42 protein-coding genes and 3 tRNA genes (2 of these 45 running past the window's edge) are annotated in these 57,671 nt (G+C 33.9%); 24 read left to right on the top strand and 21 right to left on the bottom strand.

From position 1 onward, the window contains the following. Positions 1-3,167, top strand: the 3' portion of a protein-coding gene (locus BSF42_RS04475; protein ID WP_095951918.1) for a metallophosphoesterase. Its footprint begins 568 nt before the window's first position; 3,167 of the gene's 3,735 nt are visible here — the last part of the coding sequence; the start codon falls outside the window, past its left edge; its stop codon occupies positions 3,165-3,167. A 167-nt stretch (positions 3,168-3,334) separates the two neighbouring features. On the opposite strand, the gene BSF42_RS04480 is transcribed toward BSF42_RS04475, so the two are convergent. After that, a complete protein-coding gene (locus BSF42_RS04480; RefSeq protein ID WP_095952070.1) occupies positions 3,335-4,195 on the bottom strand; it encodes a hypothetical protein in 861 nt (286 codons plus the stop codon). Between the two features lie 48 nt (positions 4,196-4,243). Further along, a complete protein-coding gene (locus tag BSF42_RS04485; protein ID WP_095951919.1) occupies positions 4,244-5,296 on the bottom strand; it encodes a hypothetical protein in 1,053 nt (350 codons plus the stop codon). Positions 5,297-5,401: 105 nt separating this feature from the next. Here BSF42_RS04485 and BSF42_RS04490 point away from each other — a divergent pair, with 105 nt between their 5' ends. The 3 genes from BSF42_RS04490 to BSF42_RS04500 are packed head-to-tail and all read left to right on the top strand — an operon-like array spanning position 5,402 to position 9,514. After that, positions 5,402-6,313, top strand: coding sequence for an ABC transporter ATP-binding protein (locus tag BSF42_RS04490; RefSeq protein ID WP_095951920.1), 912 nt, complete (start codon positions 5,402-5,404; stop codon positions 6,311-6,313). 3 nt (positions 6,314-6,316) lie between these two features. Further along, a complete protein-coding gene (locus BSF42_RS04495) occupies positions 6,317-7,153 on the top strand; it encodes an ABC transporter permease (protein ID WP_095951921.1) in 837 nt (278 codons plus the stop codon). Between the two features lie 15 nt (positions 7,154-7,168). Then, positions 7,169-9,514: a T9SS type B sorting domain-containing protein gene (locus tag BSF42_RS04500; protein ID WP_095951922.1), complete on the top strand. Its 2,346-nt coding sequence runs from the start codon at positions 7,169-7,171 to the stop codon at positions 9,512-9,514. 127 nt (positions 9,515-9,641) lie between these two features. On the opposite strand, the gene typA is transcribed toward BSF42_RS04500, so the two are convergent. After that, on the bottom strand, positions 9,642-11,438 hold the full coding sequence (typA, locus tag BSF42_RS04505) for a translational GTPase TypA (protein WP_095951923.1): 1,797 nt from the start codon (positions 11,436-11,438) through the stop codon (positions 9,642-9,644). Positions 11,439-11,607: 169 nt separating this feature from the next. On the opposite strand from typA, the gene BSF42_RS04510 reads away from it, so the two are divergent. Together BSF42_RS04510 and BSF42_RS04515 are read left to right on the top strand one after the other, a co-directional pair. Next, positions 11,608-13,317, top strand: coding sequence for a PAS domain-containing protein (locus tag BSF42_RS04510; protein ID WP_095951924.1), 1,710 nt, complete (start codon positions 11,608-11,610; stop codon positions 13,315-13,317). Positions 13,318-13,322: 5 nt separating this feature from the next. Beyond that, positions 13,323-13,730: a response regulator gene (locus BSF42_RS04515; protein ID WP_095951925.1), complete on the top strand. Its 408-nt coding sequence runs from the start codon at positions 13,323-13,325 to the stop codon at positions 13,728-13,730. A 235-nt stretch (positions 13,731-13,965) separates the two neighbouring features. On the opposite strand, the gene rpsT is transcribed toward BSF42_RS04515, so the two are convergent. From rpsT to proS, 5 genes are all read right to left on the bottom strand, one after another. Then, the gene (gene rpsT / locus BSF42_RS04520; protein WP_089052957.1) at positions 13,966-14,217 is read right to left on the bottom strand and encodes a 30S ribosomal protein S20; all 252 of its coding nucleotides are present in this window, start codon (positions 14,215-14,217) and stop codon (positions 13,966-13,968) included. 156 nt (positions 14,218-14,373) lie between these two features. Then, a tRNA-Glu gene (locus BSF42_RS04525) sits at positions 14,374-14,445 on the bottom strand. 43 nt (positions 14,446-14,488) lie between these two features. Next, a tRNA-Glu gene (locus tag BSF42_RS04530) sits at positions 14,489-14,560 on the bottom strand. Positions 14,561-14,601: 41 nt separating this feature from the next. Next, a tRNA-Glu gene (locus tag BSF42_RS04535) sits at positions 14,602-14,673 on the bottom strand. 77 nt (positions 14,674-14,750) lie between these two features. Continuing rightward, positions 14,751-16,229 carry a proline--tRNA ligase gene (proS, locus tag BSF42_RS04540; protein ID WP_095951926.1) on the bottom strand — a complete coding sequence of 493 codons (1,479 nt, stop codon included), beginning with the start codon at positions 16,227-16,229 and terminating at the stop codon, positions 14,751-14,753. A 100-nt stretch (positions 16,230-16,329) separates the two neighbouring features. Between proS and BSF42_RS04545 the strand changes: the two genes are divergently transcribed. The 6 genes from BSF42_RS04545 to BSF42_RS04570 all read left to right on the top strand — a co-directional run bounded on the left by BSF42_RS04545 (position 16,330) and on the right by BSF42_RS04570 (position 23,937). Next, positions 16,330-17,319, top strand: coding sequence for a hypothetical protein (locus BSF42_RS04545; protein WP_095951927.1), 990 nt, complete (start codon positions 16,330-16,332; stop codon positions 17,317-17,319). Positions 17,320-17,361: 42 nt separating this feature from the next. Beyond that, a complete protein-coding gene (locus BSF42_RS04550) occupies positions 17,362-18,936 on the top strand; it encodes an OmpP1/FadL family transporter (RefSeq protein ID WP_095951928.1) in 1,575 nt (524 codons plus the stop codon). Positions 18,937-19,069: 133 nt separating this feature from the next. Further along, positions 19,070-20,926: a T9SS type A sorting domain-containing protein gene (locus BSF42_RS04555; RefSeq protein ID WP_095951929.1), complete on the top strand. Its 1,857-nt coding sequence runs from the start codon at positions 19,070-19,072 to the stop codon at positions 20,924-20,926. 169 nt (positions 20,927-21,095) lie between these two features. Then, on the top strand, positions 21,096-22,409 hold the full coding sequence (gene rimO, locus BSF42_RS04560) for a 30S ribosomal protein S12 methylthiotransferase RimO (RefSeq protein WP_057116837.1): 1,314 nt from the start codon (positions 21,096-21,098) through the stop codon (positions 22,407-22,409). Positions 22,410-22,450: 41 nt separating this feature from the next. Beyond that, on the top strand, positions 22,451-23,008 hold the full coding sequence (locus tag BSF42_RS04565; RefSeq protein WP_095951930.1) for a hypothetical protein: 558 nt from the start codon (positions 22,451-22,453) through the stop codon (positions 23,006-23,008). A gap of 26 nt (positions 23,009-23,034) precedes the next feature. Continuing rightward, a complete protein-coding gene (locus BSF42_RS04570; RefSeq protein ID WP_095951931.1) occupies positions 23,035-23,937 on the top strand; it encodes an N-acetylmuramoyl-L-alanine amidase in 903 nt (300 codons plus the stop codon). Positions 23,938-24,309: 372 nt separating this feature from the next. Here the strand turns inward: BSF42_RS04570 and BSF42_RS04575 are convergent, their stop codons facing one another. The 7 genes from BSF42_RS04575 to BSF42_RS04605 form a co-directional block, all read right to left on the bottom strand. Next, the gene (locus tag BSF42_RS04575; protein WP_095951932.1) at positions 24,310-25,401 is read right to left on the bottom strand and encodes an outer membrane beta-barrel protein; all 1,092 of its coding nucleotides are present in this window, start codon (positions 25,399-25,401) and stop codon (positions 24,310-24,312) included. A gap of 604 nt (positions 25,402-26,005) precedes the next feature. Further along, positions 26,006-26,971, bottom strand: coding sequence for a glycoside hydrolase family 5 protein (locus tag BSF42_RS04580; RefSeq protein ID WP_095951933.1), 966 nt, complete (start codon positions 26,969-26,971; stop codon positions 26,006-26,008). Positions 26,972-26,981: 10 nt separating this feature from the next. Beyond that, complete coding sequence (locus BSF42_RS04585; RefSeq protein ID WP_095951934.1) at positions 26,982-28,214, bottom strand: glycoside hydrolase family 27 protein; 1,233 nt, start codon at positions 28,212-28,214, stop codon at positions 26,982-26,984. Positions 28,215-28,303: 89 nt separating this feature from the next. Further along, positions 28,304-29,359, bottom strand: coding sequence for a hypothetical protein (locus tag BSF42_RS04590; RefSeq protein WP_095951935.1), 1,056 nt, complete (start codon positions 29,357-29,359; stop codon positions 28,304-28,306). Positions 29,360-29,376: 17 nt separating this feature from the next. Then, complete coding sequence (locus tag BSF42_RS04595; RefSeq protein ID WP_095951936.1) at positions 29,377-30,975, bottom strand: RagB/SusD family nutrient uptake outer membrane protein; 1,599 nt, start codon at positions 30,973-30,975, stop codon at positions 29,377-29,379. A gap of 11 nt (positions 30,976-30,986) precedes the next feature. Continuing rightward, positions 30,987-34,178, bottom strand: a complete 3,192-nt coding sequence (locus BSF42_RS04600; RefSeq protein WP_095951937.1) for a TonB-dependent receptor — start codon at positions 34,176-34,178, stop codon at positions 30,987-30,989. 320 nt (positions 34,179-34,498) lie between these two features. Beyond that, complete coding sequence (locus tag BSF42_RS04605; protein WP_095951938.1) at positions 34,499-35,377, bottom strand: AraC family transcriptional regulator; 879 nt, start codon at positions 35,375-35,377, stop codon at positions 34,499-34,501. Between the two features lie 303 nt (positions 35,378-35,680). On the opposite strand from BSF42_RS04605, the gene BSF42_RS04610 reads away from it, so the two are divergent. From BSF42_RS04610 to BSF42_RS04640, 7 genes are all read left to right on the top strand, one after another. After that, a complete protein-coding gene (locus BSF42_RS04610; protein ID WP_095951939.1) occupies positions 35,681-36,817 on the top strand; it encodes a glycoside hydrolase family 26 protein in 1,137 nt (378 codons plus the stop codon). Between the two features lie 35 nt (positions 36,818-36,852). After that, complete coding sequence (locus BSF42_RS04615; protein WP_095951940.1) at positions 36,853-38,244, top strand: MFS transporter; 1,392 nt, start codon at positions 36,853-36,855, stop codon at positions 38,242-38,244. 29 nt (positions 38,245-38,273) lie between these two features. After that, positions 38,274-39,464: a glycosidase gene (locus tag BSF42_RS04620; RefSeq protein ID WP_095951941.1), complete on the top strand. Its 1,191-nt coding sequence runs from the start codon at positions 38,274-38,276 to the stop codon at positions 39,462-39,464. Positions 39,465-39,470: 6 nt separating this feature from the next. Then, entirely contained in the window at positions 39,471-40,661 is a 1,191-nt protein-coding gene (locus BSF42_RS04625) for an AGE family epimerase/isomerase (RefSeq protein ID WP_095951942.1), read from the top strand. A gap of 35 nt (positions 40,662-40,696) precedes the next feature. Then, complete coding sequence (locus BSF42_RS04630) at positions 40,697-41,245, top strand: hypothetical protein (RefSeq protein ID WP_141248429.1); 549 nt, start codon at positions 40,697-40,699, stop codon at positions 41,243-41,245. A 54-nt stretch (positions 41,246-41,299) separates the two neighbouring features. Then, a complete protein-coding gene (locus BSF42_RS04635; RefSeq protein WP_095951944.1) occupies positions 41,300-42,586 on the top strand; it encodes a cellulase family glycosylhydrolase in 1,287 nt (428 codons plus the stop codon). Positions 42,587-42,717: 131 nt separating this feature from the next. Beyond that, positions 42,718-44,712, top strand: coding sequence for a glycoside hydrolase family 97 protein (locus BSF42_RS04640; protein WP_253250978.1), 1,995 nt, complete (start codon positions 42,718-42,720; stop codon positions 44,710-44,712). An 83-nt stretch (positions 44,713-44,795) separates the two neighbouring features. On the opposite strand, the gene BSF42_RS04645 is transcribed toward BSF42_RS04640, so the two are convergent. From BSF42_RS04645 to BSF42_RS04660, 4 genes are all read right to left on the bottom strand, one after another. After that, positions 44,796-45,752 (bottom strand): aldo/keto reductase, encoded by a 957-nt coding sequence (locus BSF42_RS04645; protein WP_095951945.1) that lies wholly within the window; start codon positions 45,750-45,752, stop codon positions 44,796-44,798. 401 nt (positions 45,753-46,153) lie between these two features. Beyond that, entirely contained in the window at positions 46,154-48,451 is a 2,298-nt protein-coding gene (bglX, locus tag BSF42_RS04650) for a beta-glucosidase BglX (RefSeq protein ID WP_095951946.1), read from the bottom strand. Between the two features lie 303 nt (positions 48,452-48,754). After that, positions 48,755-50,149 carry a sialate O-acetylesterase gene (locus tag BSF42_RS04655; RefSeq protein ID WP_095951947.1) on the bottom strand — a complete coding sequence of 465 codons (1,395 nt, stop codon included), beginning with the start codon at positions 50,147-50,149 and terminating at the stop codon, positions 48,755-48,757. Further along, complete coding sequence (locus BSF42_RS04660) at positions 50,139-51,233, bottom strand: SGNH/GDSL hydrolase family protein (protein WP_095951948.1); 1,095 nt, start codon at positions 51,231-51,233, stop codon at positions 50,139-50,141. Before BSF42_RS04660 ends, BSF42_RS04655 begins: the two co-directional genes overlap by 11 nt. A gap of 217 nt (positions 51,234-51,450) precedes the next feature. Here BSF42_RS04660 and BSF42_RS04665 point away from each other — a divergent pair, with 217 nt between their 5' ends. Then, on the top strand, positions 51,451-51,972 hold the full coding sequence (locus BSF42_RS04665) for a C40 family peptidase (protein WP_095951949.1): 522 nt from the start codon (positions 51,451-51,453) through the stop codon (positions 51,970-51,972). A gap of 147 nt (positions 51,973-52,119) precedes the next feature. Here BSF42_RS04665 and BSF42_RS04670 read toward each other — a convergent pair whose 3' ends face one another. Both BSF42_RS04670 and BSF42_RS04675 read right to left on the bottom strand, forming a co-directional pair. Then, a complete protein-coding gene (locus tag BSF42_RS04670; protein WP_095951950.1) occupies positions 52,120-53,700 on the bottom strand; it encodes a murein L,D-transpeptidase in 1,581 nt (526 codons plus the stop codon). A 166-nt stretch (positions 53,701-53,866) separates the two neighbouring features. After that, positions 53,867-54,283 carry a DUF1573 domain-containing protein gene (locus tag BSF42_RS04675; protein WP_095951951.1) on the bottom strand — a complete coding sequence of 139 codons (417 nt, stop codon included), beginning with the start codon at positions 54,281-54,283 and terminating at the stop codon, positions 53,867-53,869. Between the two features lie 165 nt (positions 54,284-54,448). On the opposite strand from BSF42_RS04675, the gene BSF42_RS04680 reads away from it, so the two are divergent. From BSF42_RS04680 to BSF42_RS04695, 4 genes are all read left to right on the top strand, one after another. Then, positions 54,449-55,711, top strand: a complete 1,263-nt coding sequence (locus BSF42_RS04680; protein ID WP_095951952.1) for a sensor histidine kinase KdpD — start codon at positions 54,449-54,451, stop codon at positions 55,709-55,711. After that, positions 55,708-56,394, top strand: coding sequence for a response regulator transcription factor (locus BSF42_RS04685; protein WP_095951953.1), 687 nt, complete (start codon positions 55,708-55,710; stop codon positions 56,392-56,394). Before BSF42_RS04680 ends, BSF42_RS04685 begins: the two co-directional genes overlap by 4 nt. An 85-nt stretch (positions 56,395-56,479) precedes the next feature. After that, positions 56,480-57,244, top strand: coding sequence for an MBL fold metallo-hydrolase (locus BSF42_RS04690; protein ID WP_095951954.1), 765 nt, complete (start codon positions 56,480-56,482; stop codon positions 57,242-57,244). 100 nt (positions 57,245-57,344) lie between these two features. Then, positions 57,345-57,671, top strand: partial view of a hypothetical protein gene (locus tag BSF42_RS04695; protein WP_095951955.1) — the 5' portion only. 201 nt of this gene lie beyond the right edge of the window; 327 of the gene's 528 nt are visible here — the first part of the coding sequence; it begins with the start codon at positions 57,345-57,347; the stop codon falls past the right edge of the window.

Consider the following 57,671-nt stretch of genomic DNA (forward strand, 5'->3'; position numbering starts at 1 on the left):
ACAGCGAATGGTTTCTGGAAGATTGGGATAATCACCCAACTATCAATGACAATTGCGAAATTAAAACTCGGGAAGATTTCTTTGACGAACTGGAAAATATCCTAAATAAAAATCAGGAAAAAACAGTTGTTTTAGCGATTCATCATCCTTTGTTAAGCAACGGAACACACGGTGGACAGTTTTCATTAGAAAAACAATTGTTTCCTTTGGAACAAAAAATACCACTTCCCATAATTGGCTCTTTTATTAATTTACTAAGAAAAACTTCTGGAGTGAGTCCGCAGGATATTCAGAATAAACAATATACGATTTATGCCAAAAGAATTAAAACGCTTTTGCAAAAGCAGAAAAATGTAATCGTAGTTTCTGGACACGATCATAATCTGCAATTTATCAGCAAAGAAAATATTCAGCAAATCATTAGCGGCGCTGGTTCGAAATCTGAAGCTGCGAGAGCCGTAAACGAAAATGATTTTTCGTACGGAGGAAATGGATACGCTGTTTTAACTTTATTCAAAAGCGGCGATACCAAAGTTTCTTATTATGGAAATGAAAATAATAAGGAGAAATTACTTTTTGAACGTGAAATTATAAAAGCCAAAGAAATTAACTGGGCAACGGATATTCCTAATAGTTTCCCTTCCAAAATTACAACTTCTATCTATTCAGCAAAAATGACCGATAAAAGTTTGTTCCATAAATTTTTATTTGGCCAGCATTACAGAAAATATTACAGCATGCCTATTGAGGCGAAAGTTGCTACTATAGATACTTTAAAGGGCGGTTTAAAACCTATTCGCGAAGGCGGCGGGCACCAATCTGTTTCTTTACGAATGTCTGATCCGAAAGGGCGCGAATATGTAATGCGCGGCATGAAAAAAAGTGCGACTGTGTTTTTACAATCTGTTGCTTTTAAAGATCAATATGTTGTAAATGAATTTGAAGATACTTATGCAGAAAATTTCTTGTTTGATTTCTACACGACTTCTCATCCTTACGCGCCTTTTGCAATTGGAAGCATGTCAGATCGAATTGGAGTTTTTCATACAAATCCCGTTTTATATTATATTCCGAGACAGAAAGGCTTAGGTGAATTTAATTCTGGTTTTGGAGACCAACTGTATATGGTAGAAGAAAGACCTGCGGATAATCATCTGGACGGTAAAAATTTTGGAAGTCCAACTAATATTATCGGGACAGATGATATGATGCTTAATCTTCATAAAGATGAAAAATATTCGGTTGATGAAAAAGAATATATAAAAGCCCGTTTATTTGATATGCTGATTGGCGATTGGGACAGACACAGCGATCAATGGCGTTGGGCAGAATTTAAAAAAGACGGTAAAGTAATTTACAAACCAATTCCGCGAGACAGAGATCAGGCTTTTGCGAAATACGATGGAACTTTACTTTCTATTTTAATGAACATTCCGGCACTTCGCCACATGCGTACTTTTAAGTATAAAATTGATAATGTCAAATGGTTAAGCAGGGAGCCTTATCCAATGGATTTGGCTTTTTTAAGAACTTCTGGAGAAAAAGAATGGCTCGAGCAGGCAAAATTTATTCAAGAAAATTTATCTGACAGTGATATAGAAAATGCTTTTAAAAGTTTACCAAAAGAAGTTCAGGACGGAACGATTAAGGAGATTATAGCAAAATTAAAAAACAGAAAAAGAGATCTTCAAAAATATGCATCACGTTATTCTGATGTGCTGAGTAAAACGGTTATGATTGCCGGAACTGATAAAAAAGACAAATTTGTTTTGAATCATAATGCTAAAAAAAGTATTGAAATTCAAGTTTTCAGAGCAAAAAAAGAGGGCGATGAATTGCAGTATACAAAAACAGTAACTGATGCCAAAACCAAAAATTTATGGATTTATGGTTTAGATGATAATGATATTTTTGAGGTAAAAGGAAATGAGAAATCAAGAATTAAAGTCCGCTTAATTGGAGGTCAGAACAATGATACCTATAATATTGAAAACGGAAGAAAGGTTATTGTTTACGATTTTAAATCAAAAGAAAACACTTATAATTTAGATTCTAAAACACAGACACAGTTAACTGACGATTATGATGTGAACTTGTATAATTACGAAAAACCAAAATACAATGTTGTTTCTGGTCTTCCAAATATTGGTTTTAATCCAGATGACGGCGTAAAAGTGGGTATTAATTTAAATTATACTGTTAACAATTTCAAACAGAATCCATATACTCAAAGACATGTTTTAAATGCTTTCTACTACTTTGCAACTGGCGGTTTAGAATTTAATTATGCAGCACATTTCCCAGGTTTACTAGGGAAATGGGTTATTGATGTGGAATCACTTTACACAACTCCAAATTTTGCCATGAATTATTTTGGTTACGGAAACGAAACCACTTATGACGATGATGAAGTTAGTTTGGATTATAACCGTGTTCGTATTCGTAAATTTAATGCTTCGGGTGCAGTTCGCCATGTTGGTCGATATGGAAGTGAATTTAGCATACAGCCAATTTATCAGAGAATGACGGTGGAAGAAACAGAAAATAGATTTATCGATACTCCTAACATTGTAAATCCAAATGTTTTTGATACTCAAAATTTTGGCGGTTTAAAAGTGAAATATCTTTTCAAAAATTCTGATTTTGCCGCGAAACCAAATTTAGGTATGGCTTTTATGATCGCTGCAACGTGGACTGCAAATCTGGATGAAACGGAGAAAAATTTTCCAACTCTGGAAAGTTTCTTAGGATTTACACATAAATTAGATAAAAATGGTAAATTGGTTTTAGCGACTTATGTTAAAGGTAAAGCCATTTTAAATAATAATTACGAATTCTATCAAGGGGCTACTTTGGGTGGCGATACGGATTTAAGAGGTTTTAGAAATGAACGCTTTTTAGGAAGTTCCTATTTCTCTCAGAGTTCAGATTTACGTTTAAGCTTGGGTAGAATCAGAAAAACGATTGCTCCTTTTACCTATGGCGTTTTAGGCGGTTTCGACTACGGAAGAGTTTGGCTGAACGGCGAAGATTCTAAAAAATGGCACCATGATTACGGCGGCGGACTTTGGTTAAACGCTATAAATATTTTAACTGCCAGAATCTCTTACTTTAAATCTCCTGATGAAATTGGAAGGGTGATTTTTGGAGCGGCATATAGCTTCTAGAAAAGGTTCAAAGGAACAGAGCGACAAAGGTTCAAAGTTTTTTAGCCACGAATTACACAAATTTTCACGAATTCTATTAAACAAAAATTAGTAAAAAATTGTGTAATTCGTGGCTAACTTTTTTTTCTATAAATAAAATCTTGTTCCCGAAGCTTCAGGATAGAATTTTACTTCAACTTATATTCGTACACATCTCCTCCTACTTTATTTGTTTTTTCATCGGCGATTAATAAAGTGTTATTGTCTTTAAAAACGATGGCTTCTTTTTGTGAAAAGTGATTAAGATTTAATTCTGTATGAGTTCCTTTGTGAAATAAATCGCCTTTAAAACCTTTAAATAAAAGCACTTTGTCATGACTCAATAAAGCAACTTTTTTTCCGTCTGGACTTATTGTGGCGCTTGTTAAAACACAATGATTGTAATTACTGCAGGTTTTGAATTCACCAATTTTAACCGCTTTTTGAGTTCCAGATGCATTTTTGATTTTGTAGATAAAAGCTGTCCCATCAAAACCTTTACTTCTGTTTTTTGTAAAAAGATAAAAGTAACCGCCGTGTTCAAAGAAACCTTCAACATCATAAAACAGTTCTTTTTTCTTTGGAGGAAATTCGGTTTGTTCCGGGTATGAAAATGAGATTTTATATTCGGCTTTAGCCAAATCTTTATTTAATTCTCCTTTAGCAACTTTATAAATACATAAATCTCTGCGTTCGTTATCGTTGTTTCCAAAATCACCTATGTAAATATTTCCAGATTTATCTTTCGTAATATCTTCCCAATCGACATTTGCGGCGTTAGAAATTGTAATTGTTTTTTCTAATTTACCTTTAGAATCAATGGCATAAATAGCATTTTTGTTACCGCTGTCTTCCAAAGTATAAAGTATATTGGTCTCAGGAAAATAAGTTATCCCAGAAACTTCTTTTAATTTTTTCGGAAGCGAATAAAGCGTTTTCAAATCACTGCCAGATTGCTGCTGGCAAGCTAATAAAACTATAGAAACTACTGCTAAAAAAGATTTTTTCATATAATTATATTTTTTTGTCATCGCGAGAAACGAAGGATGACGAAAATTCTAAACTAAGTTAGTGTTTTTAAAATTACGAGTAATAAATTCGAATGCTGCATGCATAATATGCCCCATCGATTTGGCATTTTTAAACTTCATATCATTTGTATAACGATATAATTCCATTTTCAATTGATTCAGATGTTCTTCTGTAGAAATTGTATCGTGGCACATTATGTTCAACAGTTTTTTAATTCTGTTTTCTGCCGAATGGATCCGTTTTGCCAAAATCGCTCTTTCCTCATCTTTATATTGAATAATAGAACGTTCTTCTAACTTTTCCTTAATGAGCTTAATCATTGGGGAATTCTCTTTGAAAAACTGCGGTCGATATACTTTAAAATTACCTTCGTAACATTGCTGGTCAAAGTCAATCGGGCGAATTTTATAAACTACCTGATCAAAATCGTGAATTGGGACAATAACATAATTATACGCCCGCATATCTCCTAAAAGACGAATCATGCATCGTTCGTTGAACTTAACGAACTCTTTTGCAATCTGTGCTTTTTCCATTTCAGAACAGCCGTCCAGCAGCGTATCCATAAAAACATCGCCAGGAATTCCAATAATATGTTCTTCAATTAAAGTGTCTTTATAAACCAAAAAGTTGATTTTATCCGGTGAAAGGATATCTTCTAATTCTAATCCGTAAATTCGAGAAGCATCGGCTTTTTTGATGTAAAAATGAACGTAATTATCGTTGAGGATATTTCGGACTTTAATCCTGAAAGGTTTCGAATTTCCGAAAGTACAATAATCAATGGCATCAATATTTAGAAACTGAATAATCTCGCTGTTACCATCGGAATGCAGCAGGGAGTAAATTCTTTTTAGGTTTAAATCAATTTCATTGCGTTCAAATTCGTTGTAATACACTCGAATCCAAAGTGTATCATTATCATATTTATCGTAAACGTTTACCGAGCCTGAAAAGCGAAGCAGATCATCATAAAACACAGAAACTTTAGAAATACGTTCGTATCGCTCCAAATAGTTTAAAAGTGACTGTGTTAAAGGATAAGAAGGTTTTTTTAAAACCATTAATGGCTCGCTCATTTTGAATATCTTTAGTACAAATTTACATCAATAGGATTAAAGTTTAATTTTAAAGTAACAAAAATCAACTTAGCTCGTCATACTAAAAACTAAAACCAGAAAAATTTGGAAACCATCTTAACCATTGAAAATCTGAATAAAAGATACGGCCGTATTCAGGCTTTAAAAAATGTATCTTTTACAATACAAAAAGGCCGCGTGTATGGCATTCTTGGCCCTAACGGAAGCGGGAAATCGACAACATTGGGAATTGTCCTGAATGTTGTTAATAAATCTTCTGGTAATTATCGCTGGTTCGACGGCAATATAGAAACGCATGAAGCTTTAAAAAAGGTTGGCGCTATTATCGAGCGTCCCAACTTTTACCCTTATATGACAGCTGAACAAAACCTGAAATTAGTTTGTAAAATCAAAAATATCGATTATTCTAAAGTAAACGAAAAGCTGGAATTAGTTGGTTTAAGCGAAAGAAAAGACAGTAAGTTCAGTACTTTTTCACTCGGAATGAAACAGCGTTTGGCTATTGCATCGGCACTTTTAAACGATCCTGAAATTTTAATTTTAGATGAACCAACGAACGGATTGGATCCGCAGGGAATTCATCAGATTCGAGATATTATTAAAAAAATTGCATCGCAGGGAACGACTATTTTACTGGCATCGCATTTGTTGGATGAAGTCGAAAAAGTTTGTTCGCAGGTAATTGTTTTAAGAAAAGGCGAAGTTTTATACTCTGGTCCTGTAGACGGAATGTCATCTAATGAAGGTTTCTTTGAAATTTGTTCTAATGATAATTTGGCTCTAAAATCTGTTTTAAGCGAACATAATGCTGTTGGGCAGATTAAAGAAGAGGATGGCAAATTATTGGTTTACCTCAAATCTGATTTATCAGCTGCTGAATTGAATCAATTTTTATTTTCTAAAAACATTATTTTAAGTCATTTAGTAAAACGTAAAAATAGTTTAGAAGCACAATTTTTAGAACTAACCAAAAACGCCACTATTCAAAAAAACTAAACCATGAAAAGACTTCTCTCTATAGAATTGCAAAAAATCTGGATGAATAAAGCCAGCCGTATTTTAACATTAACTTATTTTATATTACTTTCTTTTATAGCGCTTATCGCTGCTATAAAATTTGACATAGGTGTTTTTAAATTTCATTTGGCAGAAATGGGAATTTTTAATTTTCCTTTTATCTGGCATTTTAATACGTATGTTGCCGCAATCCTTAAATTTTTTCTAGCCATAGTTATTGTCTCTATGATGGCTAATGAATATAGCTACGGCACTTTAAAACAAAACTTAATTGACGGTTTAAGCAAAAAAGAATTTATTCTATCCAAGTTTTTAACGGTAGTTTTGTTTGCATTTGCTTCAACGGTTTTTGTTTTTGTAATGAGCTTAATCTTAGGATTATTTTTCTCTTCGTATACAGAATTCAGTATTATTTTCAGTGATTTAGATTATCTTTTGGCTTTTTTCGTAAAGCTGACAGGTTTCTTTTCTTTCTGTTTATTTCTTGGAATTTTGGTAAAACGTTCTGCTTTTGCACTAGGTTTTCTTTTAGTGTGGAGCATTCTTGAAGGAATTTTAAAAGGTATTCTGGCTTTCAAAATTTTCCCAGAAAGTAATACAGATGAGAAAATCATGCAATTTCTTCCTTTAGAAGCTATGTCAAACTTAATTGTTAATCCAGGACCTCGATTATCAGTTGTCAAAAATATTGGAACTCAAATGGGAATCGAAACTGATATGGATTATAATGTAAATTACTTCACGATAGTAATCGTTTTGGCATGGACAGTTTTATTTGTTTATTTTTCTTACAAATTATTAAAAAGTAGAGATTTATAGTATATTTGCGATACTATGAATAAGGCAAAAAGTTTTTTAATCGTTTTATTTTTATGCTGTCTGTCTGCAAAGATAAATGCACAGGTCATAACTATTGATGATCAAAGATCACCGCAACAACTTATTGAAAACACTTTAGTCAATAGCTCTTGTGCCTCCGCTTCAAATTTTTCTGGTAGCGGAGACACTTTTACCCAAGGAAAACAAAGTTTTGCTTATTTTAATAACAACGGAAGCAATTTCCCTTTTAATGAAGGTATTGTTTTAGTAACATCAACAGCTCAAAGTGCAGTTGGACCATTTAGTAGTGATGCAAATGAAGGTGCTGGCGATAGTCCTCAGTGGGGCCATGACAGCGATCTTGATGCGATACTCAGCATCAATTCTTTAAATACTACAGTTTTAGAGTTTGATTTTATTGCTTATACAAGTTTATTAAGTTTTAATTATATTTTTGCTTCAAATGAATATCAATATAATTATCCTTGCCAATATTCTGACGGATTTGCTTTTTTAATAAAAGAAGCTGGAACTAGTGATCCGTATAAAAATTTAGCTGTAATACCCAATACCAGTATACCAGTTTCTTCTGTAAACATTCATCTGAAAATTGAACCAGGAACAAGACCTGGTGGTATTTCTTACACAGGCTGCGAGGCTTCAAACGCAAACTATTTTAATGGATTAAATACCAATACCAGTCCAATAAATTATGCGGGACAAACAGTTGTTATGACCGCTCAAAGCACTGTGATTACAGGAAAAAAATACCATGTAAAATTGGTAATCGGCGATGCTGATGTTAGATATCAAAATTCGGCAATTTTCCTCGAAGCAGGCAGTTTTGCTTCAAAAATTGTTCTTGGAGAAGATCGTACAATGGCAACCAATAATCCCGCTTGTTTTCAAGAAAAAATCCTTTTAGACAGCAAACTTTCTCCCGTAGACTATACGTTTAAATGGTATAAAAAAGACAATTCTGCTACCATCCTTGGTACAAATTCAACTTTTGAAGTTACAGAAACCGGAACCTACAAGGTTGAAGCAACTGTTACAAGTACAACATGTATACTATCGGGTGAAATAAAAATTGATTATGCTCCGGAAATACTTTCAACAAATACTTCTCTATTACAATGTGATGATAATACAGATGGAATATCGATTTTCAATTTAACTAAAGCAGATAATATTGTAAAAAACAACAATTCCGAGATTTCAAATAAGGGATATTACGAATCATCAGCCAATGCTGAAGCAAAAACAAATCCTATTTTAACTCCTGATAAATATGAAAATAAATCCGTTAACCAGGTTGTTTTTGCAAGATTAGAAAATAAATACGGCTGTTATAAAATCGCAGAAGTCACATTGCAAATTTCTAATAACACGATAGCAAATCAAAACCCAATAGAAACATGTGATGAAGATGGAATTCAGGATGGTTTTTATCAATTTGATTTGAATGCAGAAGCAACTCCGCAAATTGTTTCCGGATTACCAAACGGACTTACTGTACAATATTATTTAACTGCGATTGATGCGATAACAGAAACCAATGCCGTTCCAAATATCTTTAAAAACACTACCGCCTTTTCCCAAACCATTTATGCTAGAGCAGTAAACGGACCTGACTGTTATGATATCGCTCCTATCGAATTAATTGTACATACTTTTGATCCGCCAAATTTCGAAGATGAAATACTATATTTATGTAAAGGTGATCAAATAACTTTATCTGTCGCGACTGGTTTTACAAGCTATACATGGTCGAATGGAGAAACAACAAATTCAACAACTGTTAATAGTGCTGGCGATTATTCTGTTTTAGTAACGGACGCAAACAATTGTCAAAAAACTAAAACTTTTAAGGTTATTTTATCTGAACCTGCGCTAATTACAGGAGCTGAAGTAAAAGATTTTTCTGGCGTAGACAATACAGTATTAATTCAATATACTGGAGTTGGAAATTATGAGTTCTCTCTTGAAGGATCCGTTTTTCAAGACGATCCAATATTTAGTCAAGTAAATCCTGGAATTTATAATGCAGTTGCTCGAGACAAAAATGGCTGCGGTCTATCCAATTCCTTTTTAATATATGTCTTAGATTATCCCCGCTTTTTTACACCGAATGGAGATGGCTTTAATGATTTATGGGTAATTACAAATATAGATCAAATGCCAGATTACACCATTTCTATTTTTGACCGTTATGGTAAATTGTTAAAACAAATGACTCAAAACAGTTCGGGCTGGAACGGAATTTTAAACGGACAGCAATTACCTTCAGATGATTACTGGTTTACACTTCAATTTATCGATGGCAAAAGTGTAAAAGGCCACTTTAGTTTGAAGAGATAATTTTCTATATTAAATTCCAAATTTTTAAATTCCAAATTCCAATTTAAGCTTTAATTTAATAGTCCAAAAAAAAAAATCCCAAATTCCGTAAGGAGTTTGGGATTTTTATATTGAAATTTAAAACGTATTAGATTTTAAATCTTTTTCTGTCAGTTTCAGTTAAATAAATCTTTCTTAAACGAATAGATTTTGGTGTAACCTCTACATACTCATCTTTTTGAATGTACTCTAAAGCTTCTTCAAGAGAGAAAATAATTGGAGGGATAATTCTAGCTTTTTCATCATTTCCAGAAGAACGTACGTTAGATTGTTTTTTCTCTTTAGTTACGTTTACACACATATCATCTCCACGAGAGTTTTCTCCAATTACCTGACCTTCGTAAATTTCAGCATTTGGTTCAACGAAGAATTTACCACGATCTTGTAATTTATCGATAGAATAAGGAATAGCTTTTCCTTTTTCCATAGAAATTAATGAACCTTTGTTACGTCCAGCAATTTCTCCTTTGTAAGGCTCATATCCAATAAAACGGTGTGCCATAATAGCCTCACCAGCAGTAGCAGTAAGCAATTGGTTACGTAATCCAATAATTCCACGTGATGGAATATTAAATTTCACAATCATACGTTCACCTTTAGTTTCCATAGAAAGCATTTCTCCTTTACGCATAGTAACGAATTCAACTGCTCTACCTGAAAGATTTTCTGGTAAGTCGATTGTTAACTCTTCAATTGGCTCACATTTTTTACCATCAATTTCTTTGATAATAACTTGTGGCTGACCGATTTGTAACTCATACCCTTCTCTTCTCATTGTTTCAATAAGAACAGATAAGTGAAGTACACCACGACCAAAAACCATGAATTTATCAGCAGAATCAGTTTCACCCAATTTCATAGCTAAGTTTTTCTCTAATTCTTTTGTAAGTCTTTCTCTAATATGACGAGAAGTTACAAATTTACCTTCTTTACCAAAGAAAGGTGAATCGTTGATAGTAAACAACATACTCATAGTAGGCTCATCAATATCAATCGTTTTTAGACCCTCTGGATTCTCAAAATCAGCAATAGTATCACCAATTTCAAAACCTTCAACTCCAATGATTGCACAGATATCTCCAGCAATAACTTGTTGTACTTTTTTACGACCAAGTCCTTCAAAAGTATGAAGTTCTTTGATACGAGATTTAGATACTGTACCATCTCTTTTTACTAATGAGATTGGCATACCTTCGTTAAGAACTCCTCTTTCTAAACGGCCAATAGCAATACGACCTGTAAAAGCTGAGAAATCTAAAGAAGTAATTAACATTTGAGGTGTTCCTTCAGAAACTTTAGGAGCAGGCACATTGTTAACAACCATATCCAGTAATGCTTCAACATTATCAGTTACGTTTTCCCAATGGTCAGACATCCAGTTGTTTTTTGCAGAACCATAAACTGTTGGAAAATCCAACTGCCATTCTTCAGCACCTAATTCAAACATTAAGTCAAAAACTTTTTCATGAACTTCTTCAGGAGTACAGTTTTCTTTATCAACTTTATTGATAACTACGCAAGGCTTAAGACCTAAGTCAATCGCTTTTTGTAATACGAAACGAGTTTGTGGCATTGGACCTTCAAAAGCATCCACTAGCAAACATACACCATCGGCCATGTTCAATACACGTTCTACTTCACCTCCAAAATCCGCGTGGCCTGGAGTGTCAATAATATTGATTTTTGTTCCTTTATATTGAACCGATACGTTCTTAGAAGTAATAGTAATACCTCTCTCGCGCTCTAAATCGTTATTATCAAGAATTAAATCACCTGTGTTTTCGTTGTCACGAAATAATTGACAGTGATACATAATTTTATCAACCAAAGTGGTTTTACCGTGATCGACGTGGGCAATAATTGCAATGTTTCTAATAGATTCCATCTGTGATTTTTAATGGCTGCAAAGGTACACTTTATTTTTTAATAAAAAACGTTTCTAAACATACTTTACGTATATACAATCAATTAGTTAATATAAATCGCGAAAATATAGGCCTCAAAATAATATTAACATATGTTTAGTTATAGTTAATTTAACTATATTTGAGGTAATGAAAAGTAAAACTCTCCAAATTACTCTTATTTACTCAATCATCTCGATAATTATGGCGGTCTTATGTCATAAATTACTCATAACTTACTTTTCTTCATCAGATTATCAATATTTATCTCTTATAAAAGACATTATATTTATTTTAATAACTGGATTGGTTTTTAGGTTTATACTTGCAAAAAAGGAAAAAAGAAGCATAACTATTTTTGAAAAGCTAAACAAAACAAACGTAGAAATAAAAGAATCTAATGAGAAATATGACATTGTAGCGAAAGCGACAAGCGATACTATCTGGGATTGGAAAATTCAAGAGGACAGTATAAACTGGAATAAAGGAATTGAAAGCGTTTTTGGTTATAACCCCGAAGAAGTGGGCAAAACCTCGAAATGGTGGTTTGATAAAATTCACCCGGAAGACAGTATCCGAATGTCAATAAAATTATATTCTTTTATTGAGCAAAAAACAGAAAAATGGCAGGATCAATACCGTTTTAGATGTGCTGACGGTACTTATAAATATGTTTTGGACAGAGGTTTTTTATTAAAAGATGAAAACGGAAGAGCCATTAGAATGATCGGAGCCATTCAAGACATTACAAAACAGAAAGAGGAAGAACAAAGACTAAAACTTTTAGAAACTGTAATTACTCAATCTCGAGATTCAATTTTAATTACCGAAGCCAATTCGCCGGAAGGAAAAATCCCAAAAATAGTTTATGTAAATCCAGCATTTTCTCAAATGTCAGGCTATCAATCGAATGAAATAATTGGAAAGTCAGCTAACATTTTTAAAGGCCCAAAATCTGATTCAGATGAATTAAAGAAACTTTTACGCGCCATAAAAAATGAAGAAGAATGTCTGATAGAAACCATCACTTACACCAAAAACAAAGAAGAATATTGGGTTCGTTTTTCTATGATTCCAATTTTTAACAACGAAGGAATTATTTCGCACTGGATTTCAATACAAAGAGATATTACTGATGAGAAGAAACTCGAAACAGAAAAAGAGCATCTTATTCGAGAATTAACCCAAAACAACAAAGATTTAAAACAATTCTCTTACATAACATCTCATAATCTAAGAGCGCCATTATCTAACCTAATCGGACTTTTGAACCTCATTGAAGACATTCCTTTAGAAAACGAAGAACTTCAAGAAATCCTGACCGGCTTTACTAAATCGACACATTTATTAAACGAAACAATCAATGACTTAGTAAAAGTTATCATTATTAAAGACAATCCTTCTATGCAGAAAGAAGAAACTTCTTTAAAAGAAGTTTTCGAAAATGTATTCAGCCAGCTGTCATTTCAAATAGAATTACACAAACCTATAATAAAACTTAAGTTCGAAAAAGTACCCGAGCTCATAACAAACAAAGCGTATATCGAAAGTATATTATTAAACCTACTTACCAATTCTATAAAATACAAATCTGAAAATAGAAAACTAAAAATTTCCATAACTGCAGAAAAAATAGAAAACAAGACAATATTAACCTTCAAAGACAACGGAATTGGGATTGATTTAGAACGAAACCGCGATAAAGTTTTTGGCCTTTACCAAAGATTTCACAATTACCCCGACAGCAAAGGATTAGGTCTTTATCTTGTAAAATCTCAAGTAGAAACCATGGGAGGAACAATTTCTATCGACAGCGAAGTCAATAAAGGAACCACATTTACAATAACATTTAAAAATTAATTATTATGCTTGAGCAGATTTTATGCATTGACGACGACCCCATCACATTAATGTTATGCAAAAAAGTAATCTCTAAATCTTCATTTTCCCATGAAGTTATTACAGCTCAAAATGGTGAAGAAGCGCTCCTTCACTTTAATACCTTAAAATACACTAATGACAAAAACACAAAAAAGCCGGAGTTGATTTTTTTAGATCTAAATATGCCTATAATGGGCGGCTGGGAGTTTTTAGATCATTTTACAAGCCCAGATTATAGTGATTTTAATTCTGCGCCAGTAATTGTCTTATCTTCTACAATCGACCCAGAAGATCTTGCCAAAGCAAAACAATATCCTATTATAATAGATTTTCTCTCAAAACCTATTACACAGCCAATGCTTGAATATCTTAAGAAGAAAATAGGTGTTTAATTTCTAATATTTTAAAATCCAATTTTTAAAATTCCAAATCCCAAAAGATACTTGATCGCATAATTATAAAAATCTTTTATTTTTAAAAAAAATCAAAATTCCAAATTCCAAATTTCTAAAATTGGAATTTGGAATTTATTTTTTGGAATTTAAATATATTTAAATCTACCATTTAGTATAAACAAAAAAAGTCCTCTAGAAAGAGGACTTTTGTATATTTCAAATTGTATTTTAATTACAATTTAGCAACGTGTTTTGTTAATTTAGACTTCAAGTTAGAAGCTTTATTATCATGAATGATGTTCTTTTTAGCTAATTTATCAATCATAGAGATTACAGTTGATAATTTTGCAGTCGCATCAGATTTATCAGTAGCTAATCTTAATGCTTTAATAGCATTACGAGTAGTTTTGTGTTGATATCTGTTAAGAACTCTTCTTTTTTCGTTACTTCTGATTCTTTTTAATGCTGACTTATGATTTGCCATTTCTTTTTAATTTTAGATGTAATAATAATTATAAATACTAGTTAAAAAAGAAAAACCTCCCACAATTGCAAAAACAATCACTTTGGTTTTAACTAATAAAATAAAAACCGAGACACCAATTTTTATTTCACAAAACTTATTCACAACTAATTTTTGTAGTCTGTAAGGGAATCGAACCCCTGTTACCAGGACGAAAGCCTGGAGTCCTAACCCCTAGACGAACAGACCAAATTCTTCTAAGTTTTCTTCAATTTAAATAAAATTGAAATTGTAGCCCGTAGCGGAATCGAACCGCTCTTACATGGATGAAAACCATGCGTCCTAACCGATAGACGAACGGGCCATTAACATCAAGTTTAATAACTTATTTCGCAAAAAAAGTAGTAGCCCGTAGCGGAATCGAACCGCTCTTACATGGATGAAAACCATGCGTCCTAACCGATAGACGAACGGGCCTGCTTCTCTAATGCGGATGCAAAAATACAACTATTTTTAAGATGTACAATACCTAACACAAAAAAAATACATTTTTTTTAATATGCCTTAGCAAAAAGCACTCTTTTAGACGAAGGTTTCCCAGTAAATACACAGACTCCCGCCTCTTCAACAGCATCCAAAGGAATACATCTAATTGTCGCTTTTGTCAATTCTTTTATCTTTTCTTCTGTCTCTGCTGTTCCATCCCAGTGAGCAGACAAAAAACCTGTTTTACCTTCCAGAACTTCTTTAAACTCTTCAAAACTATTTACTTCGGTAATATGACTATTTCTATAATCTAACGCTTTTTTAAATAAATCGTTTTGAACCTGCTCTAATAAATCATTCACATATTCAACGATTTTTCCAGCTTCAACTACCTCTTTTGTCAAGTTATCACGTCTAGCAACTTCAAAAGTACCGTTTTCTAAATCTTTTGGACCAACAGCAATTCGAACAGGAACTCCTTTTAATTCCCATTCCGCAAATTTAAACCCTGGTTTTTGTGTCGTTCTGTCATCAAACTTAACTGTGATTTTCAATTTTCTCAATTTAGCTGTCAAATCATTAACCGCTTCTGTAATTTGAGCCAATTGTTCATCTGTTTTATAAATCGGCACAATAACAACTTGAATTGGAGCCAAATTTGGAGGAAGCACTAATCCTTGATCATCAGAATGTGTCATAATCAAAGCCCCCATCAAACGAGTAGAAACTCCCCATGATGTTCCCCAAACGTGTTCTTGTTTTCCTTCTGCGTTAGCAAACTTAACATCAAAAGCTTTTGCAAAGTTCTGACCTAAAAAGTGAGATGTTCCTGCCTGCAAAGCTTTACCATCCTGCATTAAAGCTTCAATACAATACGTTTCATCTGCACCAGCAAAACGCTCTGTTTCTGTTTTAAAACCTTTTACTACCGGAATTGCCATGAAGTTTTCTGCAAACTCTGCATAAACATTCATCATTTTTTCAGACTCTTCAATAGCTTCTGCCTTTGTAGCGTGAGCAGTATGCCCTTCCTGCCATAAAAACTCAGCAGTTCTCAAAAATAAACGCGTACGCATTTCCCATCGAACCACATTTGCCCATTGATTAATTAATAGAGGCAAATCTCTGTAAGATTGCACCCATCCTTTATAGGTAGACCAAATAATAGCTTCACTTGTCGGACGAACAATAAGCTCCTCCTCTAGTTTTGCATTAGGATCAACCATTAATTTTCCAGGTTTGTCTGGATCGTTTTTTAATCTATAATGTGTCACAACAGCACATTCTTTTGCAAATCCTTCTGCATTCTTCTCTTCAGCCTCAAACATGCTCTTCGGCACAAATAAAGGGAAATACGCATTTTGATGTCCCGTTTCTTTAAACATACGATCTAACTCAGCCTGCATTTTTTCCCAAATAGCATATCCGTACGGTTTAATTACCATACAGCCTCTAACTCCTGAATTTTCAGCTAGATCTGCTTTCACAACCAGCTCGTTATACCATTTCGAATAATCTTCTGATCTTGTAGTGAGGTTCTTACTCATATTATATAGTTTGGCACAAATTTTGTTTTAATAATTTAACTAAATAGTTTGACAAAACTAACTATTTTTGTAATGTGCAACAATAAAAAACACCACAGATATGAAAACTAACATTTCTCTTCGCCAAAACTCTAATCATTTTTACCTACTCGGATTAGTTAGTTTATTACTAGCGTCGTGTGGTTCATACCAAAATTCGTCTTACCACGACAATGATGGAGTATACGGTGGCTCATCAAACAGCTACGTGCAGTCTAACAACGGCACAAACAATCAATACAAAGATTATTTTAGATCTTTGCAAGACGACAATCAGCCAACTGAAATATTTACTGACGTTGACAATTATACAAATTATGCAGAAAATGACAGCACACAAACTGCTTCTGTAGGCTATCCTGCATGGGGAAGCAGCAACTCTGACGTTTCTGTAAATGTTTACTCTGACCCAACATGGTCATTCGGATTCGGAATGGGATATCCTTATTACGGATGGGGATATGGAGGCGGCTGGGGCTGGGGATATCCAGGTTACTGGGGTGGCTGGGGTTATCCAAGTTATTGGGGACCAGGATGGGGCTATCCAGGATATTGGGGCGGCGGTTACTACGGCTACAACAATTACAACTATTCTTATGGAAGAAGAGGTTCTGCAGCATATTATGGAAACAGAAACTATGCTTCTAACAGAAATTACACTACCAACAGAGGATATACATCAAATAGAAACTACACTACTAACAGAGGAAGTTATACAACAAACAGAAATTATACCACAAATAGATCTAACAGCTATAGTGATTACAGAAGAAGTTCAACTGTAAATAGAGGTACAACAAGCCCAACTTTCACCAATAGAAGAGCTAACACAAATAGTACAGATTATAATTCTGGCAGAAGATCTTACAACAATAGTGGCAACACCACAACAAACAGAAGCTACACTCCTAGCAGCAATAGCAACTCATCAAGAAGCTATACTCCTAGCAGCCCATCACGTTCTATGAACAGCGGCGGTGGCGGAAGCATGAGATCGTCTGGCGGCGGTGGCGGCGGTATGAGATCTGGCGGTGGCGGAGGAAGAAGATAATTTTTTTCTTAGCAAACTAAATTCAAACTAAAACTTATCCAAATGAAAAAAATATTTTTCCTACTTATAACAGGACTAACTGTCAGCGCGTCATATTCACAAGAAGTTTCAGATGCTTTGCGTTACTCTCAAGACAATTTAACAGGTACTGCAAGATTTAGAGCCATGAGTGGTGCTTTTGGAGCCGTTGGAGGAGATTTATCTTCTTTAAGTGTCAATCCTGCTGGATCTGCAGTCTTCAACACCAATCAAGTTGGTATATCTTTTAGTAATCAGAATATTAAAAATAATTCTGATTATTTTGGAACCCAAACTTCAGATAAAGAGAATTCTTTTATCCTAAACCAAGCAGGAGGTGTTTTTGTTTTTAAAGACAGAAACCCTAATAACGGGTGGAATAAAATTGCAATTGGCGCAACATACGAGAATACAAATAATTTCAATAATAGCACTTTCTCTGCTGGAACAAACCCAACTAATTCTATTGATGGCTATTTTTTAGACTATGCAAATTATGGCAATGGAGGCGCACCAGTTCCTCACGAATATGTAAATTTAAATAATAATGAAACTTTAGCGGATCTGTATAGATATTTAGGTTCTAATTTTCCTAATGGTCAATACCCGAACTTATCTGGATACTCAGCACAGCAGGCCTTATTAGGATATCAAGGCTACCTTATTAACATTGATGACGTAAACAATCCGAATAGCACTTATTTTACTAATAACGCTCCTAACGGTAAAGATTATTATCAGGAAAACGAAGTTTATACAAGAGGCTACAACAGCAAAGTAAGTTTCAATATTGCTACATCATATAGAGATAGACTTTATCTGGGAGCTAACTTAAACGTCCATGTAACTGATTATAGAAGAACTTCAAGTTTCTATGAAGAAAACAAAAATCCATTACAATCATACGAAACAATATCAAACGTACGTTTTAACAACGAACTTTATACTTACGGAAATGGATTTTCGTTCCAACTTGGAGCAATCGGAAAAGTAACTGAAGCTTTGAGGCTTGGTATAGCTTACGAATCGAACACTTGGTATGAACTATATGACGAGCTTTCACAAAGCTTATTTACGACGACAGAGTCAACCGCAGGATCATTCAGTAATAATGCAAATCCTAACACTGTAAACGTTTATGAATCTTACACCTTACAAACTCCAGACAAATGGACTTTTAGTGCCGCTTATGTTTTTGGAAAATCAGGTTTATTAAGCATTGATTATGCATTAAAAAATTATGGAAATTCTAAATTTAAACCTTCAAGTGATTTTAGAGGAATCAATAATGAAATTAGCAATAATCTAACTAGTACTGGAGAATTAAGAGTTGGAGCAGAATATAAAATCAATAAATTAAGTTTACGAGGTGGATACCGTTTTGAAGGAAGTCCATATAAAAACGGAACTACAGTTGGAGATTTAAATAGTTACTCAGGTGGTTTAGGTTATAATTTTGGTGGAACAAAATTAGATTTAGCTTATTCTTATTTAGAAAGAAAATCAAACCAAGGGTTCTTTGCTACTGGTTTAACAGATGGAGCTAACATTAATTCAAAACTAAATAATGTTACGCTTACTTTATTATTCGAATTGTAATTAAAACTAAATAGATTAATGAGAATTTCCGTCAAATTATTTTGACGGATTTTTTTTACATATTTTCCTGCAAAAAATTTATTTTGTAAGTTTATTACTGTATTTTAGATGATTAATTTTAAAAGAAACTAACATGTTTAAATTTATCCATCTATTATTTCTAGTGCTTTTTAGTTATACATCTATTTCAGCCAACAATAAATCAAATTCCGATCCAGATATCACTATCGAGCTATTAAACATAACTACTAATGGACTAATACTTCCGAATAATACAATCAGCTTTAATGGGGTTGAGGATTTAGTTGTAGAATTTGACTTGCGAACATCTTACACAGGAACCGTTGCAAATTATTGTGAAGGCACAAGCTATGCAGCTTTTTACGAACCAAACAATTTCGATAATGAAACCGCTCAATATTACGATAATGGTGTGCGACCAATACAACTTATTTGGGATCCTATAAAACTAGAACATATTAACAGCAATAATTATAGCTATACTTATAGAAAGAAATTGCTTTTTAAGAAAAGTACAGTATATAATACAGGCTGCTCTATTGTTTTTAGGTATGGACCTGCGAAATTAACCTATAAAATTATTGCCGGTACCAAGACAGGAAAAGAACCGTACACTCCTTCTAGTGCAAATGTCAAATTAACATCCCTTTCTTATAGCGATGGTTCACCTGTCGCAAATAATAAAATAATTGTTCCTGACTATATAGGCAATGAAATTGGCACTCAAAGTATTAATTTGTCATTTGATTTTGATATAAAATATGGCTCCCAATTATCAAAGGGGTATTATCCTCAGTATTTAATACAAATTAGACACGATGAAGGATATTCAACAAGCTTAATACCACTATTTGAAAAGGCAATAAGTACAGATAAAGGCACTGTAACAATAAAAAATTTGCAGATTAAATCTTCTGACATAAGACCCAATGATCATTTAAGAATCTTATTTAATTTCCACGAAACTCAAGTTAATCTCGATTGGGCATTAATTAAGGGAAATAACGAAAAGCCAATCTTAAACAATATTATATCAGACAATCAAACTATAGGATATGGTCAAATTTGCAAATCTTTTACAACCTCTTCTGCTCCATACATTGATTATTCAATAACTTGCGACCGAAATGTAAGAGCATGCCAAACAGTATACGATTATAGATATATAACATCATTTCAATGGCAAACCAGAACACAAGAAACTAATTGGACAAACATTTCTGGAGCAACAGCAAAAGAATACTCTCCAAATAAAAACTTTTATGAAAACACTTATTATCGCAGATTGGCACACTTTAGCGATGAACAATACAGCATAAGCAATACATCAGCAATAATAATACAAGACACAAGTATCAGAAACAATATTTGTTGCGATCAATCGCTACCACTAAAAAACAGTCAACCACAAATCATAAACGGAGATGAAGTTGATTCAAATATATACACCTATCAATGGCAATCTGCAAAATATTCAAGAGGCACAACTCTTCAAGCATGGCATGATATATCTGGAGCAACAAGTCAAAACTATCAACACATCTTTCCTGAAGATGCTATTACAAATGAAGAAAAAACAGCCTTTAGGAGAGTTGTAAAACTAAATTCCTTACCCGTAAGTGTTAGCAATTCTATTACAATTTCTCGATATACAACTGGCGTGATTCCACCAACAAGAAGAGAAGGAACGACCGCTTTACTAACATCTCAAACTTTAATGAGCCTAGCTGAACCAGATGATAATAATACTCTTATCCATCCAAATCCTTTTATTAATAGTTTTTCTATAGAAGGTCCGATAAATTTAGGTGATGTAAAACTTTATGACTCTTTTGGTCAAGTATTAAACATTAATAAAACCCAATCTTCTAAAGACAAAATTGAAATCAATACAACAAACCTGAGATCGGGAGCGTATATTTTAAAAATTGACAATACGTCTTTTTCAAAAACACTTTTTAAAAATTAATATAATTACAATCAGAATCTTCCGCCACTTATTTAAGCTGGCGGATTTTTTTGCTAAAAAAAACAGCAATCATAACTCAAAAAAACCTTCACAAAAATCTCCAAATAAAAGCGAAACAAGCGGTGTTTGAATAAAAAAAGTGTAATTTTGCACTCCAATTTATAAAAGTATGAGAACCAAGTCTTTAAAAAAGAACAAAATTAACGTAATCACTCTTGGGTGTTCAAAAAATGTTTATGATAGTGAAGTCCTTATGGGACAGCTGCGTGCAAATGGAAAAGAAGTTGAACACGAAGCTCCTGCAGAAAAAGAAGGAAACATTATTGTAATCAACACTTGCGGTTTTATTGATAATGCAAAAGCAGAATCAGTAAATATGATTTTGGAATATGCTGATAAAAAAGACAGAGGTCTTGTTGACAAAGTATTCGTTACAGGTTGCTTATCTGAACGTTACAGACCTGATTTAGAAAAAGAAATCCCTAATGTTGATCAATATTTTGGAACTACAGAATTACCTCAATTATTAAAAGCTTTAGGAGCTGACTATAAACATGAATTACTTGGAGAGCGTTTAACGACAACTCCAAAAAATTATGCTTATTTAAAAATTGCAGAAGGTTGTGACAGACCTTGTAGTTTCTGTGCAATTCCATTAATGAGAGGTTCACATGTTTCGCAGCCGATTGAAAAATTAGTTAAAGAAGCTCAAGGACTAGCCAAAAATGGAGTTAAAGAATTAATTTTAATTGCTCAAGATTTAACTTATTACGGACTTGATCTTTATAAAAAAAGAAATCTTGCCGAACTTTTGGAAGAACTAGCAAAAGTGGAAGGTATCGAATGGATTCGACTTCATTATGCTTATCCAACTGGTTTTCCAATGGATGTTTTAGAATTAATGAAACGTGAGCCAAAAATCTGTAATTATATTGATATTCCGCTGCAGCATATTTCAGATTCTATTTTGAAATCTATGCGCCGTGGTACAACTCAGGCTAAAACAACTCAATTATTAAAAGATTTCCGCGCTGCAGTTCCCGGAATGGCAATTAGAACAACTTTAATTGTTGGTTATCCTGGTGAAACACAAGAGGATTTTGAAATTTTGAAAGATTTTGTTCAGGAAATGAAATTTGACAGAATGGGATGTTTTGCTTATTCTCATGAAGAAAATACTCATGCTTATTTATTAGAGGATAATGTTCCAGACGATGTAAAACAAGCCAGAGCAAATGAAATCATGGAGTTGCAGTCTCAAATTTCTTGGGATTTAAATCAGGAAAAAGTAGGCAAAACTTTCAAATGTATTATTGATAGAAAAGAAGGCGCACATTTTGTTGGCCGTACTGAATTTGACAGTCCTGATGTTGATAATGAAGTCTTAATTGACGCTTCTAAACATTATGTAAAAACAGGAGAATTTGTTAATATCAAGATAATTGAAGCTACAGAATTTGATTTATACGGAGAACCTGCTTAAATTTACGCTGAACAATTGTTAACATTAGATAAAATACTTTTATGAAACCAATTCAAACTATATTTATTTTAGGTTTAAGCTTATTCTGTTTCTCTACTGTGTCTGCACAATATGGAAACGGTTACAATAATGGCTATGGAAATGGTTACGGAAATGGTTACAACAGAGGCGGCGGAATGGGAATGGACAGAAGTATGATGGGTGGACAACAGCAAGGCACACCAAGCAAACCTAAAGAAGTTCCTGCAGAAGAAACTGCAGCAAAAATTGTTGAATCGATGCGACCAGAAGTTAAGCTAGATGACCTGCAGGCAATTGCTATTACAAATGTTTTAGCTGACAGTTTGAGAGAACAAGGTATTTTATTAAAAAATGAAAGCAGCAGCCAAGAGCAAAAAATTGAGCAAATAAAAGCTTTAAGAGAAAGTACCGATAAAAAAATTGGAGCTTTTTTAAATCCAGATCAAGTTGACAAATACAAAACTTTTATGGAATCCTTTAAAGAGGTGAAAAAAGGAAAATCTAAAAAGAAAAAAGATAAAGACAAAGAAGATTCTAAGGAATTAAAGGAAGATACAGATACGAAAATTAAAGAATAATCGTTTAAACCTATAAACAACGAATTATGGCAAAAAAACATTTTTGTTATCTGATTTTAGCTGTTATAATCAGTTCATGCTCTACAAATCCGTACAAAAACACGGAAAAAGCTTATGATCAACAGCTTAAAACATTAGAAAACCAGATTACCAATAAAGATGCAAAACCAATTCCAGCGACTCCAGTTGTAATTGATACTTCTTATGCACAGCAGTTAGGAATCATAAAAGATACTTTATCTAAAACGGGTTCTACTTATTTAGTAAACGGAATCAATACGGAATGGATTGGTACAGTAAATTTCAATTTAAGAAAACCAAGTTTCGTTATTATTCATCATACTGCGCAAGATTCTCTTCAACAGACAATCAGCACATTTACAAAAACGAAAACACAAGTTAGTGCACACTACATAATTTCCGAAAATGGAAAAGTAGTTCAAATGCTTAATGATTATCTAAGAGCATGGCACGCTGGAAATTCGACTTGGGGAAAAACAACAGATTTAAACTCTTGTTCTATTGGAATTGAGCTGGACAATAACGGTTTTAAACCTTTTACAGAAGCTCAAATCAGCAGTTTAGTTGCGTTACTTTCAAAATTGAAAAAAGATTACAACATTCCAACCCAGAACTTTTTAGGTCATGCGGATATCGCTCCTGGAAGAAAACAAGATCCAAGCGCACTATTCCCTTGGAAAACACTTGCAGAAAAAGGTTTCGGAATCTGGCCGGACGAAGTTTTAGAGCCAGCACCATTTGATTTTAAAATTGAACCTGCATTGCGAATAATTGGATACAATACCAAAAATTTATCTGCTGCAATTCAGGCTTTTAAATTGCATTATATTCAAACTGATGCAACCTCAACTTTAGACAGGAAAACAATTGATACTATTTATTCGATTTACAAAAAACAAGTTCAATAAATAAATTAGTTAGTTTTCACAATATACAAACGCATTTCTAAAAACTAGAAATGCGTTTTTTTTTATTAATAACAGCACGAAATCAGTGTAAAAAGAAAATTTAACACCGAAAACCCTGCGGTTTTTTTTTCTAAATTAATTAAGTTTAATTCACAAAGCTTTGCGAACTTAGTTTGCGTAAACTACTCAATTCTTTAGCCAACTGTAAAAAAACCTTTGCGAACTCTGCGGTAAAAAAATAGTTAGGCCAATCCATTCCACAACAAACAACAAACAACAAACAATAAAGACTCAATCCCAATAAAAAAGCTGCCAAAACATTAGTATGTTTCGACAGCTCCAAAAAAAAAAAAAAAATATCAATCTTTATCTCTAGAAAGAGTATGTTGTTGCAATTAAAGCGTAAAAGCTTCCTCCTGTTGGCAGTGCATCTTTATCTAAAAATATATCTTCAGAAGCTGCATCGTATCTTAGCTCAGGAATAATTGTAAGTTTTCCAACTTTGTAATTTAAAGAAACTGTGTTAGCAAATACACTAGATCCTGTTAATGTTCCCATACTTGGTGCCGCATCTTTAGCATCAAAATATTCTATTCTGTAAGCTAAAAGCAATGATGGACTGAATGTATAATTTGCGTATCCAACTACTGAAAACCATTCGCCGTCTAGCGTGCTGTCAAAATCATTTGTAGTTTTAGCATAAGTTGCGTTTAAACCAAGTCCAAAACTATCACTGATTGTTTTAGAAGCAGTCAAGTCAAATTGCGTTTTGTTTTCGTCAGAAACTGGAATTATACTTCCTGGGATTGGGTTACTGCTTCCTGTTGTAAAATTCAAATAAGCACTTCCTGTATCACCAATATACCCTAATTGTCCTATGAACGTTTTTTGATATGAACCCGCATCCATTGCCGATTTAAAATCAGTTGGGTTTGTTACTCCTAACATTGCTGTAAATTTACCAGCCGTATATTGAGCTTTAACCCCTGTGTTAAAAAATGGACCATAAGAGAAAGCATATGACATACTATAGTTTTTATTATCTACAGCATCTAATACCTCATACCCAATATGAGTTCCGAAACTACCTGCCACTACTTTAAATTCGTCTGTTAAATTGTATGTAAAAAATAATTGTTTAATTAAAAATTTTGCACTTACATCTTTATCTGGCGTTTCATTATATGAAAACTCTGCTGCTCTTTTTCCGAAACCTAAGTCTACAAAAACAGAAGCTTTTCCAAAAGTATGACCTGCCTCGATCGACGCCATTCCTAGCTCGAATGAATTTTGTGAGTTGGTGAAGCTCGTTAATCCATTCATTTGTTTTGAAAAATCATATTTATAGTACGCATCTGCAGAGCCTCCCCACGTGGTTGCTGGCGAAGCTGCGGCTTCATCATCTTGGGCAAAGGCGAAAGAACTGGTTAACATCGCGGCTAAAATGTGAAATACTTTTTTCATGTTTTAAATTGGTTTTTAGTTATTAATTGATTCTGGTTAGTTAATCTTTTATATATCTATTTAATAGTATAAGTCATTTCTAAAACCCTTTGTACGTCCCTAAAACATCATCATTTTCATTAGCGAATTTATTAACTTTTGTATGAGTAGAATAATTCAAATCTACTTTTTTGACGTTTTAGGTAAAGAATTACGGATTACAAAAATTAAATTGACAATAATCGTTATTTGACATTTATAATTAATTCTTTTTGAAAATTCAATAACAAAATTTTAAGATATTTTACCAAAAAACAAGGGTTAACAAACAAAATGAGTTAAAAAATAGACTCATTTAAATTAAAAACAAACTTAAAAACAAAAATACCCCTAAAAAAATAGGGGTAGTAAATAAAAAAAAATAAAAACCATAAACCAAAAAGTTATATACAACAAAAAACAGCTTTTACTTTAGCGAGAATTATTCTTACAAAAAAAATAATTAAAAAGTAAAATTGAACTTTCTCCAGAAAGCTCAATTCTCCAAAAAATGACTTTAAAAAAGCAAAAAAAAAACCTGCTCTAATTATGAGCAGGCTTTTTTTATAAAGCGAGAGAATATATTTTATTTGTCTTTATTATACTTCCTTAAATATTCACGAACTTTAAGTCCTGAATCTTTTAAATCTTCGTCTTTCCATTTTCCTTCCGATTTAGCCGATTTTTTTAACATCGAACAAGTTTCGTCTTTATCTGACACAGACCATGTAATCCAGCTTATTTTTCTATCTTCCATCCAATCAATATATTCCTGCCAAGCCTGATAATTTAGAGGTCCGTCTCCAGAAGCTTCCATACCAGCAGACTCCGAAACGAAAACAGGCAGACCACTTTTAATTGCTGCATCCGTTCTATCTCTTAATTCTTTTCCGTGTGTAGCGGCGTAAAAATGCATCGTATACATTATATTAGTATAGCCTACTATAGGATCTTCTGCAGGAAGATTAATATCCTGATCCCAGCGCGGACAGCCAACCAAAATAATATTGTTTGGATCGTTCTCTCGGATTACTCGAATTATTTCTTCGGAATAACTTTTAACTTCCCACCAGGTTTCATAATCTGGTTCATTAAACACCTCATATATAATGTTAGGATACTTGGCATATTTTTTTGACATCTCTGCAAAGAATTCTTTTGCTTCTTTCAGATTTACATTATGACTGTGCCAATCTATAATTACATAGATATCTGATTTTATAGCACCATTTACAACGGCTTCTATTTTCTCTTTAGAAAACTGCGGATTTTTTATATACGAAAGATCTCCGAGTTCTATTCCCATTGCGGCACGAACTATATTACAATTGAAATCTTTTTTTAGCCAGCTTACTGCTTTTTCATTATAAAATCTTGGCCATAAGCTATGCCAGCCAAAACTCAATCCGCGGAGGACGATCGGATTGTTATTTTTATCTACGAGCTGTGTTCCCTGTACACTTAACTGTCCGTGCTTTTTTACGAATTGTGCGTTTGAAATCGTAACAAACATTACAAGAAATAAAACTAAATACCAAAGCTTCGATTTCATATATTATTTTTTAAGGATTTAGTTTTAAGGTAATAACATCATGCGAAGCGATTGCAGCGCTAAATGCTTTCTTGGTATTTCCCGCTTCTTTGTTTTTCCAAAGATCCTTTATTTTGAAGTCTCCTTTAGAGAAATCAGCTTCATATCCGAAATCCGAATCTTTGAAATTATTTTTCTTCCAATCAAAATTAACTTTTTTTGCAGATTCAGTTCTATTGATAAAACTAACTGCCCAGGCTCCGTCAGATAGTGGTTTTACCCAAACTTCTACTCCATCTAAAACGGCATATTTAAATCCTTGAATTCCTAGTTTATCTTGATTTACAGCTAGTAATTCTTTATTCGTTAAAATGGCCAGTGTTTCTTTAGACATTTTTCTATAATCATTTCCTGTAAACAAAGGCGAAGCCAGCATGCACCACATTGCAAAATGCGTTTTATCTTCGGTATCATTCATTTCGTTCCCCACTTCCATCATATCAAAATCATTCCAATGATCTGGACCAGAATATTTACGAATATCTTTTCGCATATCGGCGATTTTCATGAATCCCCAAGACGACCAGTTTTCAGGATGTTTGAATTCGCAGTCGAAACAAGGATAAATATCTCCCGAAATTCTCCAAAGATTTCCAATTGGTTTTCCCCATTCCCACGGCTGGTTATCTCCCCATTCGCAAAGACTGAAAACAATTGGTCTGCCGGCAGTTTTTAAAGCATTACTCATAGTTGTATAGGCTTCTTTAGCAGTGATTCCCTCTGTATTACACCAGTCGTATTTTAGAAAATCTATTCCGAGTTTGGCATAAAATCTCGCATCTTGATATTCATATCCTCTTGTTCCAGGATAACCTGCACAAGTTTTGGTTCCAGCACAATTGTACAATCCGAATTTTAAACCTTTACTGTGCACATAATCAATAACCGATTTCATTCCGCTGGGAAATTTTGCCGGATCTGGTACTAAATCGCCATTTGCATCACGTTCGTGCGTCATCCAACCATCATCTAATACAATATAATTGTAACCCGCAGCCGCTAAACCTGAAGAAACCATTATATCTGCCGTTTCTTTTACTAGTTTTTCGTCGATATTGGTTGCAAAAGTATTCCATGAATTCCAGCCCATCGGCGGTGTCATAGCCAGTCCATCAAATTTTCCGCCCTGCTGTTTATGAGTATTTCCCTGACTGAAACCCATACTGGTTATACTAAAAGCAAGTAGTAAAGCAATTTTTTTCATCCAAAATATATTTAAAAGATATTACAAAAAAGATATTCCCTAATTTTTCAATTAGGGAATATCTCAAACTAACTCAAAAAACAAAATGTTTATTTTAATACAAATCCTATATCATCAAACAACACCGTATTACCGCCGTCACTATTTGATTCTTGGAATGTAAGCATTGTAACACTTGAAGGATTCCCTAATTTATCTAGTGGAATTTCCATATAAACCCAAGTCGTTGTAACTGGAATTACATAGTTTGGCCCTCCATTTACACTAAAGTTTACCTGACCATTTTTACTTCCTTTTACTGCCATTCTTAATGCTTTGTATGGCGTCATATCAAAATTAAAGCCCCAGTTTCCTCCGTCCCAAGCGCTAAATTCCCACTGCCAAGATTTTTCGCCTTGATAAGAATCTCCGCCAAAATCAAAATTAACTCCTTTACCAGCCCAAGGTCCGCCCCATTGCATTTCGTATAATTTATCATCATACAATGCTGTACCAATTGCTTCTTTTGAAACGGCTGTTCCAGAAATATTTGTTACTGCCAGATATCTATGATTCGCATTAGCAGGGATTTTTACCACTACCTGCTCTAATGTTGAAGAAATTACTTGAACAGGAACTGCAGGTTGTGTTGGAGTTTCGGCTAGTGTAACAATAGGATCTAGAAAATATTTACCTTTTATAGTTACTTCGTCACCTTCTTCACAGTTTATAAAATTAAAACCACTAAATGTTGGTACTGGAGGAGCAACTTGTAAGTCAAACTCTGCTGTACCTTTTCCTGTTACCACTCTTAATTTATTTGGTACATCTGCAAATGGTGTAGCTTCATCTACCAAAATAATTATATCTGTATCTGTTACAAATGTTGGCCTAAAATAGGTGTCAAAATCATTAAAATACACTTTTGTAGTCGTCAAAAGTCCTTTTCCGTGAATGATATAATAGTTTTTTGGATCTACTAGTGTTACGGGAACCAATGGCTTAACAGTGCCGTCAAGATTATAGCCAGAAGGCATTACAGATTCTATTACAGGTCCTCCGCTGTACGCTTCGGCGCTATCATCGCTAGAGCATGATGTAAAAAGCAATAAAGAAATTATTAATGCCAGACATGCTGCTAATGAAACAATTTTTAAATTTTTCATGTTGTATATTTTTAAAATTATTTAAAAGTATATGGTACTACTTCTGTCAATTTTGGATTTTTTGTCAAGTCATCTGCTGGATAAGGAAGTAAAAGATTTGTTGCTGAAATTGTAATATGTTTTTCAACTTCTCTGTTCCCTCTATTTTGTGCTTCTAGAATCGCTTTTGCTTTTTCAAAAGGCAAACGGCCCAAATCAAAATAATAATCTCCTTCGCACGCTAACTCTGCACGTCTTTCTTTAAAAATATCATCAAATGTTATTACTGATTTTGGTGCTAATCCTGCTCTTCTGCGAACTGCATTATACGATTGAAGCGCTTGTGCATCTGAAGTACTTCCTGTTTGTCCGCCTAAAATAGCTTCTGCGTGGATTAACAGCAATTCTGCATAACGCATCATATAACTGTTCATACTGCTTTCTCCATTATTTACCGGATTAAATGCTCCTGTTATTGGAAGATTTTCTTTTCCGATTACATATTTTTTCAATCCAGCACCAGATTTTTGTGCTTCGTATTCAATTTCAAAAGTGTATCCTAAAATTTTTGGCGCACCTAAATCAAGTGTTTTTGCATATGTTAGGTTTGGATAAAAATCTCCAGGAAGCATAAAAGTTTCAATTCTTCTTCTGTCCCCGTTTTCAAAAACATTTTTAATTAAATCTTGAGATGGAGCAATCTGTCCAGAATAAGTAGTTTCAACCAATCTGTTTTCTGGAGCAAATAATGTATTGGTAAAATTACCATCAAAATAGCCTCCAGTTCCTGTCCACTGCCAAGCAAAAATAGATTCCTCGTTATTGTTGTTTTTTTGTAAAAACAAATCAGCGAAAGATTTTGCAGGTAATTGCTCTCCTCCTAATAATTTAAACTCGCCGCTATTGATAACTTCCTGAGCCATTTGTCTCGCCAGATCATATTTCTTTTGATATAAATAAACTTTTGCCAGCATCGCTTTTGCAGAACCGCTTGATACGTGAGCATTTGAAGCATAATCTGAACCTCTGTTTTTTGTTCTTAAATTAGCTATCGCGAATTTTAAATCATTTTCTATGAATTTGTAAACATCTTCAGTTGGGTTACTTGGAATGACAAAGTTTTTAGAATAGTCTGCGTTATTTTCGATAATAGGCACATTTCCCCATAATCTCACCAAAAAGAAATAAGAAAACGCTCTAATAAAATGACATTCTCCTAATGTATTATTCAAAGCTTCTTTACTCACATTTGGTCCAACACTCTGTGGCAGATTGCTGATGTAAGCATTAGAATTTGCAATAGCACCAAAACAAGATCTCCAAGAATCAGAAATATATCGTGATGTATTAGTGAAACTCAAATCTGTAAAATCACCAAAATCGTTATATATATCAGCATACATATTACCCGAAATTACATCGGTAATACCATAAAAACCTTCTTTATTCATATTAAACCAAACTAAACCATAAAGTCCGTTTGTTGCATTGTCTAATTTTTCATCAGAATCATAATAGCTTCCTATTGTAGGGTTTCCTTCTGCAGGAACATCTATAAAATCTTGAGAGCAAGAGGATGAGAACAACATCAATAACGCCATAAAACCTACGCTGCCTCTTTTATATATATTTTTCATATTATTTTTTATTAAAATTCAACATTAAAACCAAAAGAAATTAGTCTTGGCACCGGATAACGACCGTTATCAATTCCTGACATTAATGCATCTTGATTATAAGAACCTACCTCAGGATCATATCCTGTATATTTCGTAAAAGTGAATAAGTTTTGTCCAGAAGCATAAATTCTCAATCTTGTTAATTTGATTTTCGAAATAATATCCACTGGTAAAGAATATCCTAAAGTTACATTCTGAACTCTTAAATAAGAACCATTTTCAATCATGCGGGTAGAAACTGCATTATTAATATGATCGTAACTAGAAGGTGTTGGCAGAGAACCATCTAAATTATTAGCTGAGTAAAAATCAGCTGCTTCTGTTAAATAGTTCGTTCCTAAATTACTATTCATTGTTCCAGATGCGCGAGTTAAATTCATTAACTTATTTCCTGCAGTTCCTTGAAGAAAAATAGATAAATCGACATTTTTATATTTAAAGTTATTCGTAAAACCATAAGTAAATTTCGGATTTGGATTTCCAATATTCGTTAAATCACTTTGATCGATTTTACCATCATTATTTAAATCTTTATAAATAACATCTCCTTTTACAAAATTCGGCAACAATGAATTTGTTCCGTTTTTCAACACAACTCTGTTTCCTGCGCCATCAACGTGTCCGTATGTCAATAGATCTTCATCTGTTCTGTAAATCCCTACAGCCTCATATCCTAAAAACGAACCTATTGGCAGACCTTCTTGTGTTCTTGAAACACTAACAGTGTTGTAAGAAAGCGTACCTGTTGTTTTTATAATATTTAACCCAGCCATATCTGTTACTTTATTTTCATATTTAGTGAAGTTCAGACTAGAATCCCATGAGAAGTTTTCTGTGAATTTATTGCTGTAACCAAGCGTAACCTCAATACCTTTATTTTCCATGCTTCCAAGGTTAAAATACGGAGGATTTACACCACCTTCATAATCACCGCCTCCAGAAAGATAGTTTGGCAACGGAACTTGGTATAAGAAATTTTTAGACACTTTTTTATACACATCTATAGAAGCATTAAATTTAGATTGAAACAAATTAAAATCTAAACCTAAGTTCGTTTGATCCTGAGTTTCCCATTTCAAATCTTTGTTTGGAGTATTTGAAGGAAGATAAGAAGTTCCCATAGAACTCACCACTACGTGCAGATTAGAATCGTATAAATTATTCCCAATCTGATTGTTTCCTGTTTGTCCCCAGCCAAATCTCAATTTAATACCATCAATATACTTTTTTGTTCCTTCCATAAAAGATTCATTCGAAAGTTTCCAAGATCCACCAACAGAACTAAAAACGCCCCATTTATTTCCAATGAAAAATTTAGAAGAACCATCTGTTCTTATTGCGGCCGAAACACCATATTTATCTCCATAATCATAAACTACCCTTCCTAAATAAGAAGCTAAAGTTTGTGTTCCTGCATATGTACTTTTAAGTTCTGCTTTTGTCAAATCTGATCCCGCAAGGGTTTGATCACTATTATCTTTATAACCATTACCAATCATAGAATATCCTTCCCAGTGCGATCTATTAGATTCTTGTACTGCCAAAACTGTAAAACTATGTTTGTCTATAGTTTTTCTATAAGTAAGCATGTTTTTTAAGTTCCATGAATTACCAGACGACGGATTATAATAAAGGTTAGCAAAACTCTTTACAGCATTTCCTAAAGAATACATAGGATCAAATCGCTGTCCTAAATTGTCATAAATATATCCACCCGCTTCAAAACGGTATTCTAAACCTTTAAGAATATCTACTTGCGTATAAAAACTTCCAGAATAATTTTTTCTTACCAATGTATTAGAACCTAATAAAGAAGTTGCAACTGGATTAACAAATGAAAGACCACTTGTAGGACCAGCAAATGCGCCATCTAATTCTCTTACTGCCACATCTGGAGTAGCCAGTAAAGACGTACCTACAACACCATTAAATTGTCCGTTTAGTGTAAGTTTTTCATCTGTAATTGCCCCACTTACGTTAATACCAACTTTAATAAAACTATTTACTTTTGCATCAATATTAGCTCTTACATTGTATCTTTTGAAACCAGATTCGATAACAATACCTTCTTGATTTAAAAGACCTCCAGAGATATAATAGCTAATTCCTTCTTTTCCACCAGAAAAAGACAACTGATTAGAGGTCATAATTCCTGTTTCATAAATAGCATCCTGCCAGTCTGTACCTTTTCCTAAAAGTTCTGGATGAGCAAATTCTGGACGTTTTGACGAAGGATCATAAACATCTGATAGCGCATTTTGATGTGTTGCATATTGCTGCAAATCCATAGAATGCAGTTTCTTTGGCAAATTGCTAATAGAATAAGAATTTTCGAAAGATAATTTTCCTGTTCCTTTTTTACCAGATTTAGTAGTTACAATGATAACTCCATTCGCACCGCGAGAACCATAAATAGCAGTAGCAGAAGCGTCTTTTAAAATATCGATAGACTCAATGTCATTCGGGTTAATAAGCGCCAGCGGACTTACAGTAATGTTTCCGTTGTTAGAAAAGTTAGAATCTCCAGCAGCATTTCTTCCTGAAGTAGACGAATTTCTAGCATCTCCAGAAATAGGCACACCATCAATTACATACAAAGGTTCGTTTGTACCTGTTAAAGAAGAAACCCCTCTAATTTTTACCGATACATTACTCCCCGGTTCACCAGAGTTACTATTTACGACTACCCCCGCAGCTTTTCCCTGCATCATTTGATCAAATGAAGCCACTTTTAGATTTTCGATATCTTTTGAGCCAATACTAGAAATAGCACTATTAATATCTTTTCTCTTTTGAGTACCGTAACCAATTACAACTACATCTTTTAGATCTTCTGCATTTGATTTTAAAATTACATTAATAGTCGATTTACCATCTACGGCAACCTTCTGAGTAGTAAAGCCGATGAAAGAGAATAATAAAGTTGAATTTGCTGGAACATCGATAGAATATTTACCGTCAAAATCTGTGGAAACAGTTGCCTTAGAACCCGCAACTGATACATTTGCTCCCGGAATAGATAATCCCTTTTCATCAGATACCGTTCCTGAAACCTTTACCTGAGCCGTAACAAAATTACAGGTCAATAACAAAAATAATATCAGAGGAACTGCTGTGTGGTCAGCCTTCCAATGAATGAAGCTAGTCATTAGTTTTTTCATAATAAGTGTTTGGTTAGTTTAAATTTTTTATTGCTAATCTTAAGAGAGTAAAAAAAGCCTGGTATATTTTTTACTCTTAAAATATTTAACAAATCTATAACAGAGAGAATTATCAAATCGATAATATTATATCATTTAATGATAATATTTTTACTTTAAGCGTTTAAAAAAACACATATGAAAATAAAACCATGTAAATTTTAAATTATTCGCAATGACAATCCTCAAAATGAACCAAACACCAACATAAAAATCAAAAAAAACGCCAAAATCAAACGTTTTCGTTAAAAATAATATTTATAGGTGATAAAAAAGTATCACTACAAAATACGTTTCAAGCCAGAAAAATCTTCTCTGTATTGACTAGGCGTACAATTTTTTGTCGCTTTAAAACTGCGATTAAAATTGGCAATATTATTAAACCCAGATTTAAATGCAACCTCAGAAACACTCATATCCTTCTCTACAAGCCAGCGCGCCGCATAACCAATTCGGATATCATTTATATAATTAACAAACGTTTTACCAGTACGTTTTTTAATAAATCTATTAAAAGAAATAATAGACATACTCGCCACATTTGCAACATCCTCTAAAGTAATTTTTTCAGCAAAATGTTTCTGCACATATTCATAAACCAATTTCATTTTATCATAATCATCAAAAGTATCATAGTCAACTGTATAAGTCGAAAGAAGACGCTGATTTCTGGAATTGGCCAAATCATATAATAAGGAAGTAATTTCCAAAAAATAGTCCATGCCGTCTAATTTAGAAAGCTTTACAAGTCTTGGCGTTAATTCTTCAGCCGTTTTTTTTGAAAAAAGAATTCCATGAATCGATCTATTAAACATATCACGTATCGGATTCATAATTCGTCTGGACAATAAAGACTCATGAAATAAATCATTATGAAACTGAATTGTTATTTCATGAATTTTTTTACTTGTACATTTACTCAATTCCCAGCCGTGATATAAATTGGGACCAATCAAAACCAGCTCGACATTATCTATTTCCTCAATATTATCGCCAACAACTCTTTTTACACCTTTTCCATTTAAAATAAAATTGATCTCAAACTCTGGATGATAATGAACAGGAAAATCAAAACTATCTTTTACTCGATCGAAAACCAAAAAACTATCACTCGCAGCTAATGGCGCAATTTCTCTATAAAAATTTTTTGTCGTACCCATGTTGAAAATTATATCAGTAACTTAATATTTTGTTTTTTGACTGCAATAATATGATATATAATTGATAAAATAATATTAATTAGACGATATTCATCCGTTTATCTTTGAAAAAACAAATTATCATTTCTTTAAAAAGAACATTAATAATAAACATTAATCATTTTTAATTGAATAACTTTTTATAGTTTTAATAATTTTAACAATAATTTCGTAATGATTTTTCGAACAATAAAATAACATGTTTTTAAATCGTAATCTATTGTTTATTTTACTTTTAGCAAAAAACTAACTAACCATTTCGTAATGAAAAAATACATTTTAACGTTTTTAACCGTAACATTAATAAGCAGTTCTTGCTTCTCCAAAAAAAGTATGGATAATACTAATTTGTCACTTTCAGATAAAAAAGCAACCGCCGAAACTCAAGACTTGTATAAAAACCTCAATACATTGTCTAAAAAAGGTTTTCTATTTGGGCATCAAGACGATTTGGCATACGGTGTAAAATGGAAATACGAGAACGGCCGAAGCGACGTAAAAGATGCTGCTGGCGATTATCCCGCAGTTTATGGGTGGGATATTGCAGGTTTGGAAAAGGACAGCCCTAATAATATCGATGGCGTACCTTTTGCAAAAATGAAACAATATATTATTGAAGCCAATGCAAGAGGCGGTATTTCTACCGTGAGCTGGCATTTTGACAATCCAGCAACAGGGAAAGATGCTTGGGATCATACTCCAAATTCGTTAAAAACAATTTTACCAGGCGCAGAAAATCATAAAAAATTTACTTCTTGGTTAGATAAAGCAGCCACTTTCTTCTTATCTCTAAAAGATAAAAACGGCAAAAACATTCCGATCCTTTTTAGACCTTTTCATGAACTTACCGGCGGATGGTTTTGGTGGGGAAAAGGCAATTGTACTCCAGAAGAATTTAAAACAGCGTGGAAATTTACCTTCGATTATCTTCAAAAAAAAGGTGTTCACAATTTAATATATGTCTACAATACAGGCGGTTTTGGCAGTGAAGCAGATTTCTTAGCCAATTATCCTGGAGATGAATATGCAGATGTTTTAAGTTTTGACAGCTACCAAAACAGTAACGATCCAAACGGTGAGAAATTTATCAATGAAGTTCAAAAGCAGTTTAAAATCTTAAACGAAATTAATGCCAAAAAACATAAATTAATAGCTTTAGCAGAAGCTGGCTACGAAGCCGTTCCAGATCCAAAATGGTGGACAGGCACTTTATTGAAAGCTATTGGAGATTATAAAATTTCATATGTCTTACTATGGAGAAACCACGGCTGGCAGGAAAAAGAACAAAAAATGCATTATTACGCACCTTTCTCTGGACAAGTGAGTGAAAAAGATTTTGTCGATTTTTATAATCTGGATCAAACTATCTTTGAAAAAGACATTCCAAAAAAATTAAAATAACCCCCAAATAAATTACAATCTTTAAAAAAAATCTAATGCACGACAAAATTAGTTTAAAAGAAAAAATAGGTTACGGTCTTGGAGACGCTGCTTCATCTATGTTCTGGAAAATTTTCAGTATGTATTTGTTGTTTTTTTACACCGATGTTTTCGGATTAGCGCCTGCTGTAGTTGGAACCATGTTTTTAATTACCCGAATCTGGGATTCCTGCTTTGACCCTATTGTTGGAATTATAGCAGACAGGACCAAAAGTAAATGGGGAAAATTTAGACCGTATTTACTTTGGGTAGCAATTCCGTTTGCTGTGATTGGGGTTTTAACTTTTTATACTCCAGATTTTGACGAAAAAGGTAAAATCATTTATGCCTACGTTACGTATTCCTTAATGATGATGATTTATTCATTAATAAATGTTCCTTATGCATCTCTTTTGGGCGTAATGTCTTCTGATAGAAAAGAAAGAAATACACTTTCTTCTTACCGTATGGTTTTTGCTTTCGGCGGGAGTCTTTTGGCACTTTGGCTTATTGAACCTTTGGTAAATTATTTCGGCGGAAACTTAAATTCTAAAACAGGATGGCTGGCAACGATTGCCGTTTTTGGACTAATCACCACAGTATTTTTCTGGGCTTGTTTCTTATTCACAAAAGAAAGAATAAAACCAATTGCAGATGAGCAGAATAATTTAAAAGAAGATTTAAACGATCTTTTAAAAAATAAACCTTGGTGGATTTTATTGGGAGCAGGAATTGGAGCTTTAGTCTTTAATTCGATACGTGACGGAGCTGCGGTTTATTATTTCAAATATTATGTAAGCAGTGCCGTAAACTTTGATTTTTCGCTTTTTGGAACCGATTTTCATATGACGCCAACGTCAATCTATTTGGTTTTAGGGCAAGCAGCAAACATCATCGGAGTAATCATTGCAACACCAATTGCTAATAAAATTGGAAAAAAGAAAACCTTCTTTGGAGCAATGGCTTTGGCTGCAATTCTAAGTTTAGTTTTCTATTTATTTGGAAAAGAAGACATTTTATTAATTCTCATTTTCCAAGTTTTAATCAGTATTTGTGCAGGCTGTATTTTCCCATTAATCTGGTCGATGTACGCAGACAGTGCCGATTATTCAGAATGGAAACAAGGACGCAGAGCGACAGGTTTAGTTTTTTCTGCTTCCTCAATGTCGCAAAAATTTGGCTGGACAATTGGAGGCGCCGGAGCTGGATGGCTTTTAGGTTATTACGGTTTTCAGGCAAATGTAGAACAGACAGCAACAGCACAAAACGGAATTCAGTTAATGTTGAGTATACTTCCTGCAATAGCAGCGGCAATATCAGTAGCGTTTATTGCATTTTATCCATTATCTGAAGAAAAATTACAAATAATAGAACAGGATTTAAACCAAAAAAGAGATCAAAATCACTAAAAATAGTACGGATACAGAAACCAATTTATATGACAACGATAACATCTTCAGCCATTTTTCAAGAAAGAAAATCGGCATTAGAAAAAGAACATAAAGGACTTCTTGAACAAAAAAACGGACCACAAGAAGTGGCAGGAAACGGAATTTATGACCGTTACAAAAATCCTGTAGTAACAGCAGCGCACATTCCTTTAAACTGGCGTTTTGACTTTAACGAAAGTACAAATCCTTTTTTACAAGAACGAATCGGAATAAATGCCGCTTTCAACGCTGGCGCAATGAAATGGAACGGCAAATATTTATTGGCAGTTCGTGTAGAAGGAATCGACAGAAAATCATTTTTTGCCATTGCCGAAAGTCCAAACGGAGTGGATAATTTCAAGTTTTGGGATAAACCATGCGTGATTCCTCAAACCGAAGAACCAGATACAAATGTATACGACATGCGTTTGATCAACCACGAAGACGGTTATGTTTACGGTATTTTCTGTACAGAAAGAAAAGACCCGAAAGCTCCAAAAGGTGATACGAGTTCGGCTGTAGCCAATGCCGGAATTGTACGCTCCAAAGATCTGGTAAACTGGGAAAGACTTCCAGATTTAATTTCAAATACGGGACAACAGCGAAATGTAGTTTTACATCCTGAATTTGTAAACGGAAAATATGCTCTATACACACGTCCGCAAGATGGTTTTATTGATGTAGGAAGCGGCGGCGGAATTGGTTTAGGTTACGTGGAAGACATGACAAATCCTGTTGTAAAAGAAGAAAAAATCATTTTTGGCAAGCAATATCATACCATTTACGAATTGAAAAATGGTCTAGGCCCAGCTCCAATAAAAACTTCAAAAGGCTGGCTGCATTTAGCACACGGCGTTCGTAATACAGCTGCAGGATTGCGTTATACGCTATATATGTTTATGACCGATCTAAATGATATTTCGAAAGTAACACACGTTCCGGCGGGACATTTTATGGGACCAGAAGGAATCGAAAGAGTTGGTGATGTATCGAACGTTTTATTCTCAAACGGATGGATTGAAGATGAAAACGGAACTGTTTATGTGTATTACGCCTCATCAGACACCAGAATGCATGTTGCCGTTTCAACTGTTGAAAAACTTGTTGATTATGTAACCAATGCTCCAGCAGATACTTTTATTTCAGCAGGTTCTGTACAAACAATTATTGATCAAGTCGAAAGAAATAACGCAATTTAAGATATCGTGTCATTACAAAGAAAGCTATTAAAATCTGAGTTATCCGCAGAACTCGATTCCATTTTAAACTATTGGTCAGAACACACTGTTGACGATAAAAATGGTGGATTTGTCGGGCAAATCGATTTTGAAGATCATATTATTGGAAATGCAGAAAAAGGATCGGTTTTAAATGCACGGATCCTTTGGACTTTCTCTGCCAGTTATCAGACCACAAAAAACGAAAACCACAAAAAACTGGCAGCGCGAGCATTTGAATTTCTTTCTTCTAATTTTTATGACACTAAATTTGGAGGTCTTTTTTGGAGTATAAATGAGGATAAAACTCCAAAAGACACCAAAAATCAGATTTATGCATTGGCATTTGCGATTTATGGCTTATCTGAATATTATGCGATTTCAAAAGAAGAAAAAGCTTTAGAAATAGCTAAAAATTTATATTTCAAAATTCAGGAATACAGCTATGATCCTATAAACAAAGGATACTTTGAAGCTTTTACCAGAGATTGGCAGCCAATTGAAGATTTACGTCTGAGTGCAAAAGATGCCAACGAAAAGAAAACGATGAATACACATCTTCATATTATTGAAGGTTATGTGAATTTATATAAAGTTTGGAAAGACGAAAAACTGCTTAAAGATATTGTTGAATTATTAGAAACAATTGAAGAACATTTCATTAATACCGAAACAGGTCATTTACGATTGTTTTTTGATGAAAATTGGAACGAAAAGATCGATGTTATTTCATACGGACATGATATTGAAGCAGCCTGGCTTTTACAACAATGTGCTGAAATTTCAGGAAATGAAACGTTGATTGAAAATTATAAAAAACACGCTCTCCAAATTGCCGAAGCCACAAAAGAAGGTTTTGATTCTGACGGCGGATTATGGTATGAATTTGATCCAAAGAAAAATGAATTAATTGCCGAAAAACATTGGTGGCCACAGGCAGAAGCTTTAATTGGTTTTTACAATGCATATCAATTAACTGGAAAAGAAGAATATCTGGATATTGTTTACAAAAACTGGAAATTCATAAAAAAATATATGATCGACCAGCAAAACGGAGAATGGTATTGGGGAATTTACGACGATTATTCTGTAATGAAAAAAGATAAAGCCGGATTTTGGAAATGTCCCTATCATAACGGACGCGCCTGTCTTGAGTTGATGAGTAGAATTCAAGATTAATTTTAATCACTTTTAACGCTAATTTTTTCTAGCCAATGAAACAATTTTTACTTCTAAGTTTAGTATTTGTGATGACAACAATACATGCGCAAACGAATCTTATCAAAAACGGAGGTTTTGAATACGAATTTGTAAATTGGAGAGGCGAAGAAAATGGTGCGCTTTCTATTTACGATAAAAAATCTGGAAAAAATGCTGCGCTGATCAATCAATATACTGGTGCAGAATGGCGAGCTTTTGATCAAATTGCTATAATTCCCAGAAACACTTTTGCTGTGGAATGTGATGTCTGGATGAAAACAGATGGTGTTGAAATTCAGAAAGAAGAATACAAAGCTGCATCCATAATTTTAGAATTTTTAAATAGTGCCGAAAAACAAATAAGCACCGAAACAATTGCTGTTGCAAAAGGAACAACGAACTGGTTTAATTATAAAAAAGCACTAAAAGTTCCGGCTAATGCCAAAAAAATCAGGATAATGCTTGCCTTAGCCCAAACGAACGGCACCGTTTTTTTTGATGATGTAAAAATAACAACGCTTTCTGAAGAAGAATTTTCAAAGTTGAATAGTAATACAAAATAAACAAACCTAATAGGTTTTAAAAACCTGTTAAGTTTAGTCCTTAAAATATAAATTATGAAAAACAGATTTCTTAAAACTCTTTCTCTAGCCTTAATTTTTGCTGCAATTGCTTGTCAGGCGCAGGAAAAAATAACCGTAAAAGGAACGCAATTTTATAAAGGTGACAAACCGTATTCTTATATCGGAACCAATTATTGGTACGGAAGTTTATTGGCTTCTAAAAAAGTTGGTGACCGAAAAAGACTTTTGCGCGAACTGGATTTTATGAAGAAAAACGGAATCGATAATCTTCGTGTTTTAGTTGGTGCCGACGGAGGAAAATACGATTTTACCGTTCGTCCGGCTCTGCAGTATGAGCAGGGAAAATATGACGAAGATCTTTTGGATGGTTTGGATTTTTTGATCAGCGAAATGAGCAAACGTAATATGTATGCGGTTTTGTATTTAACGAATAACTGGGAATGGTCTGGCGGAATGTCGCAATATCTGGAATGGAACGGCAAAGGTGCGATTCCAGTTCCAAATATTGCTCCAAATACTTGGCCGCAATTTATGTCGTACACAGAACAATTTCACAGCTGTGAACCTTGTATCGAAGCTTTGAATAATCACGTAAAATTTATTATTGGAAGAACAAATGCATATTCTAAAAAGAAATACAACGAAGATAATACGATTATGTCGTGGCAGGTTGGAAATGAGCCAAGACTTTTTACGGTAGAAAATGAAGTTAAATTTACAAAATGGCTGAACAATATTGTCGATTTAATAGCCAGCTTAGACAAAAATCATTTGGTTTCTACAGGTTCTGAAGGAAAAAACAGTTCAAACGACAGCATGGAAATTTTCGAAAGAACGCACAAAAATCCGAATATCGATTATTTGACGATGCACATCTGGCCAAAAAACTGGAACTGGTTTAAAGCTGACAATGCTGAAGCTACTATGCCAAAAACAATCGAAAATGCAGGAAAATATATTGACGATCATATTAAGGTGGCTAATAACTTGAAAAGACCAATTATTATTGAAGAATTTGGCCTGCCAAGAGAAAATGAAAATTTAAATGCAGGCGCTTCTTCTGTATATCGCGATCAGTTTTACAGTTACATTTTTGGAAGAGTTTTAGAAAGTCATAAAAATGGCGGCCCGTTGCAAGCAGCAAATTTCTGGGGATACGGCGGTGAAGGAAAAGCAATTCATCCAGACGGAAAATGGAATCCTGGAGAACCTTTAACTACAGATCCTCCGCAAGAACCACAAGGTTTAAATTCTGTTTTTAATGGTGATAAATCGACTCTTGAAATTGTAAAAAAGTACAATTTAGAATTGAAGAAATAAAAAAATTATTCATCCCTGTTTTTTGTAGAGACGCACCGCAGTGCGTCTTATGCGTAACGAATATACGCAACGTAAACTGGGCGTAGACGCACAGCTGTGCGTCTCTACAGAATAACCAAAATCAAAACTTGATGAAAAAACACAACATGAAAAATACATTTATTCTTTTTTGTTTGGTATTCGTAAACCTCTGTTTTGCACAGAAAAAACAAGACTTTACAATGAATTCTCCATACGGAAAAATTCAAATTAAGATTTCGGTTACTGATAAAATCAGCTGGACAATCACACATGAAAACGATTTGATTTTGGCTCCATCAGAAATGGCTATGACTTTAGACGGAAATATTGTTTTAGGAAAAAACGCGGTTGTTTTAAATTCAAAAAAAGAAACTGTAAATAATTCGTTTGAAACCCCTTTGTACAAAAAGAAATCGGTTCAAAACCATTACAACCAATTGACTATTAATTTTAAAAATGACTTCAGTATTGAATATCGCGTTTTTGATGACGGCGCTGCGTACCGTTTTATAACAAAAAAGAAAAAGGATATCACGGTTAAAAATGAAGAAGTAGTTTTAAATTTTGATCAGGATTACAATACTTTAATGCCTTATGTTCGTGATTTAAGAAATCCGAAAGACCAATTTATTTCTTCTTTTGAGTCGCATTATGAAAACAAGAAAATAAGTGAGTTTTCTAAAGACACTTTAGCTTTTTTACCTTTTTTAATTGATTATAAAAACCACAAAAAAGCGGTTTTTCTGGAAGCTGATTTAGAAGATTATCCGGGATTGTTTGTCACCAATACTAAAAATAAAACGGGTTTTGAATCTCGCTTTTCTAAATATCCTCTTCAGGAAACCAACGGCGGATTTAATTACCTCAACAAATTGATTACAGAAAGAGCCGATTATTTGGTTAAAACAAAAGGTACCAGAACTTTTCCGTGGCGAGCAATTGTGATTTCTGAAAATGATGCTGCTTTGGCTAATAACGATATGGTCCAGAAATTGGCTTCTCCTTCAAAAATAAAAGATGTTTCTTGGATAAAACCAGGGAAAGTAGCTTGGGATTGGTGGAACGACTGGAATATTTATAATGTTGATTTTAAGGCTGGAATTAATACACAGACGTATAAATATTATATTGATTTCGCCTCAAAAAATAAAGTCGAATATGTAGTTTTAGATGAAGGCTGGAGTATTGAAACAGACATTATGAAACACAATCCGAATGTTGATTTGGAAACTTTAATCGCCTACGCGAAAGAACGAAACGTTGGTATTATTTTGTGGGCTTCGTGGATGGCTATACACGACAATACCGAAGATGTTTTTGCTAATTATGCCCAATTGGGAGTGAAAGGTTTTAAAGTGGATTTTATAGATCGTGACGATGCTAAAATGGTGAATTCGGTTTATGATATTGCACAAAAAGCAGCCAATCATAAATTGATTATTGATTTTCACGGTATGTACAAACCTACCGGAATTCAGCGAACGTATCCCAATATTTTAAATTTTGAAGGCGTAAAAGGATTAGAAAACAATAAATGGACAGCAAATGATGATGTTCCGCTTTACGATACTACAATTCCGTTTATCAGAATGATGGCAGGTCCGATGGATTACACGCCCGGTGCGATGCGAAATGCAGCAAAAAGCGAATTCAAACCAAGTCATTCTAATCCGATGAGTCAGGGAACAAGATGTCATCAATTGGCACTTTACACTATTTTTGAAGCGCCTTTGCAAATGATGGCCGACAGTCCGACAGCTTTTATGGCGGCACAAGAAAGCACCGATTTTATTGCTAAAGTTCCGACTACTTTTGATGAAACTAATGCTTTGGATGGTGAAGTTGGAAAATTTGTTTCTATTGCCAGAAGAAAGGGAACTATTTGGTATTTGGGCGCCATCACCAATTGGGATTCAAGAGACATTACAATTGACTTTTCTTTCCTTGAAAAAGGCAAAAAATTCCAAGCCGAGGTTTTCTTAGATGGTTTAAACGCAGACAAAGCCGCAACTGATTATAAAAAAGAAATCGTAACCGTTGATTCTACAACAAAATTGAAATATCGCTTGGCGAGCGGCGGTGGATTGGCGATGATTATAAAATAAAAAGATATATCCGTACTCTTTACGTTTCGAAACCCGACAGGTTTTAAAAACCTGTCGGGTTTAAAATATAAGGGGTAAAAAAATTATGCTAAAATCTTTTCAATCGCATTCAATTCATCATGCGAAAATTCAGTATTCTCCAAACAATCAATATTATTACACAATTGTTTTACCGAACTCGCACCAATTAAAACCGATGTAATTCGTTTGTCTTTTTGCAGCCAAGCCAAAGCCATTTGTGCCAAAGATTGGTTTCTATTCTGAGCAATTTCATTCAGCTGCATTAATTTCTGAATTCTTTCTGCCGTTACCTCATCTTCTTTCAAATGTCCGTTCGGATTATGCGCTCTGGAGTTTTCTGGAATTCCCTTTAAATATTTATCTGTTAAAAGTCCTTGTGCCAAAGGCGAAAAGGCGATACAGCCCACTCCTTTTTCTTCCAAAACATCTAACAAACCATTTTCTACCCAGCGTTCCAGCATTGAATATTTGGCTTGGTGAATCAAACACGGCGTTCCCAGTTGTTTCAAAACATCAACCGCAGCTCGAGTCTGCTCAGCCGAATAATTACTAATGCCGACATACAAAGCTTTGCCGCTTCTTACGGCGTAATCTAAAGCCTGCATGGTTTCTTCAATTGGCGTTTCGGGATCTGGGCGGTGTGAATAAAAAATATCGACATAATCGACTTTCATTCTCTTTAAACTCTGGTCTAAACTGGATAATAAGTATTTACGAGAACCCCAATCTCCATAAGGTCCATCCCACATGGTGTAGCCGGCTTTTGTCGAAATGATGATTTCATCACGCAGATTTCCCTGAAAATTATGCCAGAGAATTTTACCAAAATTAGTTTCTGCAGAACCCGGAACCGGCCCGTAATTATTGGCCAGATCAAAATGGGTGATTCCTTTATCAAAAGCCTCTACAGCAATACTTTCGGCATTATCAAAATTATCTACAGATCCGAAGTTATGCCATAATCCTAAAGAAATTTCAGGTAACAATAACCCGCTTTTTCCACATCTGTTATATTTCATTGTTTTAGTTTAAGGTTATAGTTTAATAGGTTTTAAAGGTAAAAAAAAGTAATAAATAAAGTTGCTTTTTTTTAATCTCGCAAAGGCGCAGTCCCGAGCCTTTGGGAGCAAAGTTATTTAAGTTTTAAAATGAATAGCGTCCAGCTTTAGCTGGATGGAGATATAAACGCAAACCAAAGGGCTTTAGCCAAACCTGTAAAGTTTGGCTAAAGCCCTTTTTTGATCCAATCGTATTCCCCTAGCTAAAGCTAGGGGCTATGCATAAATTATAAATCACCACGACCCAAGCGATAGCAAACTAGCGAAGCAATTCACAATTTTTTAAACAATCAATTCGTGAATTCGTGGCAAAAAAAACCTTTGCTTCTTTGAACCTCTGCAACTTTGCACCTCAAAAAAACCTATTCTTTTATCTCAAAACCACTTTCCAAACCTTTATCAGAGCTTCCTCCAACCATGATTTTAAAAGTTCCAGGTTCAACTAAATAATTCCCATCGTTGTCATAAAAACCAAGTTCCTTGTCAGTCAATGTAAAAGAAACAGTTTTAGTTTCTCCTTTCTTCAAATTCACCAATTCAAAGCCTTTTAATTCTTTTATTGGGCGAATGATACTTGCAAATTCATCATGAATATACAATTGCACAACTTCTTTTCCGTCGTAGTTTCCAGAGTTTGTAACGGCAATACTAACCTGAACTTTTTCTCCTTTTGCAAAAGCAGTTTTATTTATCTTCAAGTCTTTATAATCAAATTTGGTATAACTCAAACCAAAACCAAACGGAAACTGAGGCGTTTTTTCCACATCCATATAATGCGACCAAAAAACGTTTTTATCACTGTCAATTGGTCTTCCTGTACTGTATTTGTTATAATAAATCGGCACCTGACCCACATTTCTAGGAAATGACATAGGCAGTTTTCCACTTGGGTTATAATCACCGTATAAAACCTGTGCAACCGCATTTCCAGTCTGCGTTCCCAAATGCCAAGCCTCAACAATTGCTGGTACATTTCCTGCTGCCCACGGAATACTCAACGGACGACCGTTATTTAAAACCAAAACTACATTCGGATTCACTTTGTAAATTTCCTCTAATAATTCCTGCTGCAATCCTGGCAGATTCAGATCTGTTCTGCTTCTTCCCTCACCGCTTTGAAAACCGTATTCCCCTAAAACCATTACCACAACATCGGCATTTTTGGCTGCTTTTTTTGCTGCTTCAAATCCGCTTTTATCTGTAGTATTAAAAACTGTCTCAGTTAAAAACGTTGCTTTTTGTTTCAATAAATCAACTCCTTTTTCAAACGTCAGCTGATTGTCTTTGTATTGCTGCATTCCCTCTAAAACAGAAACCGCAGTATCATCAGAAGCCGCAATTCTCCAGCTTCCCAACGGACTGTTTTTATCATTTGCCAAAGCGCCAATCAAAGCAATTTTCTGTCCTGATTTTTTTAACGGCAATAAATTCTTTTCGTTTTTCAATAAAACGATTGATTTTTTCGCCATGTCCAAAACGCCTTCGTTGTTGGCTTTACTTCCCACAACTTCTTTTTCACGTTTTTCATCGCAATATCGGTACGGATCATCAAATAATCCTAACTCAAATTTTACACGAAGAATTCTACGAACAGCATCATCAACCAAAGCCTCTTTTACTTTTCCGGTTTTTACTAAATCAACCAATTTCGCAACATACAAATACGATTCCATATCCATATCAGAACCCGCAATTACCGCTTTTGCAGTGGCGTCGGCTTCGTCTTTTGCGTAACCGTGTGCAATCATTTCGCGAACCGAAGCATAATCAGAAATTACAAATCCGTCAAACTTCCATTTTCCTTTCAAAATATCTCTTTGTAAAAAAGCATTTCCAGTCGCAGGAACGCCATTTAGGGTATTAAACGAATTCATAAACGTACGAACTCCAGCTTCTACCGTTGCTTCAAAAGGCGGTAAAACCGAATTATACAATTTAGAATTACTGATATCTACAATATTATATTCCAATCCAGCCTCGACATAACCGTAAGCTGCAAAATGTTTTGCACAAGCCGCAATCGTATTTACTTTTTGAAGATCTGCAACAGTTTCTCCCTGAAAACCTTTTACTCGCGCATATCCCACTTTACTTCCTAAATACGGATCTTCACCCGCACCCTCCATCACACGTCCCCAGCGCGCATCATTTGCCACATCGACATTCGGGCCAAAAGTCCAGTTAATTCCAGATGCCGAAGCTTCATCAGCCGCAATAGCTGCCGACTTTTTAATCGCTTCCAAATCCCAGCTCGCAGCTTCTGCCAACGGAATCGGACTTAACGTTTTATAACCATGTATTACGTCAAACCCAATAATTAACGGAATTCCCAAACGCGTTTCTTCCACCGCAATTTTCTGTACGGCACGAACTTCTTTCACCCCGCGAACTGTCAGCATCGAACCAACTAGTCCTTTTCTTAAATGTTCGTATTTCAATTCAGCTGATCCGCCTTTTGGAGCCGGCCCCGTTACATCCCAAAAACCGTTGTATTGGTTCATCTGTCCTACCTTTTCTTCCAGCGTCATTAACGGTAAAAGCAAATCTATACGCTGCTCAACAGTTTTATTTTTATCCAGATACGGCTTTTTTTGTGCATTCATATTTCCAACAGTAAAAAGGGCAAAAACCCCAATAGTTATTATTTTTTTATTTTTCATATGTGTGGTTTAGTTAGTTTTTAAAAAAAAGATGCTAGCCCGAAGCTTCGGGACTGAGATACTAAGTTTCTTTTGGGCGTGTCCCGCTGAAAAAGCGGGTCGGGCTATCCGCTTCAAGTCCTCGCACTTCCTTCGTCAGGCTGTGGGCTTTCCACTTCTATCCCTCACGCGATTTACGGTAACGAGATCTTTCAATTTCAACACAATCTTGTCATCCTGAGGAACGAAAGATCACAAACTTTGGGTCTTAATTTCTTAGCTTCCACTTCGCTCAGCCTGACAAAAAAATCTAAAATCTAAAATCTAAAATTCTGACGTAAAACAAGAAGCTGGCAAATTCGCTTTATTAAACAAATCTGCCTGCGTTGTATTTCCCCAGGCGAACCTCACTTTTGCTGGATTTACTACTTTTTTACTGGTCAAAATCACTTCATTATTTTTAATCAAAGCTTCAGCCGGATAGAAAACTCCATCGGCTCCAGCCACTTCAAATTGATTTGATTTTTTGTCTTTAAAATACAATCCCTCAGCATAATCAAAAGAAACTACCACTTTATTTTTCTCTACTTTAATTGCTTTAAAAAGTGGTCCGTTAACCAAATTTGAATTTAATCCCGACGCTTCGGGATAGGTTACTGCCAAAGCCAAATTAGCCAGACGAATTCCAACCGATTTTTTATTTTTAGGATGAATATCAATCGTATCCGAAATATCGCTGATAACAACCATTCCCGTTTTTGAAACTTCTTTTAATAATTTTCTTTGAGAATCTCTAACCGTTACATTTGAAAAATTGTTTGTTCCCGTTTTAAAAGGCGCAATTTGAACATAATAAAAAGGGAAATCATCCTTCCATTCTTTTCTCCATGATGTGATTAAAGCACCTAAAGTTTTATCATAAACCAAAGAACCAACATTCGATTCTCCCTGATACCAAAGCGTTCCAGCAATTTTAAATCCAATAATTGGATAAATCATGGCATTGTAAGCACGACCCGGCTGTCTTGGTCCGTATTCTTGTTCGTTTAGTTTTTTAGCATTTTCTAATAAAATAGGATCGTCATTAACAACTTTTTCAGGCATCCAGATTTCGGCTGGAGTGCCACCCCAGTTTGAAGAAATCAATCCGATTGGAACATTTTTTAAATCATCGCGAAGGCGTTTAGCAAAAAAATAACCAACAGCACTGAAATTTTTCATCGATTCGGGAGTAGATTCTGTCCAGTTTCCCAATAAATTATTCTGCGGACTTTCAGCTGTTAATTTCGGAACCGTAAAAAAACGAATATTCGGATTTGCAGCATTTTTTGCTTCCTCTTCTCCATCGTCAATTCCCCAGCTTGCCGACATTTCCATGTTCGATTGTCCAGAACAAAGCCAGACTTCTCCAATTAAAATATTTTTTAAAACCACTTCATTATATCCTTTTATAGAAATGGTAAAAGGTCCGCCCGCTTCTGGTGTTTTAACAGTGATTTCCCATTTCGCCTGATTATTGGCCACGGTTTTATATTCTTGATCGTTCCATCCAGAAACCAATTTAATTTCTTCTTTCGGATTGGCCCAACCCCAAATTTTCACTTCAGAGTTGCGCTGTAAAACCATATTGTCACTAAAAATATTCGGAAGCGAAACGTTTGCCATCATAGTACTGGAAATCAATAGAAAGAAAACAAACTTAAAAATATTATTTTTCATTTAGCAGCTTTTTTAAAAACGGAGCATACTGATCAGCCATAACTTTTTGATCTGCAACGTCTGGATGCCCTAAACAACCTTTTGGAGTCATCGGCTTAAATTTGAAAATCTGAATTGTTTTGTGTGTTTTATCAGTATCAAATGCTGCTTTCACTTTATTTAAACAATCTTCAAAAACAACTCCTCTATCGCCGCCAACCATCGGACTGTTTGTGATCACAATCTGCGCATTCGGATTATGTTCGTACAGCATTTTTATGAAGTTGATGTAATTCGAAATATACTTTTCAGGATTAAAAGGCAGGCGCTCTTTTTTTCCGTCTCCACCAGAAAAATCATTGGTTCCTAAAGCAATACTTATAATGTCGGGCTCAAAAGCAAAATCATATTTTGGTTTTGATTTATCTTTTGTCAAATATAAATTTTGATAAACATCCGGCATTATGGCTTCGTCTTTGTTTTCATCATTCCAGTTACGGTACATTCCTATTCCTGAAACCGAGCTTACTAAATAATTCACATCAATTTCTCTCGAAAGTATAGGTCCATAGGCATAATATCCGTTATGATGATCGTGGTATTCGCCTTTATCGCAATCCACAGAATCACTGGCTGCGCCGCAAGTAATAGAATCGCCAATAAATTCTATTTTCTTTTTCTTCTTGAAAGAAATGGAAGTGAGTTTTGCCGTTGTTCCAGCAAACAAAATATTACCGCTTTGCGCTTCTGTATTTTTGTAAATATCTAAACGATGTTCTTTTTTATTTGAAGTAACTTTTATTGGAAACGATTGTGCAGCTCCTTTTTCTATTTTGATTTTTCCAAGATATTTCCCATCCAAAACTAAAGACACATAATTATGATGTTCATAAGAATCAACGCTTTGAAGTGAAATTGAACATTCATTTCCTGTAAAATTGAAAGATACAGAAGAGGCCGTTCCGATCAAAATGACATTTTCATTTTGAAGTTTATCGATTCGGCCTTGATATAAAAAAGTTTTACTTGAATTCTGAGTTTGTGCAGTCGAAACAATCGAAAGCAGCAAAAACGAAATTAAAAGAGCTATTTTTTTGAGAAACATAATTTATTTGTTAAATATAAATACGATTCACAAATATATTTGAAATGAAGTAGACAGAAAGATACTAAAATATCAAAAAGCAATAAAAAAACACCACATAAACACATCATTCAAAGTCTTACAGATGTTAATTCTTACATTTTATAAAAAATTAATATCTTGAATCTGCAATTTACCACCTATCTTTATCGTTTAAACATTTTCTTACCTGCAAAAAATGAAATCATTCCGCTATACATTACTGCTTTCTGTTGTTTTACTTTTTTCTTTTACTTGTAAAAAAGAAGAAAAACAAAACAAAGTCACAATTAATAAAACTCGCACCGAAATCAGCGCCGAAATTAACCGTGATTCGATTATTGTTTATGCTAAAAAATATTTGGGAACGCCTTACGTCTACGCCAGCAGTAATCCCAAAAAAGGGTTTGACTGTTCTGGTTTTGTGAGTTATGTATACAGTAATTTTGGACTGACTTTACCTAGAAGTTCAAGCGGTTATAAGAATTTAGGAACTGCTCTTAAACCTGAAGATTTTAAAGTGGGAGATATTTTGGTCTTTTACGGTTATAAAGACAGAACGGCTATTGGCCACCTCGGAATTATTTGCGAAGCCAACGGAATGCATTCTAAATTCATTCATGCATCATCTGGAAAAGCGCAGCAAGTTACCATTACAGCGCTTGATACGGAACATTATACCAAACGTTTTTATAAATGTATTGATGTTTTGTCTAAATAGTTTTTTTTTTTTGCCGTTTCCATTAAATTTATTTTCACGCAGTTTTAAAAAGATTTAAGCAGATACACGCAGATTTATTTATTTACAAAGTGTAAAAAATCTAATTAAATCTGCTTTAATCTGCCAAATCTGCGTGAAATTCATTTTCTATTCTTCAGTCAATAATTTGATAAGACTTTCATCTCTTCCGTAAATGTCTTTATAGAAATTTACATTTCCGTCACGGTCTACCCAAGCCGTAAAATAGCCAATATAAACTGGAACTTTTTTCTTCAACGTATACCAGCTTTCTTTGCCCGCATGCATGGCTTTATCGATACGCGCGGGTGTCCAAGATGGATCTGGTTTTAGTAATTCGATCGCTAATTCACGAGGTTTCGCTACACGTACACAACCGTGGCTGAAAGCCCTGCTTTCTCTTTCAAACAAACTTTTTGATGGTGTATCGTGCAAATAAATATTGCTTGAATTTGGGAATAAAAACTTCACTAATCCCAATGAATTATTTTTTCCAGGAAGCTGACGAACCGCGCCGTTATTCCATTCTAGATTTTTCTTTTGCAGATAGTTTTTATCTTTTGCCATTCCAGGTTTTATCTCAGATTTGATAATACTTGGCGGCACATTCCAATACGGACTAAAAACAATATTGTTCATCATCCCGCTGAAAATAACTGTTTTGGTCATTGCTCTTCCCACAACAACTGCCGATGTAAAAGCAATTTTTCCATCTTCAATTAAATACAATTTAAATTCTGGAATATTAACTTCGATGTACTTTTTTCCTTTTTCCAATTCAGGATCGATCCATCTGCAGCGTTCCATATTGGCGATAATTGTTTTTATTCTTTCTGAAACCGGAATATTCAAGTCGGTAATATGTTCTAACAAAATGGTGTTTTTTGGAGCATAACCATGACGTAATTCGTAGTTTTTCATGGCTTTAATTAAAACCGTATCACAAACTGCACTTTTAGTATCTTCCTTTAAATCTTTTGTAACAAAGAGTCTTTCTCTAATTTGAGCGACAACATTTGATGAATCACCAACTTTTAAACTTTTATAATCTTCGCCTGCTTCAATTGTTTTCCAGCCGCCTTTTTTCTCTATTTCTCTATATTCTTTTAAGGCGTCGCGCAATTTATAATACTGGCTGAACATTTTTCTTTTTTTATCATCAAGAATCGTTGACTTTTTAAAAATAGAATCTGAAAGCACTTGGTAATTAAATTTTTTGCGAGGTAAAAGCCATTCTAAGGAAATGCTTGTTTTTTCATCAAAACCTGCATAAACTTTTTCTGCGTAATAGTAATATAAATTAGAAAGCAGTAAATCGGTATCTTCTTTAGAAAGCTTTTTGGCTGGATTATTTTCAAAAACAGCATTCAATTCTTCTTTATATGGATAATTGGCTTTTAAACCTTCCTGCTCTAAATTTTTATATTGGTTGAATAAAGTATTCCCAAATTCTACAACTCCTTTATTGTCCTGCCACAACTGAGTCGACTTATTTTTTTGATATAAAGAAGTAACGTCGTTTTTAAACTTAGAAAGTTTAGGGTAACTTTCATAAAATTTAGAAACACGGGAGCTGTCGATCGTTAATTTTAATTCTGGAATTTTTTCAACTGTTTTTATTGAATTTTCCTCTTTTTTATCGGCTTTAGAATTACACGAAAAAACCGTAAAAAGAACCACTGCAATTATAGGCGAATACCAAATTTTCATACGTAGAATTTTTTATTAAAAGTAGAAAAAATTCTGTTAAATCAAAATCTTCAAAAACAAATCTTATTTCTGTTTTTTTGGTGATTCAAAAGTGATTAACATCAAAAAAAAAGCTCCAAACAATTTCTAGTCTGGAGCTTGCCATATAACCAACCTATTAAAATTCTTAGATAACTGTACCTTTTAAAGTAAGGATTTTTGGTGTTGTTTCTGCACTTGTTGTTACAGTAACTGTTTTTGTAAAAGCACCTTTGTTAGCAGCATTATATGTTGCAGTAACTTTTGCAGATTTCCCTGGCTGAATTGGTTCTTTTGTATAATCTGTTGCAGTACAACCGCAAGATCCTTGCACGTTTGTAATAACTACAGCAGTTTTTCCTGTATTTTTAAATTCGTAAACGATTGCTTTTGGAGTTCCCTGCGGAATTTGTCCTACATCAATTGTTTCTGCTTTCCAAACAATTGCAGACGCTGCAATTTCTGAAATTTTAGTTTCTGAAACTAAAGATTGTACTGGAGCAATTGCCGAAAAAGACATAAGGCCTAAAGCCAAAGCTAACATCGAAATTTTGATCATTTTCATAACGGATATATTTAAAATGGTTTATAGTTCAATTTTGATATTACAAAGGTATTTCAGACAAAATGAAATGGCTGTTAACCGCTTTCAAATGTTTGTTAATGACTTGTTAATCGCTTATTTTCAGGGTAAAATTGCTTAATATTACACTTTTAAAATTCGTTATTCTTGAAAATTAATAAACTCAACAGCATCATTCTCTTAGGATTGGTAGCCATTATCAGTATTTTGGTGGCGCAATTGTTATGGACAAAAGAGGCTTTTACGATCGAACAAAAAAAACTAAGCCAAAAAGCACACTTTGCTTTATTGGAGGTAGCTAAAAAATTATACGAAGGAACAAATCACGAACTGCCTGTTCAAAATCCAGTTCAGAAAGTATCAGACGATTATTATATCGTTAATATAGATAATGAATTTGAACCCGATATTTTAGAATTTTATCTAAAAACGGAATTCAAAAAAATGAATATTACGACCGATTTCGAATACGCAATGTACAATTGCCAAAGCGACGAAATGATTTATGGTGACTATATTTCGCTCTCTAAAAAAGAGAAATGTAAAAAAAGCGTTTACTTTCCGAAACATAAAAATCTAGTTTATTATTTCGCGGTTCGTTTCCCAAATGAAACTACTTATTTATTTAGTTCCATGCGTTTTTGGTTTATCCTTTCAACCGCATTGATTCTGATTTTGCTGATTTACGTTTATTCTATTTTTAAACTTTTACAGCAAAAAAAATATTCAGAATTACAGCGTGATTTCATTAACAATATGACGCATGAATTCAAAACGCCGTTGGCTTCCATTTTAATTGCTTCTAAATATTTAATTGAGCAAAAACCGATTAAAGAAGATAAAAAACTCTTTACTTATACCGATATTATTATTAATCAAGGAAATAAGTTAAACGGTCATATTGAAAAGATTCTAAACATTGCAAAGTCAGATTATACTCCGTTAGAGCTTAAAAAGGAAAGTATTGTAATTGTTCCGATAATTGAAGAAGCTATTTCAAATATCAAATTAAAATATCCCGAAGCCGTTTTTACAATTGAAACTTTATCTAATGATTATTTAGTAGAAACCGATGCTTTCCATTTTGCCAATCTAGTTTATAATTTATTGGATAATGCTGTAAAATATTGTAATGAAAAACCAGATATCAAGATTAAAATTTCGGAAGAAAAAAATTGTTTAAAACTTGAGTTTATTGATAATGGAATTGGGATTACTCCTAAAAAAATATCTTTTATCTTTGATAAGTTTTACAGAGTTCAAAATGAAAAAAGCAACGAAGTAAACGGTTTTGGTCTCGGTTTATATTATGTAAAGGAAATCTGCTCACTGCAGAACTGGAAAATAAAAGCCGAAAATAATGTTGAAAAAGGCATAACAATAACCTTATCAATTCCTTTAAAAAAATGAAAACTTTTAAAATATTATATGCCGAAGATGACGAAACTCTTGCGTTTCTAACCAAAGACAATTTGGAACAGAATAACTATGAAGTAATTCACTGTTCTGACGGGAAATCGGCGTTAGAAATTTTTGAAGAAGAAGATTTCGATATCTGCATTTTTGATATTATGATGCCAAAGATGGATGGTTTTGATTTGGCTGCAGCTGTGAGAAAAATCGATCTTGATATTCCTATTATTTTTCTTTCGGCCAAAACTTTAAAAGAAGACAGAATTAAAGGGCTTCGTTTAGGAGCTGATGATTATTTGGTAAAACCTTTTAGCATAGAAGAATTACTTTTGAAAATTGAAATTTTCTTAAAACGTTCGCAGAAAAATATTCCAGCGTTAAAAACGATTTACGAAGTTGGAAAATACCAATTTGACACCAAAAATTTTATTCTTTTTAATGATGAAGAAAAGGTTGGACTTACGCAGCGCGAAGCCGAATTATTAAAACTTTTTCTAGATCATAAAAATTCGGTTTTAAAGCGCGAACAAATTTTAACTTCTTTGTGGGGAACAGACGACTATTTTATGGGAAGAAGTCTGGATGTTTTTATTTCACGCCTCCGCAAAATATTGGCAAATGAAGAGGGAATTTCGATAGAAAACCTCCACGGAATTGGTTTTAGATTTTCTATTGGATAGAATAAAAATTCTGCTAAAAATAAAGAAAAATCTGTAAATAGAATTTCAAAAAACTTTGTATTTTTAATATCTAAATTTCCTCGATATGAAATTACATCATTTGCGAAATGCCACTTTGGTGATTGAAACAGAAAAGCATGTTATTTTAGTGGATCCAATGTTAGGCAAAAGAAAAACGATTCCGCCTTTTACCATTTTCAGATATAAGCCAAAACGAAATCCGCTGGTAGCGCTGCCAAAAAACAGCCGTGAAATATTAAGCCGTGTCACGCATTGTTTAATTACACATTTGCATCCAGATCATATCGATAAAGCTGGCGAGGTATTTTTGCGCCGAAAAAGTGTTCCTGTAATCTGCAGTGCAAAAGACGAAAAAGCACTTCTTCAGAGAGGACTCAGCGTTATTCAAACTTTAGAATATTGGGAACCTCAAAAATTTTTAGATGGAAAAATAACTGGAATTCCTGCCATTCATGGTTATGGTTTTATCGCCAAACTGATGGGAAATGTAATGGGTTTTCATATTGAACTGGAAGATCAAAAATCAATTTATATTAGCTCCGATACTGTTTTTACAGAACATGTCGAAAAAGTTTTAACGCAATTCAAACCCGATATTTCGATTGTTGCTTGTGGTACTGCAAGATTAGATTTTGGTCAGCCGTTATTAATGCGAATGGATGACATTTTAAAATTTACGACACTTGCACCTGGAAAAGTTTTTGCCAATCATCTAGAAGCCTTAAACCATTGTCCAACGACCAGATTACAACTAAAAAATGAGCTTTCAGATCACGGTCTTTTGAGTAAAACCGTTGTGCCAAATGACGGAGAATGTATTGAATACTAATTCTAAAGTAATTTTTTGAAAACAAGAATCATTTAGATTCTATTTTGTTTCCAGTTCTTCTAGAAATATTATATTTGGCTCGCTAACCAAATCAAAATAAATGGAGGATTTTTTAAAAAAGATACATTTAGTTCAGGACATCTCTATACAATTACCCGTTTCAAAAATAGATTTCATTCAAAAATTCAGAAATAACGTTGATGAATCTGATTTAAGTTTTGTTCCATTTGAAGTGTTTGAATCAAGCAAAAATGAATATAAAGGCAACATCCTTAATAATAGTTTCGAATTTAAAAAAAGGAGGAAATTCTTTAACAATAATTATTCGTTTGCAAAAGTAACTGGCACATTCAAAGAAGATCATAATCTATTAATTGTAAATGCCGAAATTAATGGCTTTAAGAAGAGAATGCTTTTATTTTTAGGA

This window comes from Flavobacterium sp. ACN6, assembly GCF_002304005.1.
Classification (GTDB): Bacteria; Bacteroidota; Bacteroidia; order Flavobacteriales; family Flavobacteriaceae; genus Flavobacterium.

Coding starts and splice junctions, on each gene's coding strand:
- BSF42_RS04480 (WP_095952070.1), bottom strand. CDS start 4,195: ATGAAAAAATCTTTTTTAGCAGTAGTTTCTATAGTTTTATTAGCTTGC.
- BSF42_RS04485 (WP_095951919.1), bottom strand. CDS start 5,296: ATGAGCGAGCCATTAATGGTTTTAAAAAAACCTTCTTATCCTTTAACA.
- BSF42_RS04495 (WP_095951921.1), top strand. CDS start 6,317: ATGAAAAGACTTCTCTCTATAGAATTGCAAAAAATCTGGATGAATAAA.
- BSF42_RS04500 (WP_095951922.1), top strand. CDS start 7,169: ATGAATAAGGCAAAAAGTTTTTTAATCGTTTTATTTTTATGCTGTCTG.
- typA (WP_095951923.1), bottom strand. CDS start 11,438: ATGGAATCTATTAGAAACATTGCAATTATTGCCCACGTCGATCACGGT.
- BSF42_RS04510 (WP_095951924.1), top strand. CDS start 11,608: ATGAAAAGTAAAACTCTCCAAATTACTCTTATTTACTCAATCATCTCG.
- BSF42_RS04515 (WP_095951925.1), top strand. CDS start 13,323: ATGCTTGAGCAGATTTTATGCATTGACGACGACCCCATCACATTAATG.
- rpsT (WP_089052957.1), bottom strand. CDS start 14,217: ATGGCAAATCATAAGTCAGCATTAAAAAGAATCAGAAGTAACGAAAAA.
- proS (WP_095951926.1), bottom strand. CDS start 16,229: ATGAGTAAGAACCTCACTACAAGATCAGAAGATTATTCGAAATGGTAT.
- BSF42_RS04545 (WP_095951927.1), top strand. CDS start 16,330: ATGAAAACTAACATTTCTCTTCGCCAAAACTCTAATCATTTTTACCTA.
- BSF42_RS04550 (WP_095951928.1), top strand. CDS start 17,362: ATGAAAAAAATATTTTTCCTACTTATAACAGGACTAACTGTCAGCGCG.
- BSF42_RS04555 (WP_095951929.1), top strand. CDS start 19,070: ATGTTTAAATTTATCCATCTATTATTTCTAGTGCTTTTTAGTTATACA.
- rimO (WP_057116837.1), top strand. CDS start 21,096: ATGAGAACCAAGTCTTTAAAAAAGAACAAAATTAACGTAATCACTCTT.
- BSF42_RS04565 (WP_095951930.1), top strand. CDS start 22,451: ATGAAACCAATTCAAACTATATTTATTTTAGGTTTAAGCTTATTCTGT.
- BSF42_RS04570 (WP_095951931.1), top strand. CDS start 23,035: ATGGCAAAAAAACATTTTTGTTATCTGATTTTAGCTGTTATAATCAGT.
- BSF42_RS04575 (WP_095951932.1), bottom strand. CDS start 25,401: ATGAAAAAAGTATTTCACATTTTAGCCGCGATGTTAACCAGTTCTTTC.
- BSF42_RS04580 (WP_095951933.1), bottom strand. CDS start 26,971: ATGAAATCGAAGCTTTGGTATTTAGTTTTATTTCTTGTAATGTTTGTT.
- BSF42_RS04585 (WP_095951934.1), bottom strand. CDS start 28,214: ATGAAAAAAATTGCTTTACTACTTGCTTTTAGTATAACCAGTATGGGT.
- BSF42_RS04590 (WP_095951935.1), bottom strand. CDS start 29,359: ATGAAAAATTTAAAAATTGTTTCATTAGCAGCATGTCTGGCATTAATA.
- BSF42_RS04595 (WP_095951936.1), bottom strand. CDS start 30,975: ATGAAAAATATATATAAAAGAGGCAGCGTAGGTTTTATGGCGTTATTG.
- BSF42_RS04600 (WP_095951937.1), bottom strand. CDS start 34,178: ATGAAAAAACTAATGACTAGCTTCATTCATTGGAAGGCTGACCACACA.
- BSF42_RS04605 (WP_095951938.1), bottom strand. CDS start 35,377: ATGGGTACGACAAAAAATTTTTATAGAGAAATTGCGCCATTAGCTGCG.
- BSF42_RS04610 (WP_095951939.1), top strand. CDS start 35,681: ATGAAAAAATACATTTTAACGTTTTTAACCGTAACATTAATAAGCAGT.
- BSF42_RS04615 (WP_095951940.1), top strand. CDS start 36,853: ATGCACGACAAAATTAGTTTAAAAGAAAAAATAGGTTACGGTCTTGGA.
- BSF42_RS04620 (WP_095951941.1), top strand. CDS start 38,274: ATGACAACGATAACATCTTCAGCCATTTTTCAAGAAAGAAAATCGGCA.
- BSF42_RS04630 (WP_141248429.1), top strand. CDS start 40,697: ATGAAACAATTTTTACTTCTAAGTTTAGTATTTGTGATGACAACAATA.
- BSF42_RS04635 (WP_095951944.1), top strand. CDS start 41,300: ATGAAAAACAGATTTCTTAAAACTCTTTCTCTAGCCTTAATTTTTGCT.
- BSF42_RS04640 (WP_253250978.1), top strand. CDS start 42,718: ATGAAAAAACACAACATGAAAAATACATTTATTCTTTTTTGTTTGGTA.
- BSF42_RS04645 (WP_095951945.1), bottom strand. CDS start 45,752: ATGAAATATAACAGATGTGGAAAAAGCGGGTTATTGTTACCTGAAATT.
- bglX (WP_095951946.1), bottom strand. CDS start 48,451: ATGAAAAATAAAAAAATAATAACTATTGGGGTTTTTGCCCTTTTTACT.
- BSF42_RS04655 (WP_095951947.1), bottom strand. CDS start 50,149: ATGAAAAATAATATTTTTAAGTTTGTTTTCTTTCTATTGATTTCCAGT.
- BSF42_RS04660 (WP_095951948.1), bottom strand. CDS start 51,233: ATGTTTCTCAAAAAAATAGCTCTTTTAATTTCGTTTTTGCTGCTTTCG.
- BSF42_RS04665 (WP_095951949.1), top strand. CDS start 51,451: ATGAAATCATTCCGCTATACATTACTGCTTTCTGTTGTTTTACTTTTT.
- BSF42_RS04670 (WP_095951950.1), bottom strand. CDS start 53,700: ATGAAAATTTGGTATTCGCCTATAATTGCAGTGGTTCTTTTTACGGTT.
- BSF42_RS04675 (WP_095951951.1), bottom strand. CDS start 54,283: ATGAAAATGATCAAAATTTCGATGTTAGCTTTGGCTTTAGGCCTTATG.
- BSF42_RS04685 (WP_095951953.1), top strand. CDS start 55,708: ATGAAAACTTTTAAAATATTATATGCCGAAGATGACGAAACTCTTGCG.
- BSF42_RS04690 (WP_095951954.1), top strand. CDS start 56,480: ATGAAATTACATCATTTGCGAAATGCCACTTTGGTGATTGAAACAGAA.